Raw genomic sequence first — 57,671 nt, 5'->3', positions numbered from 1 at the left:
CGTCTTTGGTCATAAGTGCCCTGTCCAGGATACCCCTGGCATCATCATTAAAGAAGGATGGGATCACATGTTCCACGAAGGCGGCACCGAAGCCTTCACTGGAATCCCGGGGAAGTTCTGCCGGGAGGTTATCTACCGCCATCACAGCAATTGCTCCCGGTTTACGGAAGTCAATTTCGGTCTCCAGCTTTGGATCGTACCCGTAAATAGGTTCAGCAATGGTGGACGGCCTGATAGTAGAGGCTACGGGTCCGTCTATATCACAAGAGATATCGGCCACCACGCTGATCCTGAAGTCGCGTCTTTTTGCATCGGTGCGCGTAAACAGGTAGGGCGCTTCTTCTGCGTAGAAATGACCCGCTATAAACAGGTCGGAAACCCTTGCAAAGCGCATAAAATCTGATTCGTATTCATCGGGATGGTCGATAAAATCGGACATTCCCAAATGCTTCCCATCTTTTCGCTTATTGTAATCCAGGACCTCTAACTGGCAGAAGACAGGCTCATCAAAGGTTTCGTTCAGGTATTCCTCTACGTTCACCTGGCGCAGTTCCATTCCTGTCAGCATTTCCATGGCGCCTCCGCCGACCCTTCCTTTCCCGGTAAGGAGGATCTTAACATTGGGCAGGGAAATATCTCTCAGCACCTCTATCAGCGCTTTCTGGTCTTTCAGGGCTTCCGCCTTGGGAATATCATAGAGCTCGTGTTTCAGGCCAAAGGCCCTGAAACCGTTATAGGCCCCTACGATTCCGGCATAACGACCGAAAGCCACCAGGCGGGAGTTCCGTTCGTCCGTGATCACCTCGTGGTCATACATCTCGATATCCTTATTCAGGATAGCCTGCAGCAGGTCGCGGTTATAGGGTTGCTTTTTGATGGTATGCGAAAAGAAGAAATATTTTTTATGCGGGATCAATGCCGGGATGGGCACTTCTTTTACACCCAGCAGGATATCACATTCCTCCATTCTGTCTTCTACCGGGATCCCGGCAATCCGGTATTCCTCGTCTGTGAAGACCCGGATCGGAGAAGGTTCTACGATAATTTCGGCCTCGGGATAGGCTTTCAGGACTTTCTGGCAGGCTTGGGGAGACAATACCACACGGCGATCCGGCGGATTTTTGCGCTCCCGGATGATTCCGATTCGCATAAATAAAACTTGGTATAAATTTTGAACGAATGTAAGAGGAATTTAGTGAATTTCCGAATGAAAGAAGGTTTTCAGAAGCGCATTGAAAAATGTATCTTTGTGGGTTCCCACGGCGTGGCAACCAAGTTACAGCAGGGACAAAGTGATGAGCACATTTGCGAAGACCTTTGAAAATAGTTCTTTGATTTAATGGGGCCGACTGGTTTTGACAGCAAGACCAATGGTTATGTAAGCATGCCGAGCGCTGGGATACAGCTCGTAAATCTCATATTTCACACTTTTTAAATGGCGAAGATAATTACGCTCTTGCCGCTTAATCTGAATTATAGTAGGATTTAGCCTCGTCCCTGCAAGGCAGGGAAGCGAGATGTCCCTGGATAGCCCTTGTTGACGGCGATCCATTCAGGGGCACCATAAAAGTCAACATAGGGGGATTGTAGCTTCGGCAATTCCTCAAAACTAAAGAAGCTAAGTGCGTAGTAGGCTGGTTCTGGTCAGCTGCGCATCGAAAACCAATCAGGACCTAAGCATGTAGAAAGCATGGTTATTGCTTGTTTGGACGAGGGTTCGAATCCCTCCGGCTCCACCTACGCCCTCCGAAGCTCTGATTTTAATCAGAGCGAAGGGGGGCTTTTTTATTTTAAGTCCTATTCAAAATCTCTCCCGAGGGCTACGGTGGATGCCGATCCACCATACTCCGAGCCAAACCCGCATCCCCATTTATGCGCAGGAGGGTTTTTTATTTTATGCCTTATTTTAAATCTCTCCCGAGGGCTACGGTGGATAAGGATCCACCCTACTATTAACGACGCAGGGCGTAATTATTAACAGCCTTAATCAACTTCTTTCTCAAGGCTTTCGGTGGATGTATTTCCTTTGTACTTAAAACTTACTCGCTTAAATGTATTACTGCAAGGAAATTACATTGAAAAAATTTTCTTTTGATTTCCAAAAAAATGAATGACCTACCCTTTTGTGTTTATATCTTAAAATGTATTGACGGGAAACTTTATACAGGATTTACAAGATACCTGAAGAAGAGATTAAAAGCACACCAGTCTGGAGAAGTGCATTTTACGAAGAACAAATTACCGGTTCAGCTCATTCATGTTTCAAAATTTAACAACCCACTTACAGCATACAACTTTGAGCGGTATTTAAATCAGGGTCCGGGAAAGCATTCAGAAACAAACATCTGATCTGAAAGTTAGCTGGAATTTTATGACCTAGCATCGAGAATTTTGTATTTTGAGTATAGGAGTACGTACCACTTCAAAGGAATGCAATCCCCTAATTTAGACAATGGATGAATAAACTTCTATTTAATATCATTCTGTTGATAATGTGTTTGAATGGGATGATAGGTGTTGGGCAGATAAATGGGCCCCACACCAAGGATACCTTGTTTTTAAATTATGAACCTAACTACGTAGTGGATGGGGATCAGACTGCAATTAATTCCGATAAATATTTGACTGTATTCTATGATAGTATATCAAAGCACAATCCATTTAATGGATTTCTAGAAATAAAAAAAGCTACAGTATTCCTTTTAATAGATTCGAAAATTGAGGGTATAGATCCTAGTACATTGATTGAACAAGACAGTATGTATCTTGTAGGAGAATATAATTCCATAATCAGCATTGGAAAGTTGCGAAGAAAATTAACAGAGAAGTACCAGTTAGTATTTATAAGGGACAACCAATTAATTATACCCAAAGAAGTTAGATACAAACAATTTAAATCTTCAGGTAATGGTAATCTATTTTCAAAGAAGCCTATTCATAGAGACACCTTGGTCCTTTCCCTTCATGATGACAGTTTAGAAGATTCTGATCATGCTTCGCTTGGTGAATTATTTCTTCGGAACTATGGAAATAATGGTCAATTAAGTTTTATTCCCACAGAAGAGGCAATCAACTTAAATAAGGAGCCTGTAAATCTCATGTGTTGGTTGCAAGATAGACAAAAGGATCAAAGCTTACCACCTTATAAAGATGCCACCAGTGCGTTTGAAGTGCTAAATGATTACCTTGTGTTTATGTATGATGCGGAAAATGACAATTACAGACTGTTCAATGTTCGAATAACTTCCCTGTAAACCAAATATGTAGCAGCGCTTTTTTCGTCATTCTATCGTTTAGATCAAGAATTAACATGAAGGTGAATAAGTGGTTCTGCAGAAAACTTGCAGTATTAATCTGAATATCTGTTAGTAGTTCTCAAACGATTATTGGATCACGATAAAATTATTTTCTAAACTAGTAGAAAAAAATAAGTATTTCACTAACTTTCATACTCTCTTTTTATCTCCCCCAAGAGAACTGAGCGACTGAACCATGATCACTACTTTCTAAGTAAATCTGGTAATCCCCTCATCCTCATCAATTTCTTTTAAGTGATCAATTAAAACACTACTTCTATGAGAAGGATACGGCCTGTTTTCATACTTCTGACACTCCTAGTTACCATTAATGCATGTACATCTGACTCCCCAATTCAGTACGAATTCACATCTTCTGTTAATCCTGAAACTTCAGGAAAAATAGATCCGCAGAGTGGAACTTATGACTCAGGGGAAACTATAACAATCACCGCTATTCCCAATAAAGGATTTGAGTTTAAGAAGTGGCAGGGTGACCTAAGCGGAAATGTGAACCCGTATTCATTTAAAATATCCACTGACCTTAACGTAGAAGCTGTATTTGAAAGGAGTGATTCAGACCAGGACGGGGTTCCCGATGATAACGATCAATGTCCTGACACTCCAACCGGCCAGGGAGTGGATGGATATGGCTGTTCAGTTGAACAAAAAGATTCAGACAATGATGGTGTTACAGATAACCAAGATCTATGTCCGGAAACTCCATTCGATGAAATGGTTGATGATAATGGATGTTCAATTAGTCAGTTGGATAGCGATGAAGACGGAGTTAAAGATTTATTAGATCAGTGTCCAGGAACTCCGTCTGGAGAAAATGTTGATGACAATGGCTGTTCTTCTTCTCAAAAAGATTCAGATGGTGATGGTATTGATGACGCAAATGATCAATGTCAAAATACCCCAGAAGGAGAAGAAGTTGATGAAAGCGGATGTTCGGAAAGTCAAGTGGATTCAGATGGCGACACATTAACAGACGACCTTGATCAATGTCCTAATACCCCATCAGATGAATCAATAGATGAGAATGGTTGTTCTCCTAGTCAGAAAGACACTGACAGTGATGGTATCACCGATGATAAAGATCTATGCCCAAATACAGAAGAAGGAGCATTCGTAAATAGCAGTGGATGTTCAGAATCACAACTCGATACAGATGGGGATGGTGTTAATGATGGCATCGACGATTGTCCAAATACCCCAAGTGCTGAAGAGGTCAATGAAAATGGTTGTAGTTCAAGTCAGTTAGATTCAGACCAAGATGGAGTTATGGATAATACTGATGAATGTCCCGGTACACCTGGTGGAGAGACCGTAAACTCTGTTGGTTGTTCAGCATCTCAATCAGATTCAGATATGGATGGTGTAGTGGATAGTAATGACAATTGTAATAACACACCGCAAGGAGAAACAGTAGATCAAAACGGTTGCTCCGACAGTCAGAAAGACTCTGATGGGGACGGTGTCACAAATGACCAGGATCTCTGCCCAAACACAACTTCTGGGCAATCTATTGATAGTAATGGATGTTCACCGGCTCAACTTGATACTGATGGAGATGGAGTGTCTAACGACAGCGATTTATGTCCTGGAACCCCTTCTAATTCAAACGTGGATACTGATGGATGCGCAGATAGTCAGAAAGATTCTGATCAAGACGGAGTTAATGATGAGATGGATATCTGTCCAGATACAGTTCCTGGAGAAGCAGTGGATAATCAAGGATGCTCAGACAATCAAAGAGATACGGATTCAGATGGAATATTGGATATTAATGATAAATGTCCTGAGACACCTAGCGGAGAATCTGTGGACACAAATGGATGTTCAACATCTCAAAAAACCTTCGTACCTGATGACGTTTTCGAAGCTAAATTAATCGAATTAGGATACGATGATGTCCTCGATGACTATGTCATAAGATCAAATATAAGCTCGCTAAATACATTGGAAATTACAGATATTAATTTGGCAAGAAACCCAATCGATTTTACTGGCATTGAAGATTTTGAATCTTTACAGAATTTTGTAGTCAGTGATTATGATATTACAAACTTAGATTTAAGTAACAATATTGATTTAAGAACTGTAACATTCGAATTTGTAGATATATCTACGACTATACTATTATCAAGTATGCCAAATTTAGAGACTGTGAGATTTTGGAATATTGGAGGCAATGAAAGTGTCAGTATAACTAATAATCCGTCTTTAACCAATTTTTCTCAGGAGGATGCCAATTATGAAATATTAACAATTTCCGACAATCCAATTTTGGGCGATTTATATATTGAAGATAGTTCTCTATTACGATTTATCTCGAATAATAATGACGCGATGAGAGCTATTCAATTTAACACCTCCCGGAGTTCTACGATGGAGGTAAGGGATAATGACATTCTTGAAGTTCTAAGCACGGATTTGGGTATGCAGATCCAGGAAATAGAACTACAAGGAAATCCCTTACTCACATCAATATACTTGGGTAATAATTCATTGACATCACTCGATCTATCTGATATACCAAATCTGCAAGCACTATATATTAACAGTAATCAACTTAATTCATTAGATGTCTCAAATAATACTAAGCTCATCACATTGGATGCTCGATCAAATTTATTTTCGTGTGTTAAAGTTAATCAAGATCAACTCGACGGTATACCTTCGGGTTGGCAAGTAGACGGAGGGGTGACTTATGCTTTAGATTGTCCATAAACTTATTTCCATGTAAAAACAACATTGAAAACCCATAAATTCCATTGTGCTGGCATCATATGGTTTGGTTTTTAGATAATTTCCCTAAAGTATTGACATAGATGATACTCAAAAAAAACACTAATCATAGTATATTCTGGCCTACATTCCTAGACCAATTGCATGCATGATAGGTGAAAGTATATCCATTATAGGAAAATGCTGTGTATTTCATTGAAAGTTAATAGACTTGACCTTCTTGGCTTATAGAATCCGAGAAACCTTATTCACCAGACTGTAACTCAAGCTATTTATTAGCCAGCAAGAACTTCTCTATACTCTCTATTATTTCAGTAGGTAACTTTTGTATTTCCTGTTGGGAGACACGAATATTATTTATCCGAATATAGTTATTAACTATGTTCATTTTATCGCCGGATTTTATGGCGAGGTCAATGAATGCCTTAAGAGCGTTCGCATTTCGATTTATTCCACAAAGACTGTCTCATAACTCTTTCTTCTTATCAACTTCGAAATCTTTCAATACAAACCGAATAATTTTGCTTCTATCCGCGCTAATATTTTCTTGGAATGTGCCACTGAAAAACAGCTCTTTCCTATACATTACTCTCAAAGAGAAAAACATCCATTTAACCCCAAGAGAGAGAAAATGAAAAAAGAAGATTTATTAGGAAAAGAACTGAGCAACTTATACGCCATAGCCAAACAGGTAAATAACTATTTTAACGATAGTGATATCAGTTTCCTGTCGGAGAAATTCCAGCAGACCCTGATGGACTACGTCCGCTTCAGCTGTACCAACGAGGAGCAGGCTTCGGCCATGCTAAGGAAAATTGAAGTTAATCCCGGGAATACTGTCGACAGCATCGTGAATGAAATAACGGAGAATTTAACCGAGATCAGCAGGGAAGACTACGAGAGCGATGAAGTGAAAGAACTGAGTTACCTGATGTCGCTTAACCGGCTGATGGAATACCACTGCTCCAACCTGGACAATTTACAGTATCTCATCAGAGTGGTTTACAAGTCGCCCCAGGAAAAGGAGCTGGCTACTGTCTGATTTCACTTTAAAGGTAATTGGTTAAACCTGGGACACTTAAAATGTAACTGATACATTGCCGGGTATTTAACGCAATATTTTTTCGGTGAAGGGTCTATTTTTCTGATATAAAGAGACTCAGCCTCTATACATCGGGCTTTTTAAACCCAGAACGATAAGTTTACATTTTACAGAGTTTTCTTACCAATTTAAAGGAAAAGAAACCTGTATGAAGATGTTACTTACATTTATCCGGAAAGAATTTACTAAAGAGAACCTGGTCGCGGGCATTACATGTCTGATCCTTTCAATCACGATGTTCCTGCTGATGTCTATGAGTAACGGATAACCAGGAAAATTACAGTTATTGTATGATATCCATTCGTTTTTTTATGTATCCCATCCCTGTTTCTACAGCTGATGCTTTATATTTTCCCCAGTATTAAAACATAAAGAAACAATGGGAAAATCGTTACCACTATCTATAGCATCGACCCTTGTAAAAGGGAGAAAATATAAATTAGCACTTGTCGGACTTCAATTCGCGTACCTGGGTTACCAGGTCTTGAAGAAACGCAGGAAGAAAAGAACGGCTGCAGATCGCTCTGTCAGTAAATCCAAATGAAATATAAACCCCGCCTTAAAGCGGGGTTTTTTATTGATACTTAAGGAAGTTACTCTCCTATACTAGCTCTGTTTCGATAATTTGAGCATTACCACTTCTCCTGTGTTCAGGGTCAGTTGCAGAAATACCAGATTTGCGGAAGTCTGGACCGAAGAAAGGTCTATCCTCACCGTTCCTTTTCCTTGCCACTGTTTCCTGGACAACTGGGTCACCTGCCCATATACATCAGTCACTGTAACAGATTTCACCGTGGATTTACCGGATGCCAGTTCAACCTCCACCTGGTCCACAAAGGGATTAGGATAGACAGAAACAACGGTAGCTTCGTCCCCGCTGACCACCGAGGGGTCATCACCTGGTCCGCTGCCCGATGGGTTATCCTGGAATTCCCGGTTCACTTTTCCATTCCACCCGATATCATCAAATATGGACAATACAACAGACCCGGGATGATCGTAAGCTAATCCCCTGGACAGAAATGGAACCATTAAACCCTCGGTTCCCCGGGCGTAGGTTACAAAATCCAGGTGGGAATAACTGGATCCCGGAAGCCAGGTATCCGTAAACCCCGGGATATCTCCAAAAATATCAGAGTCTAATACAGTAAACATCTTAGCCCCCTTGCCATTGGTCGCTATCTTAATCCGGGGCCCTTTGGCGGTGAGGGGACCACCAAGGAGTACATCCCCCAAAGCTGTAGTGTTATTTCCGTAGCGATTCTCTTTCAGGATGGATTTTCCATCCGGGGAATTAGCCAGGCGGTCATAGATAGCGGGATACACCGGGTTCGGAATTCCGAATCCATAACTCCCGACACCAGTATTATTGTCTACCGTCATAGATCCAAAGAATCCTAATCCATGACCCAGTTCGTGTAGAACTACGGTCCTGAAATCAAAATCACCGGCAGGAGTCTGCCCGTCGGTTCCGTAGTACCAGTTTGGGAAGACGGTACTGAAATTGGCTACGATATCGTATGCTGATGGATCCAGATCTGCTCCTACAAGTTTATCCGCCAGGGCATTTCCATACCAACTGTCCCGTTCCAAACCCTCCGCATTCGCGTAGATACGGGTAGGACCTGCAGAGCCCAAAACTCCGGGACCCAGTTGCCGGAATACGGCAGCCACATAGATAGGGACATCCGAATCAATATTCTGTGCCCAGATATCGACGGCTGATTGAAAAGCCGTAGCCGCCTGGATAAACTGGTTAAAAGGAAAAGCCGGATCAAATAAATAAAAATCCACAAAGATCTCTGCCCCTCCGCGGGATTTATGGGATTTCCCCGGTTTAAGGGTCTTCCCGTTTACTTTCATGCCGCTCTTTTTCACACCTGCATTATAGTGTTGGAAGGAAGCCTGGTCATCTGCATGGATCTCGCAGAAAATATCACCTTTACTATCCAGGGTCAGCTGGCTAACTGGGCCATCCATTTCCTGGACCAGTTGCGCACTGAGGGTAGCAGTAAATAAAATAAGTGAGAGGGTAAAAAAATTTCTGGTAAGGGGGATTCCGAGCGTAATTTTCAAATTCATACGATGGTGGTTTATTAGGTTCAGAGAATAAGATAAGAAGGAAATGAAAATTTTCCGGGAAAGAGAGGTCCGTGGGGCTGTGGAATCGATTTATGGCAGAAATATTCGATGAATAACAGGGGGGGCAGTTCGAGGTTCGAGGTTTGAAGTTTGAGGCCTGCCTTCGGCTGTTCGCTGTTTGCTGTTCGCAGTTTGCAAGGTTTACCTAAACTCAGGATGCCTGTGTTGTCGTTCGCAGCTTGTCCCCTTTGTCACCCCCTTTGTCACTTTGTTCGCAGCTTGTCCCCATTGTCCCCATTGTCATCCGCTTTGTCACTTTGTAACAGCTTGTCCCCTTTGTCACCCCTTTTGTCACTTTGTAACCCGCCCGTACCGGACGGTACGTTCCTGCCCGACTACATCATTCCATCCTGGACTTTGTCCGGTCTGGCAGGCAGGCGGGTGGGCTATGTACCTATGTACCTTTAAACAAGCATAAAATCCTCCTTCAAAATCTTCCCGAGATAGAATAGCAGTTCATCTGCATTCTCCTTACTGAAAACCAATGGAGGTTTGATCTTTAGCACATTATGATCCGGGCCATCTATGCTCATCAGGATCCCGTGTTCTTTCATCCTGTTTACCAGGTAAGTGGCCTGTTCCGGTAATGGCTGAAGATCTGTGGTTACCAATTCTATTCCCAAGAAAAGTCCTTGTCCCCGTACATCCCCGATCACCGGGTGATTGGCGGCAAGCTTCTTTAATTCGGTTTTCAGGTACTCTCCTACCTGCAGGGCGTTCTGCTGTAATCCTTCATCCTTAACTATTCGCAGTACCTCAGCGCCTATTGCACAGGAAACCGGGTTCCCCCCGAAAGTATTGAAGAATTCCATCCCATTCGCAAAGGCCTCGGCCACTTCGCGGGTACAGGCTACCACCGCCAGCGGGTGACCATTCCCAAGGGGTTTTCCCATGGTGACGATATCCGGAACCACATCGTGCAGCTGGAAGCCCCAAAACGTTTTCCCCATCCGGCCAAGGCCTACCTGCACCTCGTCAGAAATGCAGAGTCCGCCTGCCTGTCTAACATGACCGTAAGCCTGCTTTAAAAATCCCTCCGGCAGCTCTACCTGTCCCCCGCAACTGATGATAGGTTCTATGATAAATGCTGCAGGCCTGCGACCCTCTTTTTCCAGCTTCCCAATAATTTGTTTCACCTCCTCCGCATAAGCAGTTCCACTGTCTGCACCCCGGTATTTTCCACGGAAGGCATCGGGAATAGGAAAGATATGGGTGTGTTCAGGGGCCCCGGATCCACCTTTCCCGTCAAACTTATACGAGCTGATCTCCGCGCAGGCATTGGTGTTCCCGTGGTATCCCACCTCGGAGGCAATGATGTCTTTATGCCCCGTGGCAGTCTTGACCATCCGTAATGCCAGTTCATTGGCCTCGCTGCCCGAGTTCACAAAATGGAGCACGCTGAGTTCGGGAGGTAAGGTAGCCAGCAAGGCTTCCGCGTATGCGGTTATATTCTTGTGCAGGTAGCGCGAATTAGTATTCAGCAAAGCCATCTGCGCCTGGCCGGCCCGGACAACATCAGGGTGCTCGTGCCCTACATGGGCTACGTTATTCACGGTATCCAGGTATTTTCTCCCGAACTGGTCCAGCATAAAAACACCGGCTCCACGAACCATCCGTATGGGTTCCTTGTATTGCAGGCTCATCCCTTTCCCCAGGTATTGCTGCCGTTGCAGGCGGAGTTCCTGGTCCGAGACAACCTCCAGAGGTTCCAGCTCCTTTGCCTTGAACAATAAATTAGGATCCGGGCAGATACTGCTCCAGACCGGGAGCTGCCGGTAATAGGTTACCCCCGGGAAGTCGGTTTCATAGTGAAGCATAGACAACATCAGCTGGAAATGCAGGTGGGGTGCCCAGTTGCCATTCTCCGGGTAATTGCCCAGCGGAGCGATCTCCTCCCCCGCCCGGATCTTATCGCCCGGTTTGTGACGGGTAGCCCCCGCAACCGTCAGGTGGCCATGAAGGGTATAAAAGATCATTCCTGCTTCATGGTGCTTAAGGATCACGAGTCCGCCGTATTCCTTTTCCCCCGCATCGTTCACGGCTGTAACCACTTCGCCATCCCAGAGGGTATGGACAGGAGTACCGGCCGGCAACCAGAAGTCGATCCCCAGGTGGATGGTCCTGTTCTCCCTCCCGTAGTTGCCCAGTTTATCATAAGCCCCGGATGTATACAGTGGCCTGGGTTCCAGGTAGCCCCCCGCAGGGATGGTGCCGGGGTATTCCTTTTGTAGTTGTTCTATTTTAAACTGGAACCAGTCCAGGTTATTAAAATCTTGCTGATGCCCGATCCAGGAACTGGACACGCTCAGATCCAGTCTATGCACCCGGCTGGCCTTCACAGTTGGAAAAAGTTGATTAAGGTCTATATCCTGCCGCTCTGCCCAGGATTTAAACTGTTCTTCCAAAGGATGAGGGGAATAGCCGCAGGCTTCCCTGAAAGAATACAGTGCAAAATCAGGATTAATGTCCCGCCACTTTTCCAAGAGGTCCCAGGCGGGGGCCTCGCTCACCTGCAGGTATTCATTAGCGGGTTCCTCTTTTTTATTGATAGCGCTCTTGGTCACCGAAATGACCAGTCGCATTGCAATGGCGGTATAAAGGTGTTCTAATTCTTTTTCCTGTAAGGGAGAAGATTCGTGATAACCCCGGACCAGGGGAAGCGCTGCATCCAGCGGATCAGGGTGGTGCATGATGGCATAGGCACAGGCCACTGCCAGGTTATTGATCAGCTGGGTATAAACGGCATCCCCGAAATCGATGATGGCAACCACCTCGGGCTGCAGCAGGTCCCCGGAAACCAGGATGTTATTGTCGTTGGCATCGTTGTGGATCACCCCTTTTTCTAGATGATCATAAGATTCTTTATGATGGAGGAACCTGTCCTGGAAATAAGTTATGATCTCCAATTGCTTCCCTGGAAACAATGCCCGGTATTCCAGGGTCCATTCCCCCTGGGCAATATCCCAGTGCAGGTCCCGGTGAGCCCTGGGGTGATCAAAGTGCTGTAGTGCATTGGTCAGAAGGCCGACTTGATTCCCGAGACTATGCAGAAGTGTTCCAGGGTGCGGATTCACTTTACTCCATAACCGTCCCGGGATCCAGCTTAGCAGTCGGACCTTTCTCTCCTTTCCCTGGGCGTCCCTGATATGGGAAAGTGTATTCCCCTCCCGGTCCCGCAGGATCCTGGGAGCATTAAGGTCAGGTTCATTCTCTTCGAGGTAGAGAAGTATTTGCTGTTGAAAATCCAGGTATTCCGGGTTCTCCCCGGGGCGGGAGATCTTTAAAAGGTATTTATCTCCTCCGGGGGTTGCGATCCTGAAATTGAAATCGATCTCTCCCGGCATTGGTTGAGCCGTACCGTTGATATTAAAGAGGTCGGAGGCAATTTTGGCAGCTTCCGCAGGAGAGATCCTGATCTGTTCGTATTGGGTTTTCATGTGGCTATACCAGGGTTGTTCAGCTACCAAAATAAGATTATTAATCTGAAGCATAAAAGGTAAAATCCCCCTGCTTTCATTTTGCTGGAACAGGTGATGGTCTGCCAAAAAACAATCAGTCCGAAATTATGGATATCCGGTACTAAGAAGACTGCCGGTCACACCTATGGCTATTTGACTTCGAGGAAAGAAGCATGCACTTCCTTTTATAATAAAAAGTTATTTTTACGGCTGACCGATTCCCCCATAATGTTTCACTTATGAGCAGGACCCCTGAAAGGCAAGTAGGTTTTGATATTATACAAGCTTTGCCTAAATCCGATTTTGAGAACATCGCATTCCTGGCCGCCAATAATTGCCAGGTATCTAGCGCGAGGATCTTTCTGGCAGACTCGGAGGTCAATAATTTCTGCGAATGCGGAAACTCCCAAGACCAAAGTGAGAGTTATGGACAACCGGTCTTCCAATTCTTGCTTTCCCGTATGGAAGGCGAATTCTATCAAACCAACGAAAGGGATATCCTGAAAGAAATTTTTGGAGATAAATATGAAATACCAGGAGAAATCGGTTACCTGGCAGCTTTACCCTTCGCTACCGAATTTCCAAATCTTAAAGGTATTCTTTGCCTGATCAATACCCAGCCCAGGAGTTTAAACAAATCTGAAGAGAGTGCTTTCAGAATGCTAGGAGATCAGTGTACCCGTATAATTGAACATACCCGCCTGAAACGCAATTTTCAAAAGATACAGGAGCGGTTAGATGTGGCTACCAGTTTGGGACATCTTGGGTATTGGGAATTAGACCTGGATACCTATCATCTGGAATGGTCTGCGGAGATCAGTCAAATGATGGAATTGACGGCTGCACCTGATCTTGCAGGTTATGAAGATTTTGCCCGTTTAGTTGTACCAGGTGATCGAGCCGTTTTTGAGAAAGAAATAGCCTTAATTTTAAATGGGGAAAAAGATACACTTGATCTGAAGCACCAGGTTAAACTCCCGAACGGAAACATTAAATGGCTGCACCAGCGGGGTCATCTTGTAAAGAGCAAAGATAATAAGGCCTTAGTTTTCCGCGGAACTACCCAGGATATAACCGATACGGAATTAAGAGAGCAGAGCATAAAGCATCATCTGGATTTCATCGAGACTACTCTTAACAATATTCCTCTCGGGATCATCGTAAACAGGATAAGTGATGGCAGGGTAACTTATTTGAATCCTAACTTCACAACCATCCTAGGATGGAAATTAGAGGAGGTGGGTGATATCGGCGATGTCATAAAGAAGTGCGTACCGGACCCGGAACTGAGGAAGAAATATTATCAAAAAATTGAAGAGTACCTCGGGAGCGGTCGCGACGGTATACTGGCATGGAAAGAGATAGAGGCATACACCAAGACAAATGAACGACTTGTAGTTAACATTAATACAATCCCATTATTTGATCAGGACCTCGTAATCTCTACGGTGGTTGACGAGTCTGAAGCCTATAATAACAAAGCAGCCCTTCGTGATATCAACGAACGATATGATTATGTTTCACAGGCAACATGGGATACCATATATGATTGGGACATTGAAAATAATGCCCTGTACTGGAGTGATAATTTCGCTGAAAACCTTGGGTATACCGATCATGTAGACCCAAATATTAATTTCTCTGAATGGTCCTCCCGATTACATCCCGAAGATAATGACAGGGTGCAGGAAAGCTTAGAGCAAGCCTTGCAGGGAAAAGCATTGAATTGGAATAGTTACTACCGGTTTAAACATGCAGATGGACATTACCTGAGATTGCAGGACCGTGGTTTTATTATCCGGGACCCGTCCGGGAAAGCGGTGAGGATGGTTGGAGCCATGCAGGATGTAACCGAGGAATACGAGAAGGAAAGGCGGCTTGAACTTTATGCTTCGGCCATCAAGAACACTAAAGACGCCATCCTGATCACTGAAGTTAAGCCAGAGATCTCACCTGCGGACTACCCTATTGTTTTTGCGAATACAGCATATGAAAAGCTCAGTGGGTACAAGTTGAAAGAACTCAAGGGACAAACCCCGCGCATTTTACATGGCCCCCGAACGGACACTTCAGTCATCCGGGAGGCCTTAAAAGTATTGGAGAATGATAAGCCAATGGACGTAGATATCGTCAACTACAGTAAAGATGGCGAGCCTTATTATGTGAATCTCTCAATTTCCCCTGTGGTTGACGATGATAATCATATTACTCATTATATTTCCATACAGCGCGAGATAAGCTTTCGGAAAGCGGAACAGGTAAACCGGGATCTGGTTCAGCAGGTCTCTCATATCTTTTCTCGTTCTCTGAGTGTTGGGGACACCTTGGATTTAGTGACCGAAGCCGTTGGCAGGACCGTAAATGCTGAAGTTACCGAAATGTGGCTCTTTGGAGACTACAACCAGCAATTGGAGCTTGTATCGGGTTATGCAATTAATGACAAATTCAGCTCCTTTTATAAAGACGTATCAACTGTAGACCTGGCTAAAGATGATGCACTATATGCCAGTATCTACCAACAGGTTTCAAATATTTATGTTAGGGGTATCGGAGCTGAAGATTCGGGCTTTACAAGGTACCGCCAGGCTAAAGAACTAGGACTTGATGTAGCATACGGAATTCCTTTGCTTGCTGAAAAGAAAATTATTGGTGTACTGGTAGTATTTAATATCAAAGCAAACAGTTCATCTGAAGATCTGATGGATCGCCGTCTACAGGATATGCCCTATTACCTGGGATCGGAAATCCGTCGCAAAAAGCTGCTGGACCAGTTGGAACTTATTTTTGCCTCGGTGCCCGATCTGATCTGCACCGCTGATTCTTCGGGTTATATTAAAAAAATCAACCAGTCTGTTACTGAGAATTTCGGATACGAGATCTCTGAGGTCATAGGCAGGCATTTTACGGAATTTGTATACCCGGAAGACCTTGAAAAATCAGTGGAAGAATTTAAACGGGTAGTTGTCGGGGATGCCACACCTTATTTTGAAATTCGGTATATGACCAAGGCCGGTGAGCCTCGTTGGCTTGCCTGGAGTATTAATGTTCCTGACAAAGGAGGTGATATTTTCTGTGTGGCTAAGGACATTACGGATAAAAAATCCATCGAGAAAGAATTATTGCTGCTGAACAAGGAATTGTATGAAAAAAACAGCCAATTAGCAGCATCTAACACGGAATTAGAACACTTTGCTTATGTGGCATCTCATGATCTCCAGGAACCGTTGAGAATGATCGGAAGTTTTCTAACCCAATTAGATAAAAAATATAAACCCCAGCTGGACGAACGAGCCCAGACCTATATCAATTTCGCGGTGGATGGAGCTAAGCGGATGCGAACCATTATACAAGACCTGCTTGATTATTCCAGAGTCGGGCAGTTCGAGGAGGCCAAGGAGGAATTCCCGGTTCAGGAAGTCATTGACGAGATCCAGATCCTGTACAAGAATTTACTGGAAGAAAAGGAGGCAACCCTGGTTATCCCGGAACCTCTGCCCACGGTTTATACAGTCCGAGTGTTATTGTCACAGGTAATCCAGAACCTTATTGATAACAGTTTAAAATACAGTAAGGAAGAAGTGCCGCCTGTGATAACACTTCGCTGGAAGGACTCAGATACACATTGGATCTTTGAAGTAACCGATAATGGGATCGGGATAGAACAGGAATTTCGTGAAAAGATCTTTATTATCTTCCAACGCCTTCAGACCAAAAAGATCCAGGGTTCAGGGATGGGATTGGCAATCACGAAAAAAATTGTGGAAAAATTAGGAGGCACTATAATGGTAGAGAGCGAAGTTGGGCAGGGAAGTACGTTCCTGTTTAGTATTCGTAAGAAATAAATACACTAGATTCCGGGCTCCCAGTATTCAGTAGCAGCTTCGAGAAGCTCTGCAGCTTTGGTTTCTGTCAGGGGTTTGGATACAAACTCCTGGACCAGGGGATAATTTTTCGCCTTATCCTTATCCAGTTTATCAATAGAGGACGTCACAAGAACAATGTAAGTTTTTGAGGTAAGGGAGAGCGCTTCCAGTTCCTGCAAAACATCCCAGCCCGATTTTCCAGGCATATTGATATCCAGAAAGACCAGGAAGAAAAAATCTTCTGAATTGCGCTGAGAAATGTAATCGAGAGCAACACAGGGCTCTGAAAATGTTGTAGGATTAGGCAGGCTGGCTTTGCCACAGATCCTTTTATGCAGGTAACATATAACCTTATCATCATCTATGATGAGTGTTTCCGCGGTCATCTGCTCGTAATTTCCTGCGACATTTCTGCCTTATTTACAATTGTGCGGATAATATCATCCAATTCCCTGGCGGAATTTTCTATTTGTTCGTGGCAAAATTTCAGTTCCTCAGGATCATCCGCATTTTGTACGTCCTTCAGCACATCCAACAACCCCATCATACGGGATAAGGGTGCACGCAATTTGTGTGACTGGATCCATGCTATCTCGCGCAATAATTCGTTCTGATTTTGGATGGCCTCGGTATGTTTGAGGGATTTGGTGATATCATTCACGGTAACAATCCGGGCATATAGTCCATCATATTCCATTTCATTACCGTGTACTTCTACGGTAATGAGGGAACCATCTTTCTTCATATGAGTATAAACCCCATATCCGTAGGTGCGTCGTGTATTCTTAATGATCTCGATATTCTCCTGTAAGGTCATTCGCTCTTCCGGGGGGCGCAACCCAAACAAGTCCAGGCCCAGGAATTCCTCTTCGGTATACCCATAATGACGTACCGCAGCTTCATTCACATCCAGTATACGCAGGCTGTCCAGCTCATATACCCACATAGGCTGGGGACTCAAATGAAAAAGATCATTGTAGCGTTTCTCAGAAGATTTAAGGTCCAGGTAATATTTTTTTCGCTCAATATTATGGATGATATTCTTGTAAAGAGACAAGGCGGAAAGTTCGTCTTTCAGGATATAATCAGACACTCCCAGCTGCAATGCCTTTACACTGAATGCAATGTTATTCACTCCTGTTAATGCTACAACAGGTATTTGGGGTGCAAGTTCGAGAATTCTGACTACAAGCTCTTCCCCCTGGAGGTCAGGTAAGGTAAGATCCAGTAAGATAAGGTCAAAGGTCTTGGAGGATTGGAGAACAGTACGTGCCTGCTGGTATGTCTCTACTTTGTGAAGAAGTACGTGGCTAAAACATTCTTCCAGGTAATCTTCTATAAGAACTGCATCCCCCAGGTTATCTTCAATGATCAGTAAACGGTAGCTGTTCTTATCCTTAAGCATATTTCTTTACGGGTAAGGTAGCTACAGAATTCCAGAAATACTGGATCTGGGTTACGACATGATTGAGATCCTCAAATATAAAATCCTTGACCACATAGGCATTAACGCCATTGGTATAGGCCTGTACAATATCGTTCTCAGCTGTAGAGGTGGTTAGTATGACCACGGGAATTGCCCTGTATTCCGATGTTTTAATAGCCTTAAGCACTTCGTGCCCGTTCATTCGCGGAATATTAATATCAAGAAGGATCAGGTCCGGACTCTCTGCTTCCGCATATCGATTTCTTTTAAAAACATAGTCCAGAGCTGACTGCCCATCCCTGACAATTTTTAGGTCTATTTCAGAATCATTCTCAAACAAAGCCTCCTGGGTGAGCAGGATATCACCTTCATTGTCTTCAACCAATAAGATCTTCATATTTTCCATTCGTTTGGGGGGATGTGGGGAACGTCAGAATGAAATAATCTTCTACTTTACCCTATTATAACAATTTATTTTTCAAAAAATTATCGTTAAAATGAACATAAAAGGGCGCAAAGAAAGTTAACCTGTTGTAATAAAGCAACTTAATGCCCCGGAAACTTGAAATATTAACATTTCCAGGTATCAATTGGAAAATATAATCTTCATACGGATATTATATTCTATAGCTATCTTTTAATTATCTCGTTTCTAAATCTATGGCGCGTTTGAATCGTGGCAGTGCAGGATTTTCATTCCCCTTTTTCCAGGCGGCGAAAAGTTCGGTCTTTTGGGGAATATCGGTAAGCTCAATAAACTTGACCTTGTATTGTTGTTTATCCCGTAACGAATTCGGAATAATAGAGATACCCATCCCGTTTTCCACCAGGCTGAAAATAGTAGGCCCGTGAATGGAACGGTGGGCGATCCTGGGGCTAAAGCCATGATCGGCGCAGAGGTTCTGGATCTGCTGGTAGTAACGGGGGCTGTTCTCGTTCGGGAAGAGCACGAAAGATTCCTCGGCAACCTGGCTCATATCCCTGAAACTGGAAGCATCTAAAGGGTGGTCCTGCGGGAGCACCAGGCAGAGGTTCTCGGTGAAAACCGACTGCAGTTGTACATCCTCCGGAACCCGGTTAGAGCGCATGAAAGCGATATCGATCAACCCGTGTTCCAGTCCCTCCAGTTGCTCGGCATTGGTCAGTTCCTCCAGCGTAAACCGGATCTCCGGGTGGCTGGCCGAAAAGGATTTTAATAGGGGAGGAAGATATGATTGCATGGCAGAGCCCACGAACCCGATATTCAGCTGCCCGGCCTGCCCGGCCATGGTACGCTCCCAGGAACTGACAGAACTTTCCACCTGCTGCAGGATTCGCCCTGCTTCCGGCAACAAGAGTTCCCCGGCCTTGCTAAGGGCTACCCGCCTGTTGGTGCGGTCAAATAATTTGTGACCAAGCATACGCTCCAGCTGCATGATCTGCTGACTGAGGGCACTCTGGCTCAGGTGCAGTTCTTCTGCTGCCCTGCCATAATGTAATGTCCCCGCCAGGACGACAAAAGAACGCAGTTCGCGCAGCTCTAATTGATTTGATTTACTTATCATTCAATCAATAATAAGAATTGGTTCCGATTAAAACTACGTTTAATTTTGGAGTAACACAAAAGATAATGACATGATCACCATAGATAATACCCCCTTAGATTCCGTTTTTGATGTGCTTTTTGCACCCTACAAAGAACGGGTACCCGATGTAAAGAAGATCAGCAATGCCATGATCGCTGAAGGCATCATTATGGATGAAACCGAGATCGTCAATGACCATATCGCCTTCCGCACCCTGGGAGTACCTAACCTAGGGATTTCATCGTTAGAAAAGATCTTCCTGCACTACGGCTACTCCCGGAAGGATTACCATAATTTCCCCGGCAAGAAGCTGGATGCCTACTGGTATGCCCCGCCCTCGGCGGAATACCCCCGCATCTTTATGAGCGAATTACGGGTAGAAGAACTATCCGAAGAATCCAGGAAGATCATTAATAAATATACCAGGGACATCACTGCTGACCCGGTAGACCAGTTAAACCTGGACAACCCCGAAGAGGTGGGCGCATTCTTTCACAAAACGTTATGGGAACTGCCTACCGTAGAAGAGTATAATACCCTCGCTGCCGAAAGTGAATACGCCGCCTGGGTGATCTATAACCGCTATTACCTGAACCACTATACCCTGAGCGTGCACGAGTTCGGCGATAAATACAATACGGTAGAGAAGTTCAACCGTTTCCTGGAAGGCATAGGAATAAAATTAAATACGGCCGGCGGGAAAGTAAAAGTAAGTAAAGACGGACTCCTGAAACAGAGCAGTACGGTGGCGAAGATGATAGAAGCCGAATTCGCCGGGGGTGAGACCATGGAGATCCCGGGAAGTTACGTGGAATTTGCAGAGCGACTCGTGCTACCCGAATACCGTCACCTGCCGGCAACTGAGATCAGGAGGGAACACCGCCGCGATGGTTTTGAATCGGCCAACGCCGATAAGATCTTTGAGAGTACGTATAGGGAGCAGACGGGACGGTAGTTTGAGGCCTGCCTTCGGCAGGTAAATTCGAGGTTTGAGGCCTGCCTACGGCAGGTAAATTTGAGGTTCGAAGCCTACCTACGGTAGGTAAATTCGAAGTTTGAGGTTTGAGGTTTGAGGAAGTGGTTTGCGGTTTGCGGTTCAAAGCCTGCCGTGCCCACATCACCGCATCAATTCTCCACGGCTTAACTATGTCCCAGGTGTACCCTTTCTGCGTCACCGTGTCACCGTATCACCGCGTCACTTATTCGTGCGTCCCAGTATGACCTGGAAGTTTGAAGTTTGAAGTTTGAGGTTCGAAGCCTACCTACGGTAGGTAAATTCGAAGCCTGCCGTGCCCACATCACCGCATCAATTCTCAACGGCATAACTGTGTCCCAGGTGTACCCTTTCTGCGTCACTGTGTCACCGCATCACCGTATCACCGCACCACCGCATCACCGCGTCACTACTTCGTGACGGTATCCCGGTGTGACCTGGAAGTTTGAAGTTTGAAGTTTGAGGTTCGAGGTTTGAAGTTCTAGGCGAGCCTTCGGCTGTTCGCAGCCTACCTTTCTGTCCAAAAAAGGCTAGCTGGGCAGGAAAAATGTGGAGATTGGGGTTTGGGAGATATTCCCCTTTTTGCCTACATAACATTCCCAGAATATTTGCCTCAACGCCTATAAGAACACTTAATATTAATAATGGATCAGATATCCTCCTGAAGTTTTGGGAATTCAGAGGCTATTTGTTCCGCTGCCTGTTGATGCCCATAACAAGACCAATGAGGATCTTCACTGCTTATTGACCAATTGTCCTCTTCCGATTTATATAGACTAATAGTATTAAATCCAGCGTTTTTCGCGAGTGATTGAATATTCGGATCTGTGTTAGGATGAAAAACTAAAATTATACGATTAGTATCAAATTCATCCTCACAAAACTCAAAAAGATCTATCAAAGCCTGGTGGAACTTTTTATTATCTGTTTTATTTATGACCACTTTATTCTTGTCCTGATCACTCACGAATAAGGGAAACCTTAAATAGAGATAATACAGGAACTTATTCGAATATAGAATTTGTTTCGCAACAGGTGATTTAAGTTCCGCTTGTAATATTCTTTTCTGTTCCAAATCTATTTGTACCCTGTCTTTATACCTACGTATTCCTGCTATACTTTCCTTGAAATCCCCTTCATTCACATATATCAGGTGGTATTTAGGGTTTATCTTAGGGTCTAGCAATTTTGAAATCTGTAATGCTTCTATAAAAGTGACCCCTGATCTACCTGCTTCAAAGACAGAATAATCTTTCAGTAAATTTTCCAGGAGATACCCCTGGTGACATCGTAGGGGATTCATAAGATTCTCAATATAAGAATCGCCAATTACAGAAATCTGAGCCTTTTTTCCTGAATTGGCGACCCCTACCCATCCATGCTGGTTAACCTTCCATTTTTCCTCAGCCATTGTATAGTAACCACTCTGTCCGGGTTCATAAATCTGCAGTCCCATTTCCGGTTCAATAATTCTTTTAGGAATATCTGGAACTAGGTGAAACACGCGGATAATTATCTCACCCAGAATCCACGCGCAGAAAAAAAATATTAAAATATTCAACAAATATTTTCTCATATTACTGTTAGAATTGAAAATAAATGAATTGTTGCTGATTACCGGTATAAATAAACATCAGTAGAATTACCGCCATGTAAAAGCCCCATCTCAGCGAACGATAAGGTGCAAAATGTATCTTCTCCAAAGCGAATTCATTTTCTCTCCCCAACCATTCGATAAAGACAAGAAAGATGATTAAATAAAAAATTATTACTGCATGATTAATCTCTGTAAAGTCGGGCACTGTCCAATTACTGAATTCGAAAATCCCTCCAATATAGCTCAATGCATGTGTGACGTTTTCTGCCCTGAAAAAAATCCATGCCAAAACTGTAAGAAGGAAAGTAGAACCCATAGCCAATATTTCACGGGGTGAGGGAAATATTTTTCCTTCAGCCACTACATCAGTGTGTACGCGATTTCTCTTTAGTAACAAAAGAGGAAGAAAATAAATTGCATTTAATCCCCCCCAAACGATAAAAGTCCAGTTGGCCCCATGCCAAAAACCGCTAACTAGAAAAATAATGAAGGTATTTCTTACCTTGAGCCATGTACCCCCTCGACTCCCACCGAGTGGAATATAAAGGTAATCCCTAAACCATGTCGACAACGAAATGTGCCATCTCCGCCAAAATTCTGCTATATCCCTAGAAAAATAGGGATATGCAAAATTCTTCATAAGGTCGAAGCCAAACAACCTTGAGGTTCCAATTGCAATATCCGAGTAACCTGAAAAATCACCGTAAATCTGAAAAGTAAAGAAAAATGCACCTATCAATAAAGTAGGTCCGGAATAGACGTCTGAATTATTGAATATTTGATTGGCAATTTCCGCTGAATTATCTGCAATAACAATTTTCTTAAACAAACCCCACAAAATTTGCCTGGAGCCCAAGACTGCCAGAGTGTAATCGAATTTTCGAATTTTATAGAATTGAGGTAATAGATGTGTTGCCCTTTCAATCGGCCCAGCCACTAATTGTGGAAAGAAGCTGACAAAGGCTGCAAATGATATGAAATTACGTGTAGGTTTTAGGTTGCCGCGATAAACATCAATGGTATAACTGAGAGTTTGAAAAGTATAAAAACTGATCCCTACCGGTAAAATAATATTCAGAGAATTGGCATTTAACTGATAGCCAAAAAAGGAGAATGCATTATGAAAATTATCGAGGAAAAAATTATAATATTTGAAGAATCCAAGAAATCCGAGATTAACACTTATACTTATCCATAATAGGATCTTTTTCTTAATCGCATTATTGGCATTATTTAAAGCTAAACCTACACCGTAATCCACTATGGTGCTGAATAATATGAGAGATAAGAACCTGTAATCCCACCAACCATAAAAGAGGTAACTTGCAGCTACTATTAATAAATTCTGAGCTTGTAATTTGGTCCTGAACAAGAACCAATATAATACGAATACTACCGGTAAAAAAATGGCAAAATCTAGAGAATTAAAAAGCACAGAATTCTAGCATTAAAGTTAAGAGATCCAACAAAATAATTGCAAATAATTTTTTGAGTTGGACGATATGGAGATTTTTTTTGACGGGCAAAAATATGGAAAATTCAAGAGTTTCTGCAGGCCAATTTTAACTCAAATAAATATTAAATTTATTTTACCCTATTACAGCATTGAACAGGGCTTTAAGTTTGAATGAGATATGGAAAACATGAAAGAGAGAAATAAACATTCTCTTAGCAGTTAATTTTATAAGTCTTTAAAGAGGGCAATCCTAACAGCATCCTTTTCTGAAGGCATATTCACAAAATTGAATACCGTGAGACTTTTAGAGCAGAGCAGACAATGGCGAATATGATAGTAGCGGAATTTACTAGGGTTCAGACCATTCAAATCCCGGGGTGTTCGCAGAGCGACTCGTGCTACCCGAATACCGTCACCTGCCGGAATCGGAGATCAGGAGGGAACACCGCCGGGACGGGTTTGAATCGGCCAACGCCGATAAGATCTTTGAGAGTACGTATAGGGAGCAGACAGGCCGGTAGTTTGAAGTTTGAAGTTCGAGGTTCGAGGAAGTAGTTTGCGGTTTGCGGTTCACGGTTCAAAGCCTGCCGTGCTCGTATCACCCTCCAAAACGACGTTCAGTTGGGCGGCCCGTGTCACCGCGTAACCGTCTCACTACTTCATGTGGTAGTTAGAGGCCTACCTGCTCGCCTGAAAGTTGGCCAAGTAGGTAAATTAGCAGTCGACATATAGAAATCATGTCACCCCAGAGCGTACTATTACGCTATCAATAATTCAATGTCTGCTTATTCTTCCTCCTGGAAACCCCGGTAAAAATATCAATTACTACACCAGTAGTAACACCACCTAGAACCGTGGCCCCTAAATCAGCATTATCCCATCCATTATAATTTTTCTGGTCAATAGCTTCTTTAGCCACACCAACAAGCAGACTCGCAGCGACTGAGCCGGTAAAAGTCCAAAATCTATTATGGCCTGATAGCTCAGAGGCTATAAAGGCCCCTCCTGCGCCCGCCACCGCACCGGCTGTAAAATGCAATACTTTGTCTTTTTCTAATTGAGCATATGAGTTGGTAAAATTTAAAAAGATAAAAAGACTTAATACTGTTATTATTCTGCTCATAGATTATTGCTTAAATAAAGAAGATTTCCTTTTATAAAAAGGATTAGACAATAAAATTAAATTAATTAGAGTGAAGAAGGGAATTTTTTAGAGGAATTCGCACATACTCGAGAAAGAGTGAATAGGTAATACAAAAGAGACCGACACCCTCAAAGGTGCGAACCCATTCCCCCAACAGATTCACGACCTTATATACGGATATCGGTCTTAAATTTTATTTAATAATATTGGCCGGAACATCACTAACTTAATTGCAAATATCCGTACCAGAATTTTTTGCGAACATAGAATATATTCATTTAATCGAGCACATATTTTCTTCTCAACGGTTCATTTTAACAGTTAAACGGTCCTTTTGTAGTACTTTTCCGATAGTAAAATTCCATAATCTCATTTACGCCATGTTTTGATTATGAATTTGATAGCCCTTTTTTAACATTTTTTACTACCTGAGCAGATCGGTTTGTCAGACTATTCTTCAGTTGTAAGATTATTCTTTCGAAAATTAGCTATGGAATATCGATGAAAGGGAAGGGGGTTCGAGGCCTGCCTTCGGCAGGTAAATTTGAGGTTTGAGGGTGTAGTTTGAGGTTCGAGGGGAGCCTTCGGCTGTTCGCAGTTCGCTGTTTGCAGTTTGCAGCTTGCCTCCAATGGCCTGTCGGCAGTATGCAGTTGGAAGTATTTCTTTGTCCCTTCTGTCCCCATTGTCACCCTATGTCACTGTGTACCTATGTACCTTTGTAACTAGATAACTTGAGGTTCGAGGGGCGACACCGGCTATTCGCAGTTCGCGGTTCGCAGTTCGGAATTTGAATGCTGGTAATAATCTGTTTGCCGGCATGACCGTGTCCCGGTATGACGTCATAGTTTGAGGTTCGAAGTTTGAGGTTTGAGGATGTAGTTTGCAGTTTGAGGTTCGCTGTTCGCAGACTGGAGTATGGAGGCCTGGGGTATAAAATTGTTTGACGGAATGACCGTGTCTCGGTATGACGTCATAGTTTGAGGTTCGAAGTTTGAAGTTTGAGGAAGTAGTTTGCGGTTTGCGGTCCGCAGTTCGCAATTCGGAATTTGAGCTGGTAATAATCTGTTTGACGGCGTGACCGTGTCCCGGTATGACGTCATAGTTTGAGGTTCGAAGTTTGAGGTTTGAGGAAGTAGTTTGCGGTTTGCGGTCCGCAGTTCGCAATTCGGAATTTGAGCTGGTAATAACCTGTTTGACGGCGTGACCGTGTCTCGGTATGACGTCATAGTTTGAGGTTCGAAGTTTGAGGTTCGAGGATGTAGTTTGCAGTTTGCGGTTCGCTGTTCGCAGTTCGGAATTTGAGCTGGTAATAATCTGTTTGACGGTGTGACTGTGTGACGGTATGACGGAATATTACCGCTCCCCCGACTCCCGGTTTCTCGCTATTTTCCGCAGGATCACTTTAGCCCCCCTCCACATATAGGGAGCGAGCATCATGATGATCAGGATAAGGCACAGCAATGCCAGGAAAACACCGATGTATTCTTGAAGGGTCAACATTGTACTTGGTTGGTTCGCCCCTGGGGGAATCATGCTGGTCAGGCACGAAAGGGTTTTCGTTAAACGCTGCCGAAAATAAAAAAATTATAGGTATAACCTCATAATCAGCACATAAAAATTAGTGATTTCCCTAAATCGTTAGTTTTTTCGCAAAAAAGCTGTAAGACAAAACTTCGTGTTGTAAGAAGACTTTTTCTTCCAACTGCAAAAAGACCTACCTTTGCAAGGCTCAGCAGCCTTCATCAGTGTACACCATCATAGACATAGAAACCACCGGGAACGGGATACGGGGAAACCGCATCACCGAGATCGCTGTTTTCCGCCATAACGGGCAGGAGATCACCGATCGTTTTACCTCCCTGGTGAACCCCCAATGCCCCATCCCCGCCTTTATCACCGGGCTTACCGGCATTGATGATGATATGGTGCGCAATGCCCCTACCCTGGAAGAGATCGTACCCCGGATCCAGGAGATTACCAAGGATTCCATCTTCGTGGCCCACAGCGTGAACTTTGACTATTACGTTATCAAAAACGAATTCAAGGACCTGGGTATAGATTTTAGTCGGAAAAGACTTTGTACTGTCCGCCTCTCCCGGAAATTGTTTCCCGGCTATCACTCCTACAGCCTGGGAAAATTATGTGCCGCCATGGGTATCCCCCTGAAAGACAGGCACAGGGCTGAAGGTGACGCCCATGCCACCGTTCTTTTGTTCGAAAAAATACTACGCGCCCCGGATTCCGAGTCGGTGCTGCATAATTTCCTGAATTCCAGGTCGCAGGAGGCCACAATGCCCCCCGGTTTATCCAAACAGACGTATGATGAACTGCCCTCCAAAACAGGCATCTATATTTTTAAGGATGCCAAGGGTTCTATCCTTTATGTTGGGAAAGCAATCAATATCAAAAAAAGAGTTCTCTCCCATTTCTACGACAAGTCCGATAACGAAGTCCGGCTCTGCCGCGAGACGGCCCATATCGATTTTGAATGCTCGGGGAACGAGCTGCTGGCCCTGCTGATGGAATCGGCTGCGATCAAAAAGCATTACCCACCCTTTAACCGGGCACAGAAACGGAACGTGGTGCCCTACAGTATCTTCAGCTATGAAGACCGGTTGGGAATTAAACACCTGGCCTTTAACAAGACCAAACTGGTACCCGTACCCCTGGCCACCTTTTACAGCACCACGGATTGCCGGCTCTTCCTGGAACAGGTCTGCAAGGAATACCGCCTCTGCGCCAAGTACTGCCACCTGCAGGATAAAGTTACCCACTGCTCCCACTTCCGCATCCCCCAGTGCGATGGTATCTGCCGGGAACAGGAATCCGTGGAAGACTACAACACTAAAGTCGCTGCCGCTATTCAAGACATGCAGGACAGCCACGAAGACCTGGTCATCCGCGAAAAAGGACGCACCCCGGAAGAAGATGCCTTTATCCTGGTCCAGGGCGGTCGTTACAGCGGTTATGGTTTTGTCCCCAAAGACAGCCCTATCCAGAACCTGGACGACCTGATGGCCTTCCATACCCCGCAAAAGAACACGATCGAAACCGAGCGGCTGGTGAAGAGTTACCTGGTGAAGAATCCGGGGAGGATAGTTCGAGGTTTGAAGTTTGAGGTTTGAGGCCTGCCAGAGGCAGGAAGTTCGAGGTTTGAGGTTCGAGGTTTGAGGTTTGAAGTTTGAGGCCTGCCAGAGGCAGGAAGTACGAGGTTTGAGGTTCGAGGTTTGAGGGGCGAAGGGCGCCTGCGGCTGTTCGCAGCCTGCCAGGGGCAGGCAAGTTTGCGGTTCGCCGTTCGCGGTTTGCTTAATTAAACTCAGGATGTATGGATTGATGTTAGTAGCATGTCACTATTGTCCCCATTGTCACCATATGTCACTCTGTACCTATGTACCTATGTCACAGGATGGTTCGAGGTTTGCGGTTTGCGGTTTGCGGTTTGCGGTTTGCGGTTTGCGGTTTGCGGTTTGCGGTTTAAAACTAAATCATTTAAACTTACTGCCCTTAAATCTTGATCTATTCAGGTAATTTATCAAGGTCTTTATCTTTTTAATAAGGGTCAGCGCACTCTCGTCCAACTCTTGGAATTCATTTTCATTCACGTGATCACGATCGTAAGCACGCATCAATTGTGATCTCCATTCCCCACATGACCCTTTCGCAACACTCAGGAAATAAATAAACTCCTTGTTTCCTTCTCTTTCAAATCCTTCAGCTATATTATCCATTACAGAACCGGCACTCTTATCAATTTGATTCCGGAGAACAAAATCACTACCGAGGGAGGTGGTCCTGATCAAGAGATAGGTACGGTGATTGAGTTTTCGTGCCAACGTCCATATTGCCAATTTTTCAAAGCGCTGTACTGTCCCCATATCATTCAAATTTCATGAAGAATATAGATTTACAGTGCAATGAAAAAGCAGGGAAAAATTAACCGTGAACCGCGAACTGCGAACCAGGAAATTAAAAAGCCGCTGAAAGCGGCTCATTTTAATTTCCTGTACATCTGTATAACAAACACCAGCCAGACCATGAAGACCACGGTCACTACAATGGAATATCCTAATATAAAGTCCATCACCGGTGTTTTTTAAGGTAGATCATAAATCCTAAAATGGTGGGAGCCCAGAGACCAATAAAAATGGCATCAAGCTTATTCCCTTGGAAAAACATGATTTCCGAGACGATGATGATGGAGATCACCAGCAACAACATCACGAAGTTTAATCCGCCAATACCCTTAATAAAATCGCGCATGCAATGGTTTTAGCGGGAAAATTAGAAAGCAATCCCATATTTACACAGAATCCTTTTATGAATTATGATTTATTTAACAATTGCAAATTAATCAAAAGGCGCAGATAATGAGGCAGGTAGCTGTTAAAAAATTTAACGTTATACGATAAAAAAACGCCCCTAAAGGGGCGCTGTTATATCTTCCTTTTCAAGGTTTAAACAGAAGAGCTGCACTGGGCATCCGTCACCTCTATTCCACCTTTCTTCATAGCCCCGAATCCACCTGCGATATCCACCAGGTTGTGTATGCCACGGCTCTTTAAGATCGAAGCTGCGATCACGGAGCGGTAACCCCCTGCACAATGCACGTAGAACGGCTCCTCCGAAGGAAATTCTTTCATATAACTGTTCAGCTCAGACAGCGGGGTATTATGAGCTCCCGGCAGGTGGCTGTTCTCGTATTCGCTCTCCTTACGGACATCATAGACCGGTTTAGCAGCTGCCTGCAGGTCTTTCCTGACCTCATCCACGGAAAGGGAGGTGATAGCATCCAATTCCTTCCCGGCGGCTTTCCAGGCTTCGATGCCCCCTTTGAGGTATCCCAGGGTATGGTCAAAACCAACCCGACTAAGCCGGGTCACCGTTTCTTCTTCTTTTCCTTCCGGGACAACCAGTAAAATGGGTTGCTTTACGTCGGCGATAAGGGCTCCTACCCAGGGCGCAAAATCCCCGTTAAGCCCGATGAAAAGCGAGCGCGGAATGTGTCCTTTCACAAATTCTTCCTGGTGGCGTACATCGAGGACGATCGCCCCGGTCTCGTTCACCGCTTCTTCAAATTCGTCGGGGCTGAAAGCGGTGTTCCCACGTTCCAGCACTTCCCCTATATCTTCATACCCCTCTTTATTCATCTTCACGTTGAGCGGGAAATATTTTGGCGGAGGCAGCAGTCCGTCTGTCACCTCGGCAATAAATTCCTCCTTGCTCATATCGGCACGCAGGGCGTAATTCATCTTTTTCTGGTTCCCCAGGGTATCCACGGTCTCCTTCATCATATTCTTACCACAGGCAGAACCGGCACCATGAGCAGGGTATACGATCACGTCATCGGCCAGGGGCATGATCTTGTTCCGCAGGCTGTCATATAAAAGTCCGGCAAGATCCTCTTTTGTCATCGTGGCGGATTTCTGTGCAAGATCCGGTCTTCCTACATCCCCCAGGAAAAGGGTGTCTCCTGAAAAGATAGCGTGGTCTTTCCCATTCTCATCCTTCAGCAGGTAGGTGGTACTTTCCATGGTGTGACCGGGAGTATGCAGGGCAGTAATAGTAACTGCTCCCAGTTTAAATACCTGTCCGTCTTCAGCAATAATGGCATCAAAACTCGGGTTGGCCTTTGGTCCGTAAACGATGGGTGCCCCACTCTCCTTCGCCAGGGTCACGTGCCCGCTGACAAAGTCGGCATGAAAATGCGTCTCGAAAATATATTTGATCTCGGCTCCATTCTTCCTGGCACGTTTCAGGTAGGGCTCTACCTCTCTCAGCGGGTCAATAATGGCCGCTTCCCCTTCGCTTTCTATATAATAAGCGCCCTGGGCAAGGCATCCGGTGTATATCTGTTCTATATGCATGATGATTGTTGTTTTCTTACCCACAAAAATACATTAATTAAAGCAGCCTTCCTGTAACCTTAGTTACCCTTTCCCTTTCTCTGGTAAGCAATGCGCTCCTGCAGTTCTGTCGCTGTATGTTTCTTATCGTAGTAGTCTACCGCCTCCTGTATACGGAGAAAGAGGTGTTCCTTTGGCAATTTATCAATGATACCGCTGTTAAAGATGATATCCCGGGTGGGGCCAATGGCACCGGACATGTAGAAGGAAATGTTCTGCCGGTGCAGTTCATCTATCAGCTGTATCAGCATTGAAGTGGCAGAAGAATCGATGTAATTGATCGCCTCGGAATTCAGTATCACGCATTTCAGTTCTTTCCCCTTATCCCTCACAAAACGGCTCAGTTCCTTTTTAAAATAGTTCTTGTTCCCAAAGAACAATTGCCCATCAAAGCGAACGATCAACAGGTCGGGCCGCAATTCAACGTCCGCGGAAAACCTATCGACATTCTTGTAATATTCCGAGTCACGGATCTTCCCAAGCACGGCGAAATGCGGCTTGGAAGTGCGGTAAAGCATCAGGATAAGTGAAAACAGTACACCAAGGACGATCCCCTGTAATATTCCCATGATCAGGGTGGCCAGGAAGGTGGCCAGCAGAAGGTAAAATTCGTCTCGCTGGTGCTTCCAGAGTTCCCTGGGGTAGTTGATCTCTATCAGTCCCACAACAGATACCATGATGATGGCCGCAAGGATGGCATTGGGCAAGAAGTAAAAGATGGGCGTCAGGAACAGCAGGGTCAGGATCACCAGTATGGATCCAACTAAGAGCGAAAGCAGGGTTTGTGCGCCGGATTTGTAATTGATAGCCGTGCGCGAGAAGCTTGCAGTGACCGTATAGGACTGGAAGAATGATCCTATGATATTTGCCGAGCCCAGGGCGATAAGTTCCTTGTTCGGGTCTACGGCATCCCTGTTATTCTTCTCCTCCAGGGACTGCGCGATGGAGATGGCCTGGGTAAATCCGATCACCGCCAGGGTGATCGCTGTCGGGAACAGTTGCTGCATGTACTTGAGGCTGAAGGATGGAACATTAAAAGTAGGCAGGCCTTCAGGGATGGCACCTACAACTTCGACTCCGTACCCGATCCAGTCAAAGGCCGAGGCGCCAATGATCGCCAGCACCACTACAATGAGAATTCCCGGGATCCTCGGAACGAACCTGCGTAACAGGATGATTGCAACAATAGCTGCCAAACCAATCACCAAAGTGAAAACATGCGTATCCGGGATACTTTGGATACTCTGGATGAAGGTGTTTACAAAATCCGCCCGTGCTGCAACTTCCGTTCCAAGCAGGTGCTTTAACTGGCTGAAGATGATGATGATCGCTGCAGCAGATGTGAACCCGCTGATCACCGGCCTGGAGAGGAAGTTGACCAGGAATCCCATCCGGGATATTCCCAGGATAAATTGCAGGGCGCCCACCATGAAGGTAAGCAGGATGGCCAGGGCGATATAGTTCTCGATGCCGTTAATGGATAATGCGCCGAGACCTGAGGCAAGTAAAATGGAATCCATGGCCACCGGCCCTACCCCGAGCTGCCGGGAGGTACCCAGCAGGGTGTAGACAATTATGGGGAATACTGCGGCATACAGACCATAGACCGGGGGCAGTCCCGCGATCATGGCATAGGCCATCCCCTGGGGGATCAGCACGATCCCGATGGTCAGGCCGGCAAGAAGGTCCTTGGGCAGGTCTTTCCGCTTATAGGAACCCAGCCAATCCAGGATAGGAAAAACTCTTTGCATATGCTAAAGTTAGTATTTAATCTACAACCCCTTGCGGTGATGATTGCAATCCTTAAAGACTAAGAACGGTCACCTGGTTACGTCCTAACTGAATCTTTCCCGCTCTTTCTAATTGTTTAAGCATCCTGGAAACCACTACCCGGGAGGTGTGCATGTCGTTGGCGATCTGCTGGTGGGTAGTTTTGACGGAGGCATCATGGGTCACCATGGCCTTATCCTGCAGGTATTTCAGCAGTCGTTCTTCCATGTTCATAAAAGCCACGGTATCCACGGCATCCAGCAATTCCATCATCCGGGAGTGGTAACTGTCCAGGATGAAGCGTCTCCAGCTTGGGTATTCGGCCATCCATACTTCCATCTGCGAGACCGGGAGCATGAGGAGCCGGGCATCGGTTTCGGCCACCGCCCTGATCTCGCTTTTCTTTTGTCCCATACAGCAGCTCAGGGTCATCGCACAAGTATCCCCGTGTTCTATGAAGTAGAGCAGCAGTTCCTCCCCTTCCTTATCCTCCCGCAGGATCTTTATGGCTCCGTTCAACACCAGGGGGATATGCAGCAGGGGCTGGCCTATATCCATAAGGATCTCTCCTTCTTTCACCTGTTTTTCTACAGCCACCGCGGCAATGGCGGCTATCAGTTCGGGCTCAAATATGCCCTCGTATTTATTTTTAAAATCATCTGGGAGCATCGGGCGAGCTTTGAAGGATTCGTGGTAATAATCTAACTGAAAACTCCCGGGCTTTATCTCCGAGTTTCATCATTCCATCTGTCAGGTTCTCCTGGGAAACAGCGTAGGGATAGAACGTGATAGGTTCCAGGCACACCATATTATCTACTTCGGTCCAGCACATAAAATGTCCAAAGTCCTGGGTACGGATAGTGATGTGTTCTATATCCTGCAAGGTCACCGCCTGGCAATCGGGTACTTCCAGGGCCCTACTGCCGGCATCCAGGATCGCTTTCAACGGGATCTCCTTGTCCCCTGCCAGCACAGTAGGGTTATCCGTATATAATTTAAAGGCAGGATGATAACCCAACATAAAGGGCATTCCCTCTTCGCCTTCTACAATAAATTTGATCTCGAGTCCTTCCCGTAACAACCGGAATCGTTTAGTGAAACGGAACTCGTACGGCCACCGCAGCCATTCGGCGGTCGACTTCAGCGGGAATTTAGAATTCCGCACCCAGTCCCCGGCATCGTAGGTTTTGGTGAAAACGAGCAGCTGTTCCTCCTGTTCTTCTAAGGTATACGGAAGCTCTCTCAGCAACCCATGCTGATCCTGTACCGCTTCCCCCCTTGGGGTTGCCACTTTAAAACCGGCCTCATCCGTAGGGCCGATTATGGGGAACATTTCTGTATCGGACTGCCGCCAGCCGGGACTCCCCTTCTGGTGTATATATTCGTGTCCTTCTACCTCGTATCCTACTAATTCTCCCTGGTCGACTCGGACTCGTTGCGCACCTGCTTTTAACTCGATCATTGTTTCTGGTTTATCAGCCTGTAAATTAACAGGGCGGTTCGTTGGGTAAGCGCTTCCATGGTCTTCAGGTTTACGGTCTCTTCCGGGGTGTGGGCGCCGGAGCCCATAGTTCCCAGCCCATCCAGGCATGCCACATATTCTGCAACGAAGGATACATCGGCGGCACCTCTTCTGCCCGGGTCATAGGCCAGCACTTCTCCTTGCCCCAGGTCACGGCTCACCTCGTTAAGTACCTCCAGTAATTCGTAGTTCTCATCGGTCGGACCCATTGCAGGGTAACTGTCCGTAAAACTGATGGTCGCACTCGTCTGGGGCAGGTTCTGTGATACTATTTCCCTCATTTTTTCCCTGGCCGATTCTTTCTGTTCTTCAGAAATAAACCTCAGCCCTCCATTTACCATGGCAGTCTGGGCCACGACATTGGTCTTCCCGAATGCCTCACCTTTTCCTGTGGTAGGGTCGTAGTCGGTAAAGGTACCCCCGACGATGATGCCCGGGTTAAAGGTCAGGAATTCTTCTCCCCTCACCTCTTCGTAAAAATCATTAAGGATCCTGCCCATTTCAAAAATAGCCCCGGCCCCGGTCCTCTCACTAAACACCCCTGATGAATGGGCGCGTTTCCCCGTGGTTGTCACTTCCCAGCCCGAGGAGCCCCTCCGGGCTACCGTGGCATAGTTAAAGCCCGTGGAGGTCTCGAAACCCAGGGCCACATCACTGCGTTTGGCAGCATCTATAAGATCTTTGCGACTCAGTTCAAGGGGATCGCCGGTATCTTCCTCATCGCCGGTAAAGGCCGCGATGATCTGGGCATCGTCTAAAAGGCCGTTTTCCTGCAAGGCTTTCAGGGCGTACAGGATGATCACGTTCCCTCCTTTCATATCGTTGCCCCCGGGAGCGTGGGCCAGGCTGTCATTGATGCGCTTGAACTCCTGGAAGGGGCTGTCCTCTTCGAATACCGTATCCAGGTGCCCGATCAGTAAAAGCTTTTTCCCTTTGGAACCGGATGTTTCGGCAAAGAGGTGCCCGGCTCTTTTCATTTCGGCCGGCATGGGAATCCAGCTGGTCTGGAAACCGATCTCGTCGAAGGCCGATTTAAACTCCATCCCCACCTCTTTTACACCGGCTGTATTAAAAGTACCGCTGTTGATATTCACAACCTTTTCCAGGAAGGCAATCGCCTCGTCGTTATTTTCACTGACCGTTTTCACGATCTTCTTTTCTGCCCGGGAAAGTTTCTGGGCATTTAAAAGTGCACCGGCTAACAGAAAGCACAGCAAAGGAAGGGTAAAGCGTAATTTATTCATATGATGTTACTATTTGAAGTGTTCGATATGGTGTATGATCGCTGATTGCAATTTACATATTCGAATATAAGAAAAAGGATGGGTTGCGAGGTTCGAAGTTTGAGGTTCGAGGTTTGAAGTTTGCGGTTCGCTGTTTGCGGTACGCTGTTTGCTTTTTGACCGCTCACTGCATGACTGCTTCACCGCATAACCGTATCACTGCATCACCCGCCCGAACGTGCCGTTCGGTAACTGCCCGTACTGCGTACATGCAGGCGGGCGGGCGGGCCGCATCACCGCATCACTGCATCACCGTTAAAATGAATTGTTATTGCGATTAAGTGCACCCTGAATTCCAACAGGATAGGTTCATCTGCACATTTCACCCCTCATTCATATCGGTTAAATGCACTCTTTTCCGGGGAGTGGTTTTTGCAGGTGGTTTCATTCACCGATGATTTTTTGCCGTTGAACCGATAATCGGCCAGATACCGAAAAATAAGGGTTTTTCAGCGATTCGAAACCCGGCTCAAATGCCCTGGGGCCGTTTTATTTATATAAAACGACCCCAAGTCATGAAAGCAATTGTAACCATCATCTTCGTTCTTTTTATCGGATTCACTGCCCAGGCTAAAGACGCTAAAGTAGCTGTTGAAATTCCTGCCGCTCAGATAGAAATGGCCGTTAAAAACGAGAACAGCGTTGCACGTCTTCACAAGTTCAAGAATTCCAGGATCAAAAAAGAATTGGCTTTCTCTACTAAGAGGAACAAAGCTAAATTGGCTTAATAGGGGTGACAAAGGGGACATGGGGGACAAGATGGACATGCTGCTAACAGCAACACAGGCATCCTTAGTATAATTAAGAAATGCGAACCGCGAACCGCGAACCTTGAACAACTGTAGGTTTCCCTCGAACTTCAAACCTCGAACTTCGAACTATCCAGTTACATAGGTACATAGGTACATAGTGACATAGGGTGACAGGGGTGACAATGGGGACATGCTACTAACATTAACTTATGTATCCTTCTAATTGAGCTCTGCAAACCGCGAACTGCGAACCGTGAACAACCGAAGGTTTCCCTCGAACCTCGAACTTCAAACCTCAAATTTACCTGCCGAAGGCAGGCCTCAAACCATCAATAATCCTGCACGCAGGATTTATTGATTACAGCCACCCCTGCTGTTTCATCCACTCGTCGTTAAAGATCTTGCCAACGTATCGGCTTCCATGGTCATGGAATAATACCACCACCACATCGTCGGGACCAAAATGCTCTTTCAACTGCAATACCCCTTTGATGGCAGCACCGGCAGAATTACCTAAGAACATTCCTTCTTCCTTCGCCAGCCTGCGGGTATAGACTGCGGCATCCTTATCCGTTACCTTGGTAAACCCATCGATCACATCAAAATCTACGTTCTTGGGAAGGATGTCCTCCCCTATGCCTTCTACCTGGTAAGGATAGATCTCGTTCTTGTCAAAGATGCCTGTCTCCTTGTACTTCTTAAATACCGAACCATACGCATCCACTCCCCAGACCTTTACATCCGGGTTCTGTTCCTTCAGGTACCTTCCAACCCCGGAGATGGTACCTCCCGTACCTACCCCGACGACGAAGTGGGTAACTTTTCCCTCTGTCTGTTCCCAGATCTCGGGGCCGGTGCTTTTATAGTGTGCCTTGGTATTGGAAAGGTTATCGTACTGGTTCACATACCATGCATTGGGAATTTCCTCTCCCAATCTCCGTGCAGTGGAATAATAACTGCGGGGGTCGTCCGGCTCTACATCTGTAGGGCATACATGAACCTCGCTGCCCATGGCTTTGAGGATATCTATCTTTTCTTTGGACTGTTTATCGCTGATCACGCAGATCATCTTGTACCCTTTCATTATGGCCGCCAGCGCAAGCCCCATCCCGGTGTTTCCCGAAGTACCCTCAATAATGGTTCCCCCCGGTTTCAACAATCCGGATTTTTCCGCATCTTCGATCATCTGCAGCGCCATCCGGTCCTTAACCGAGTTGCCGGGGTTAAAGGTTTCATATTTAGCGAGGACCAGGCACGGAAGTTCTGCCGTCAGTTTGTTTATTTTCACCATTGGCGTATTCCCGATAGTCCCAAGTATGTTTTCAGCGTATTGCATAAAAGAATTCAGTAATGATATTTATTTAAAATTGAGTTTTCGCGATTCGTTTATTCGAATTTTATTGCCTTTACCGGCTGTATCCTTGTAATGATATAAGAGGGTACCAGCAACATGACCAGGCAGAGGAGGAGCACCCCGATATTTAATACTACGACCGTGAGCACATCCAGGTGTACAGGAATATATTCAATATAGTATTCCTGCGGGTTTGGAAATTTCAGGAACCGGAACCGGTCCTGCAGCCAAAGGAAGCCAAGACCTACCAGGTTACCCCAGAATAACCCTACCAGGATCAGGTATGCAGCATTGTAGAGAAATACCTTCCTGATACTCCAGTTACTGCTCCCCAAAGCTTTGAGGATCCCTATCATCTGCGTGCGCTCCAGGATGAGGACCAATAACGCGGTGATCATATTAAAACCGGCTACAATGATCATGATCCCGATAATCACCCCGATGTTGAAATCGAACAACCCGATCCATTCGAATATCTTATAATATTTCGTCTTTATCGTCTGTGTATCCAGGTCAGAATGTGTCTTTCCGTAGATCTCGGCACTCTTCTCGTCTATAGTGTCAAAATCATCCAGGAACACCTCGAAATTCCCTACCTGGTCTGCCTCCCAGCCATTCATCCGCTGTATATGCCGGAGATCTGTCATCAGGTAAGTAGCATCAAATTCCTCGAACCCACTGTCATACAACCCCACTATCTCGAATTTCCGCTGGTTGGGGGTTTTGGAAGGGTCGTCCTCTTTAAGAAAGAAGGCGAAAAATGTATCCCCCGTTTCCAACTGTAACTTATTAGCCATCAACCGGGACATCAGCACCTCGTTATTCAGTTTGCCATCGTATTGCGGCAGCCTGCCGGAAACCAGGTATTCCCTGAAAGCGGTCCAGTCATAATCATCCCCCACCCCCTTTGCGATGATCCCTTCAAACGTTTCCTCGGTCCGGATGATCCCGCCTTTGGTCGCAACGGCCTGTACATGAGAAACCCCGTCGACGATCCTGAATTCGGGGTAAAAGTCCTGCCGGGTACTCACCGGGGTAACCGATACATCGCTAAGGTTGTTATCGTAATTATAGATCTGGATATGCCCATTAAAGGCGGCTACTTTTTCCCTGATCTTATACTTAAGCCCGACCCCAGTGGCTATTGCAACCAACATCATGATCAACCCCAGGGCAATAGCTGTAATTGCTATTTTTATTATCGGGGCCGATATACTAATTTTATGCGCCGTGCCCTTGATGAGGCGCTTGGCAATAAAATATTCTAAATTCAACAGATGGGTCTTTTTTCAGGTTTCAAAAATACGGTTTTCTTATGGCTTTTTATCATCTTATCCTGCGGAAACCGCGGGAAGGCTGTTGCCGACAGCGAGGTTTCTGACCCCGGTAATCCTCTCCCTCCTGCTGTAGTGGTTGCCGCAAACAAAACCGGGAGCTATATCCCCCTGCTGAAAGACAAAAATACTGCCGTAGTCGCTAACCAGACCTCGGTCATTTTTAAGGACTCCGCCGGGAAAGACAGTTTGCTCTCCCACACCCACCTGGTTGATTCTTTACTATCCCTTGGGGTTCCCGTGAAAAAGGTGTTTGCACCCGAACACGGTTTCCGGGGAGATGCCGATGCCGGGGAAAAAGTGAAAGATGGCGTAGATAAGACTACGGGCTTACCCATTATCTCCCTGTATGGTAAGAACAGGAAGCCGACCCCGGAACAGCTGCAGGGGATAGATATCGTACTTTTTGATATACAGGATGTTGGGGTGCGCTTCTACACGTATATAGCGACGCTGCAACTGGTTATGGAAGCCGCAGCTGAGGCCGGGATCCCGGTTCTTGTTCTGGACAGGCCTAACCCAAATGCACATTATATTGACGGACCAACAATGGAAAAGGAACATACCGGTTTCCTGGGCATGACCACCATCCCCCTGGTATACGGAATGACCATAGGTGAATACGCGACGATGATCAATGAAGAAGGCTGGCTGGAAGACGGACAGAAGGCGGATCTTACAGTGATCCCGCTGGATAATTACACCCATCAAACTACCTATCACATTCCCATCCGACCTTCCCCGAATTTGCCCAACGATCAGTCCATAGCCCTTTACCCGAGTCTTGGCTTGTTCGAGGGTACAGATATCAATGCAGGAAGAGGAACGGAATTCCAGTTCCAGCGCTATGGCGCCCCTTTCCTGGATAGTACGAAGTATGACTTTAAGTATACCCCCAAGCCAAATTTCGGGTCCAAATATCCGAAGCACAGCGGGAAGACCTGTTATGGAAAAGACCTTTCTTCCGAACCCAGGCCGGACCGGGTCAACCTGCAATGGCTGATCGACGCCTATGCGAATGCTACGGATAAATCAAAGGTGTTCCTGACTGATGGGTTTACCCGGCACGCCGGGACAGCGCTTCTGCAGGAACAGATCACCTCTGGAGCTACAGAGGCAGAAATAAGGGAAAGCTGGAAGCAAGACCTGGAAAAGTTTAAACAGACCCGGGAGAAATATCTTCTCTACGATTAACCGGACCATTGGCCTCTGTTGTAGGCCTGCGGTACTTGTGAAATGGCTGTTTTAACAGCCCCCAGATACTCTCGTTCTGTTTTCGGTCCGGGAAAGTATCCACCCCGTAAGTGATGTCCTCAGGATGCAGCACCATGAAGGTGCCAAAAATCCTGTCCCAGACAGAAAAGATATTCCCGTAATTAGAATCTGTGTACGGCAACTGGAAATGATGGTGCACCTTGTGCATATCCGGAGATACAATGATCCAACTCAAGGCTTCATCCACCTTTCTCGGCAACCGTATGTTGGCATGACCAAACTGGGTCGCAACCAGCGAAAGGGATTGATATAACATGATGATACCGATAGGGGTTCCTATTAAGAACACTCCTGCCAAGGTAAAGACAAACCTGATCATGCTCTCCAGGGGATGGTGCCGGTTGGCAGTGGTGGTATCCACTTCGTGATCGGTATGGTGCACGAGGTGGATCATCCATAATGGCCGGACCTTGTGTTCCAGGTAATGAGGCAGGTAAGCGCCTACCAGGTCCAGTAACATTACCCCGATGATGACGTAAAGCCAGAGGGGCATGCCAGGTAACCAGTTAATAACGCCAAACTGGTTATTCGCCACCCAGTCGCTCGTTTTTAATAACAAGAACGCCAGGGCAAAATTGATAATGACCGTAGTGAGCGTAAAGAAGAAATTGGGCAGGGCATGACGCCATTTTTTGTAACCAAACCTGACCAGAGGGACTGCACCTTCCAGCACCCAGAAAAAAGTGATCCCAAGAACCAGGATCAGGCTGCGGTGAGAAGAAGGTATTGTTTCAAAATACCGGAGAATTACTTCCATTCCCTAAAGATAGTGTCTGCGGTCATAATTTTCCAAATGGGGACTCAGACTTTAACGCTGGCCTTCATTTTTTCCACGATATTATAGGCGGCCGGGCAGATTGCTACATTTTGCAGGGTCAGTTTCCCGATCTGGTGAAACTTCTTGCGATCCGTATGGGGATATTCCCGGCAGGCTTTTGGCCGTACATCGTAAATAAAACATTTGTTATCCGGCCCCAGGAAGGTACAGGGCACTTGCTGCAGTACATGGTCCCCATCTTCATCTATCCGGAGATATGTTTCCACGAAAGCTCCCGGTTTCATTCGCAGGTGCTTGGCAATGCGCTCAATATCCGTATTGGTGAACAGCGGCCCGGTGGTCTTACAACAATTAGCACAATCCAGGCAATCTGTGCGACTGAATTCTTCCGAATGCAGCTCCACCATCACCTTATCCAAATCTTTTGGCGGTTTTTTCTTGAGTTTTGCGAGGTATTTCGCATTCTCTTTCCTCTTTTCCTTAGCTTTTGCAGGTAATTGCCGTAGCTCCTCTTCCATAGCGCTGTTCGTTGAATTCCAGGTATATCCCTCCAGGGAACACGACCGTTTTGCGACTGCAAAGTAACCACTTTACTACTGAACAACGGCTAAGCGAAAGAAATAAATAGGTAGTTTTGAACCATAAAACCTATTCATGAACAAGGATGTCCTGGGCACAGCCCTTAGAGACCATTTTAAAGGAAATAGCGGTGACCCATTGATCACTTACATGAAACTCAACGGTTACGAGGAGTGGATAGAAGACGAGATGCCATTGGAATACCTCTTTCGTGACTTTAATGGTATGCCTGTCATAGAACAACGGGCACTGGAATTATGCCGCGGAAAGGTCCTGGATATAGGTTCGGGTGCAGGCAGCCATGCGCTGTACCTGCAGGAGAAAGGAATGGATGTAACAGGTCTCGACCAATCCAGGGGTGCCATTGCTGTAAGCCGGCTTCGGGGTTTGAAAAAAAGAGCCTTAGCAGAACTCAAAGATTATAATGGTACAAATTTTGATACCTTGTTACTATTGATGAATGGCATTGGCCTGGCGGGTCGCATGGAGGAGGTTGACGCATTCCTGCAGAAATTGAAATCTTTGTTAGCCCCTGGCGGTCAGATCCTGATCGATTCCAGCGACATCATTTATATGTACGAGGAGGATGTCGATGGAGGATTCCTGGTGCCGGATAACGATATTTATTACGGAGAGGTTATCTTTAAGATGGAATACAAAGGGCAGGAGTCGGCTCCTTTCCATTGGCTTTATCTCGATTTCAGATCGCTTGAAAAAGCGGCAAAGGCAAACAGATTTATCTGTGAACTTGTAAGTTATGGCGAACACTACGACTATTTAGCCAGGTTAATTCCGGCTGAAGACTAAATTGCTATTATCCCCGTTATCCTATTTTAAGGGGGTCTTTGAAAAAGAAAATTATGTTTAGATCATTGAAGAACTTTAATAAGCTGGCATGGGTGATCCTTATCCTGGTGATGGCGTGCTCAAAGTCGAGCAACCAGGACGGTGTACCCATGCAGACCGTGGACCCTGAACCGGTAATAGACAAGACCGCAAACCTGAAAGCCACCGGGGCGTCTGCCAATGATATACTTTCCAACGCGGAATTTGACAACCTGTTAATAGAAGTCGCTTACGTGGAAGGATTTAAGCCAACAGACGAAGCTATGGCTAATTTTGTAAGCTTTTTGCAGGAAAGAACCTTTAAGCAGAACATCACTGTAGAATACCTTTCACTTCCTTCGCCCGGGGAAGAAAACCTCACCACCCAGGAGATCGCTGACCTGGAGTCTGAGAACCGTACGGCATACAACTCGGGCAACACCCTTGCCATTTACATCTACTTTGCAGACGTTCCTTCTGAAGGTGATGAAGAGGAAGAAGGGCGTGTCACCCTGGGAGCGGTATATCGCAATACCTCTATGGTCATTTTTGAGCAGACCATCAGGAACCTGGCCGCCAGGAGTGCATTTATCTCGAATGCCGACCTGGAAACAGCCACCCTGCACCACGAATTTGGCCATCTCTTTGGCCTCGTAAACCTGGGGACAGAAATGGTCAATGATCACGAGGACCCGGATGCGGGGAGTCACTGTGTTACCGATGGATGCCTTATGCGGGCCGAATTACAATTTGGGAACGCGATGGCTAAAATGCTGCAATCCCGCGCCAGTAAAGGCCTCGCCGCAGTTCCTGAACTGGACAATGAGTGCCTGCTGGACCTGCAGGCCAACGGGGGCAGATAGGTTATAGCCCGAGACGGCAAATATATATTTCCTGCCACAACCCCCTATTTTAAGAAAGAATTTATCTACAAATAATACGGATTTTATATCTTAGCTTTCTTTTTCTTCTTACAATTTGTAAAGTCGAACTAAGAAAACCGACTCAGATAATAATAACATCCTTCATAAAGATCTGAGGTCGCGAGGCATTTTTTCATAAAGTTTAAAGGTTAAGAAATTATTGCTGTTTCCCTGGCTTATGCCGGGAACGCGACCTCTCTTTTTTCAACGGGGGACAAAGTTACATAGGTACACAGTGACATAGGGTGACAATGGGGACAGAGTAGACATGCTACTAACATCAACTTATGTATCCTGAGTTAAGTTAAGTCTTGCAAACCACAAACCGCGAACCGCGAACAGCCGAAGGCTCGCCTCGAACCTCAAACCTCGAACTTCAAACCTCGAACCCCTACGGTATATTCAGATACTTATGCGTCTGTAAAGACACTTTCCATTTGGGGTTAGCCATTACATAATCGACGATCATAGGGGTTACTTTGTCCCTGACACTCCATTCGGGTTGCAGATATAGGATACAGTCCTTATTGACCTTGGCTGCCTGTTCTTCGGCGAAGATCAGGTCGTGTTTGTTATAGACGATAACTTTGAGTTCGTTCGCCTTATCGTAAACCGGCCCTTCCGGGAGTTTATTCTTCTTTGGAGAAAGACAGATCCAGTCCCACTGGCCGGTAAGCTCGTATGCCCCGGAAGTTTCAATGTGAATTTGCAGGCCTTTATCCTTGAGCGCACGGGTAAGCGGCCCCATGTCCCAGGTTAATGGCTCACCGCCGGTAACCACGATGGTCTTGGAATATTTGGCGGCATTCTCAACGATCTGTTCAATAGCCGTGGGCGGATGGGTCTCGGCATTCCAGCTTTCCTTTACATCGCACCAGTGACATCCCACATCGCATCCTCCTACCCGTATAAAATAAGCAGCCGTACCCTTGTGGAACCCCTCGCCCTGTATGGTATAGAATTCCTCCATCAGCGGGAGCATAAGCCCCTTGTCTACCTGCTCTAAAATCGTTGTTGTAACCATGGCGCAAAGATAAGGTTTCAGCTATAGTTTACAGGTCAATTAAGCCTAATTTTCGGCCCGGTTCATGGACGCTACAAACAAAAATTACCCTATTTTTATCAAAAATAACCAAATGACCACCAAAGAAGAATTCAAAACCCATATTGAAAAGGGTTATTCCACTAAGGGTGATGCCATTATTATGGGGGCGGCCATGTTGGATGGTGAAGCTGTTACCGGTGCGCATGTCCGAATTCCTCTAAAAACCCTGAACAGGCATGGTTTGATCGCCGGGGCCACCGGGACCGGTAAAACAAAGACCTTACAGGTACTTGCAGAAAACCTCTCCAATAAAGGGATTCCCGTACTGCTGATGGATCTCAAGGGAGACCTCAGCGGACTTGCCCAGCCCAGCCCGGGACATCCTAAGATCGACGAGCGCCATGAAAAGATAGGCCTGCCTTTTACCGCCAGCTCCTTTCCTGTTGAGATCCTTTCACTTTCTGACCAGGACGGGGTGAAATTAAGGGCCACCGTGTCCGAATTCGGGCCGGTATTATTGTCCAGGATCCTGGACCTGTCCGTTACCCAGGAAGGTATCGTTGCAGTGATCTTTAAATATTGTGATGATAATAAGCTGCCTTTATTAGACCTGAAGGATTTTAAAAAGGTACTGCAATACGCTACCGGGGAAGGGAAGAAAGAATTTGCCAAAGATTACGGGAGAATTTCCACAAGCTCTACGGGGACTATCCTGAGGAAAGTGATCGAATTAGAGCAGCAGGGCGCAGATCTTTTCTTCGGGGAAAAATCCTTCGAAGTTGACGATCTTACCCGGATCGATGAAAACGGGAGGGGATATATTAATATCATCCGGCTGACCGACATACAGGACAAACCAAAGCTGTTTTCCACTTTTATGCTCAGCCTGCTGGCAGAGGTCTACGACCGTTTCCCGGAACAGGGCGATAGCGACAGGCCGGAACTGATCCTCTTTATCGACGAGGCGCACCTCATTTTCAAGGAAGCCTCCAAAGCCTTACTGGAGCAGATAGAAAGCATCGTTAAGTTAATACGATCCAAAGGTATAGGCTTGTATTTTGTCACCCAGAACCCAACTGATGTTCCCAACGAAGTGCTGGCGCAACTGGGTCTTAAAGTACAACACGCACTCCGTGCTTTTACCGCACGGGATAGGAAAGCCATTAAACTTACTGCCGAGAATTACCCTGATTCTGAATATTACGATACCAAGGAGGTTCTCACCTCGCTTGGAATAGGAGAGGCACTGATCTCTGCCCTGGATGAAAAAGGCCGGCCCACACCCCTGGCAGCAACCCTGCTCAGGGCACCAATGAGCCGGATGGACATCCTGACCTCATCGGAGCTGGCCGAAGTTATCGACAACTCCAAACTGGTTAAAAAATATAATGAGACCATAGACAGGGAAAGTGCCTATGAACTTCTCAATGAAAAGATTGAGCTAGCTGAAAAAGAGGCAGAGAAAGAAGCCGAACAAGAAGCCAGTGAAAAGAAACGACAATCACGTTCCGGCACCTCCCGGCGAAGGAGTACCCGCCAGGATCCGATTGTTAAAGTTTTGACCAGTGCCACATTTATCCGTGGAGTACTGGGTGTATTAAAAAAAGTTATCCGTTAATTACCAATGAACAAAAAAACCATGACGGCAGCTGTAGCTGCCCTGTTTGCGCTTTCAGCGTGCCAAAACGAAAAAGAAAATAAATTTGAGATCGGCGTTGATCATGTTGGGTTATTACAACATACTACTCCCTTGGGAGAATTGGATGCCGTCTATTCGGGAGACTCACTAGTGAGGGATTCGGCAACTCCAGGTTTTGGATCCACAGATCCGCGGGTTAAGGTCTATGAAAAAGGCGGGAAACACCTGCTGACCCTGACCCCGGGATCTGACAGCCTTAAAACCATTGAAAATATCAATATCCATGACCCCCGGTTCAGGACAAAAAAGGGCATCAGCCTGAATAGTACATTTAAGGATATCAGGGACAATTACACCATTAAAAAACTGGTGACTTTCAGAAATAACGTGGTAGTCTTCATTAAAGAAAGCGACGTTTATTTTACGATAGACAGGAAAGAGCTCCCGGAAAACCTGCGCTATAATCCCAATATCCAGATAGAAGCGGTACAGATCCCCGATGCTGCCAGAATCAAATATATGATGGTAGGCTGGGAATAATCCCCCTATAAAAGACACACTGTATGAACCCATTCTTACATTATTTCCTGCTTGAAAGAGCCAAACGCAAACTCGGTAAAAAACATCAGGGTGTCTATACACAGAAAGACCTGGTCAGTGAAATTCGGTTGGAACAGGTAGAATTGGTCCATTTTTTAAAGGAATTACTTTACCTGATGATCGGGGTCGCGGCTGCAGGTTTTGGGTTAAAGGGTTTTTTATTACCGAACGATTTCATCGATGGAGGCGCTACCGGTCTCTCGCTCCTGATCCGGGTGCTTTCGGGCTGGCCGCTGGGTCTCCTCCTGCTACTTATCAACCTGCCGTTTCTCTTTTTAGGCGCCAGGACCATAGGTCGGAAATTTGCAATCAAAAGTATCGTAGCTATCCTTGCCCTGGCAATTGTAGTTCATTTTATACCCTACCCTGTAGTTACCGATGACAAATTACTGATCTCCGTCTTTGGTGGATTCTTCCTGGGTCTCGGGATCGGGATGGCTATGCGGGGTGGCGGTGTCATTGACGGTACGGAAGTACTGGCGATCTACCTGAGCAGGAAATGGCATATTACCGTCGGGGATGCGCTGCTGCTGATCAACCTGCTGATTTTCTCCGCGGGAGCCTATTTACTGGGTGTGGAAACTGCTTTATACGCTATTCTCACCTACCTTGTGGCGGCCAAAACGGTTAATTACGTAGTAGACGGGGTAGAAGAATATATTGGAGTTACCATTATCTCTGACCAACACGAGGCCATCCGGTTGATGCTGACCGAAAAAATGGGCAGGGCGTGTACCATCTACATGGGGAAACAAGGCTACAGTAAATACGGGGGAAGCCGGAAAGAAACTGAAATTATCTATACCGTAGTAACCAGGCTGGAATTAGCAAGACTAAGTACTGAGATCGATAAGATCGACAAGAAAGCTTTTATTGTCATGGACCTCGTAAAAGACCTGAAAGGCGGGATGATCAAGAAAAGACCTTTGAATATCTGATCCCTTCCGGGAATGCACGTTGGAAGGTGTGGTGCAGTGGTTACTTATACGTGCCACTTGTTGAACGGGCCTGGGGACAAGCCCCCTCCCCTGCCGGAAATTTACGGTTTTTGGCTGCAGCAAACATGCAGCCGGATCCGACTGAGAATGGGCGGCATTTCGTATTTTTGACCGTTCAGAAGGTCTCATGAAAAAACACATCCGGAAATATGTCCCCCGCGCCTATGGTATTTTTTTCAATACCGTATCGCACCTGCATCCCGGCCTCGCCGCCCGGCAGGCATTTAAAACCTTTTCCAAGGTCAGGAAAGGCAGGCCTACCCGGGAACAACAGGAATTCCTAGAACAATCCAAAACAACTACCGAAATTGTCTCCGGCCACAAGATCCAGGTGTATCATTGGCCTGGGCCCGGTAACACTGTCCTCCTGGTACACGGATGGGAAAGCAACAGCTCTCGATGGAAAAACCTTATCCACTACCTGGGGGACGCCGGTTTCAACATCCTGGCATTTGATGCCCCCGGGCATGGAAATTCGAGCGGGCAGTACCTGCATGTTCCGCTTTATTCCGAATGCCTGGGGTATATGGCCGGGAAATACCAGCCGGAATACATCATAGGGCATTCTGTGGGCGGAATGACCACCCTGTATACCCATTACCGCGCTCCACAGCTCCCGATACAAAAGATAGTGACTATCGGATCCCCTTCTGAATTCCACGAGATCATGGAACACTTTAAGTCACTCCTGACCTTGAATGAAAAGGTTATGGAATCGCTGGAATCTTATGTGAGACGCAGGTTTGGGGTGAGGATAGAAGAATTCTCCTCCTCAAAGTTTATCAGGGAAAGCCAGGTTCCAGGATTGTTGTTCCACGATCGGTTTGATACCATTACCCCTTACCACGCTTCGGAAAGAGTTCACAGGCACTGGAAAAACAGTATTCTGGTTACCACAGAAGGCCTGGGTCATTCCATGCACCAGGAAGAAGTGAACCAGAAGATCATATCATTCCTGCAAGAGTGAAGTGCCTGTCCCTTTAACAGTAGTTTTAGAATATGACCTCTTGGCAATTATTATATTTAAAATAAAAACGAGATGCCAAAAGATAATATTCCATCAGTAAAGAACGAGGAGCAATACGAAGCCCTCAGGGACAAAGGGTACAGCAAGGAAAAAGCAGCCCGGATCGCCAACACAGAAAACTCTGGAGAAAAAGGAGGCCATGCCTCTAAATACGAAGAGCGAACCAAGGAGGAACTTTACCAGAAAGCTAAAGAAATTGGTATTGAAGGCCGTTCCAGGATGACCAAAAAAGAATTGATAAAAGCATTAAGAAATAACTGATTACTATGAGCACCATTACACCTTTCCATGTCGCGATTCCTGTCCACAACCTTGATGAATGCCGGGCCTTTTACCGGGATGTCCTGGAATGCGAGGAAGGCAGAAGCAGCGATCACTGGGTAGATTTCAATCTTTTTGGACACCAGCTTGTCATCCACTACAAACCTAAATCTGAAGAAAAACAACATGCCAATCCCGTTGACGGGAAGCAGGTTCCTGTTCCCCATTACGGTGTAGTGCTTCCCTGGGACAGCTTCCAGGCCTTTGCCGACAAATTGCAGGCTCGGAATATAGAGTTCGTAATAGAACCCTATATCCGTTTTAAGGGAGAGGTCGGAGAGCAAGCCACCATGTTCTTTTTGGACCCTGCCGGAAATGCCCTGGAATTCAAGGCTTTTAAAGACATGGATCAACTGTTCGCCAAGTAGAACGCACCTGTCAGATTTCCAAGCACTTAAAGGTTAAAATCATTGATTTTCGCATGATTATTGTTTACCTTAAATAGGTATTCTAAACAACTAAATCATGGAGAAAAAAATTATTGCCGTAGTGGGGGCTACAGGCGCACAGGGAGGGGGACTCGTAGAAGCGATCCTCAATGATCCCGATCACGAATTCGCGGTCCGTGCACTGACGCGTGATCCAAAATCTGACAAAGCAAAGGCTCTTAAAGCCCGGGGAGTAGAAATAGCTCATGCAGATGTCAATGACAAAGAAAGCCTGGTAAAGGCGTTTAAAGGAGCTTATGGAGTCTTCTGCGTCACCTTTTTCTGGGATCATTTTTCCGCGGAAATAGAATTGGAACAAGCCAGGTTAATGGCGGAAGCGGCGGAAGCGGCCGATGTACAGCACCTCATCTGGTCTACATTAGAAGATACACGGAACTGGGTACCCCTGGAAGACAACCGTATGCCGACGCTGCAGGAAAAATACAAGGTGCCCCATTTTGACGCGAAAGGAGAAGCAGACAAGTACTTTAAAGATTCAAAAGTTCCTGCAACGCTTCTGAGAACTTCTTTCTACTGGGAAAACTTCATTCACTTTGGAATGGCCCCGAAAAGAGGCGATGATGGAAAACTGGCGCTGGTTATGCCAATAGATGAAATTAAAATGCCCAGTATGGCCGTCCGGGATATCGGCCGGTGTGCCCTTGGCATCTTCAAGGCTGGTAAACAATACCAGGGAAAGACCATAGGCATCTCCGGGGAATTCCTTACCGGGAAAGAATTTGCAGATATTTTCAGCAAGGTCTTTGAGGAAGATGTGAAATATGTTTCCGTACCGCACGATGTGTACCGGGGATTTGATTTTCCCGGCGCGGACGACCTGGGAAATATGTACCAGTTCAAGGTAGATTTTGAAGAAGTCTTCTGTGGCAACCGGGACCTGGAATTATCCAGGAAACTGAACCCGAAACTGGAAACATTTCACGGGTGGCTCGTACGACATAAAGACCAGATACCCATGGAAACCCAAACCGCTTAAATATGGGCCCGGAGCTAGTTTAGTTTCCGGGTCTTTTTTAATCATACAACTAAAGTCCCCCTTCTTTCCAAAATCTCCACACGCATTGAATACATTTTCCAGGTTATCTGATCCTAGATAAGGAGTTATATTCCCAGGAAATCATACCAAAACTCTTATGATCCACGTTATAGTATAGTAACTCGGTAATAATACCTGCTAAATTAGTGAGTGATGAGAATCCTGATTATCTACGTGATCCTATTGCTGTGTTCTGTCCTGGCATTCGCCAGCTGTACGAACAATGAAGGAAGTAAGGATTTAGATGTTATTACGCCCACCGATTCTACCATGGGCATAGCGATGAACCTTGATTTAAGGTCATAAAAAAACCCTCTCAGGGAGAGGGCTTTTAGCATATTGTTATTCTTGTTACCAGATCTTGACGCGTTCTTCGGGAGCCAGGTAAAGTGAATCACCTTTTTCCACGTTGAATGCGGTATAGAATTCGGGTATATTCCTTACAACCCCATTTACACGGAAATCCCGCGGAGAATGAGGGTCTGTACTCACCTGTACGCGCAGGGCTTCATCCCTTGATTTCCCCATCCATCCCTGGGCCCAGCCCATGAATACACGTTGTTCCCCGGTGAACCCGTCCAGTACCGGACCTTCCTTACCATCCAGGGACATTTTGTAGGCTTTTAAAGCTATGCTTAATCCCCCGAGATCCCCGATATTCTCACCCAGGGTAAATTCACCGTTCACATTTAACTCCGGCAATACTTCAAAACCATTATACTGGGCAACAAGGGCATCGGTACGTTTCTTGAATTCTTCCCGGTCTGTCTCTGTCCACCAGTTACGCATGGTACCGTCCCCGTCAAAGGTGCTGCCTGAGTCGTCAAAACCATGCCCTATCTCGTGCCCGATCACAGCACCTATGGCCCCGTAATTCACAGCATCGTCTGCGTTGAGATTAAAGAATGGTGGTTGTAAAATGGCAGCCGGAAAAACGATCTCGTTCTTGGAAGGATTGTAATATGCATTTACCGTCTGGGGTGTCATTCCCCATTCTTTCCTGTCTACCGGTTTTCCAAGTTTATCCACGTTGCGCTGGTACTCCATCGCGTTGGTCCTCATAATGTTCCCCATCAGGTCATCTGCGGCAACTTCGATATCATAGGTCTTCCATTCCTCCGGATAACCTATCTTTGGATCGAATTTGCTGAGCTTATCCAGGGCTTCTTTCTTAGTATCTTCGCTCATCCAGTCTAATTCCTTAATACTGGCTTCGTAAGCTTTCAGCAGGTTCTCCACTAATTCCTCCATCCTTTCCTTGGCTTCCGGCGGAAAATGTTTCTGAACATATACCTTTCCTACAAGTTCGCCCAGGTTCCTGTTTACAACAGATACACCCCTTCTCCAGAGTGGTCTTTGCTCTGGGGTGCCGCGAAGTTCTTTATTGTAAAATTCAAAATGCTCCTGGTCTATTTCTTCACTCAGGTAAGGGGCCGCAGAGTTCAGGGCGCTCCATTTAAGGTAAGTCTTCCAGGTGGCCAGGTTGGTCCTGCGAACCAGCTGATCTAGCGATTTCGTATAATCCAGCATCATTACTACCAGCTTATCCTGGTCTTCGAGACCTGCTGCTTCAAGGTAGGTGTTCCAGTTAAAACGCGGCATCAGGGTATTCAGCGTATCTACCGTCATCATGTTATAATTGGCCACCCTGTTCCTGCGCTGTTCTTTTGGCATCTGCTTTTCTGCAAGTGCAGTTTCTAATTTCAGGATAGTTGACGCGGCTTTTTCCCCGTTCTCAAGTCCGGCCAACTGGAACATACGACTGATATGCTCCTGGTATTTCTGGCGGATCTCTTTGGAACGGTCATCCTCCTTCAGGTAATATTCCCTGTCCGGAAGTCCAAGCCCCCATTGCGCGGCATATACCACGTAATTCTGCGGATCTTTGTAGTCGGGGGAAATATAAAAGCCAAGGGGAACATCTATTCCCATTTTATTGGCGTAGGCAAAATAACGGGTCAGATCTTCGTAGTTACTGATCTCTTCAATTTTGGAGAACTCCTCTTGCATTGGGGTAATCCCTGCAGAATTCCTGGTCTCAAGATCCATATAGGATTTGTAAAAATCCCCTAATTTCTGCTCATCAGATCCTTTTTCAAATTCACCAGATGCTGCTTCTTCTATGATCTTCTTTACATTTTCTTCTGCTTCTTCCCTTACGATAGTCATAGTACCGTAGGAAGATTTATCAGCCGGAATTTCGGTTTTTTTCACCCAGCCCCCGTTAACATAGGCTGTAAAATTATCACCTGGATCTACGGTAGTATCCATGTTTTCGGTGTAAATACCTGAAACCAGCTCTTTGTCCTCACTGGTCTGGGCATCATTCTTACATCCCACTACTGCCAGTCCGGCACAGACCAGGGAGATGTTCTTAAGTTGATACATTTTCATTTAGTTGTATTTGGTTTTTGAATTAGCTATACGGGGATTAGTCGGCATTAGAAGAATGCCGTTACAGTATAAGGTGTTAAAATTGTGATGTTAACGTTCACCGCGGTGTTGTTCCCTTGCTAAAAGGGTATTTTTAAGCAGCATGGCGATGGTCATCGGCCCTACTCCTCCCGGGACAGGCGTAATGAATGATGCTTTTTTACTTACGTTTTCAAAATCCACATCTCCTGCCAGGTAGTATCCTTTTTCCCGGCTCTCATCCGGTACTCTTGTAATTCCCACATCGATCACTACAGCATCATCCTTTACCATTTCCGCCTTTAAAAAGTGCGGCACCCCGAGTGCCGAAATAACGATATCTGCCTGGGAAATGATCTGGGTAATATTCTTGGTGTGACTATGGGTAAGGGTCACGGTCGAATTCCCCGGCCATCCCTTTCTTCCCATGAGGATACTCATCGGGCGGCCTACGATGTGGCTCCGGCCTATAACCACTGTATGTTTCCCCTTGGTTTCCACGTTGTAGCGCTCCAGGAGTTCCAGGATACCAAAAGGGGTAGCCGGGATAAAGGTGCTCATATCCAGCGCCATTTTACCGAAATTGGTCGGGTGGAATCCATCCACATCCTTATCGGGATCTATTGCCATGATGACCTTCTGGGTATCGATCTGTTCCGGCAGGGGCAGTTGTACGATAAAACCGTCGATATCATCATCCTGGTTCAGCTGGTCGATCTTTTTCAGGAGTTCCAGTTCCGAGGTGGTACTGGGGAGGCGGATCAGGGTAGATTCAAATCCGACCTTTTCACAGGAGCGTACCTTGCTATTGACGTATGTCATGCTTGCCCCGTCGTTACCCACGATGACTGCCGCAAGATGGGGCACTTTCTCACCCCTTTCTTTCATCTGTGCCACCTCAGCGGCAATTTCTTCCTTGATCTGGTTAGAAATTTTTTTTCCGTCTAGTATTTCCATGAAAAGGGGTATGTATTATTTGTGATCTGGATCTTTATTCGCCGGGGTCCGGCTTGATATTACTCCTGTTTAAAAATTTCAAACCCCGGGGTTCATAACCCAGCCCCGGAGTTTAAGTTATTTCATCCTCCAGCAAGAAACATGCAGTGGGATGATAAATATTCATTCTAGATGTAAAGCGCCTTCCATGCTTTAACACCTATACTACTTCAAAGTTATAAATTCACCTGTTGACTGTAAACTTCTGACTACCTCGGCATATTCTGCATCATCTGCATCATTTTTTTGCCGCCGCCGCCCTGCATCATCTTCATCATCTTGCTCATCTGGTCAAATTGCTTAAGCAACTGGTTCACTTCCTTTATCTCCCTACCGCTGCCTTTGGCGATCCGCTTCTTACGACTTGCGTTCAGTAAGGATGGATTAGAGCGCTCTTCCGGGGTCATTGAGTGGATAATGGCTTCTATATGCTTAAAAGCATCATCATCAATATCCAGTCCCTTCAGAGCCTTTCCGGCGCCGGGGATCATCCCGAGCAGGTCCTTCATGCTACCCATCTTCTTGATCTGCTGTATCTGGTTCAGGAAATCGTCAAAACCGAACTTGTTCTTGGCGATCTTCTTCTGAAGTTTCCTGGCCTCTTCTTCATCAAACTGTTCCTGTGCACGCTCCACAAGAGATACCACGTCTCCCATGCCCAGTATCCTGTCTGCCATACGGGAAGGATAGAAAACATCGATAGCATCCATTTTCTCACCCGTACCGATAAACTTAATGGGTTTATCTACGACCGATTTGATGGATAATGCCGCACCCCCACGGGTATCACCATCCAGCTTGGTAAGTACTACCCCGTCAAAATCGAGTACCTCGTTAAATGCCTTGGCCGTATTTACGGCATCCTGTCCTGTCATGGAATCTACCACGAAAAGGGTTTCCTGTGGTTTGATGGCGTCGCGGATATTCGCGATCTCGGTCATCATCTGCTGATCTACTGCCAATCGTCCCGCGGTATCAATAATAACCACGTTATGGCCGTTTTTCCTGGCGTAATCTATACCCGCCTTGGCAAGTGAAACAGGATCCTTGTTGTCCTTATCCGAGTAGACCGGCACCCCGATCTGCTCCCCGACCACATGTAACTGGTCTATCGCCGCAGGTCGGTAAACGTCACAGGCAACCAGCAGTGGATTTTTGGTCTTCTTGCTCTTTAAAAAATTAGCAAGCTTACCGGAAAAAGTGGTTTTACCGGAACCTTGCAGACCCGACATCAGGATCACAGCCGGATCCCCGGCAAGGGATATCCCCTCAGATTCCCCGCCCATCAGCTGGGTCAGTTCATCTTTTACGATCTTCACCATCAACTGCCCGGGCTGTAACGAAGTCAGCACATTCTGTCCCAGTGCTTTTTCCTTTACCGTATTCGTAAATTCCTTGGCTATCTTAAAATTGACATCCGCATCCAGTAAGGCACGGCGTACCTCTTTCGTGGTCTCTGCCACGTTGATCTCCGTAATTTGCCCATGTCCTTTCAGTACATGCAGGGCTTTATCTAACTTTTCACTTAAATTATCAAACATCGTCGTATCCTGTTTTCAAGAGTAGCAAAAATAAGAATATCAGACGGATGAGGGAAGGATGGGAAGCAGTTTTAAAAAAGAAAAGGGCGGCTCCGTTTCCGGGACCACCCTTTTCAGCAAAATTGGGGCTAATCTTAGTTCCTTTCAAATACCAGGATCTTGACCTGTCCGTCGGCATCAGATTCACTTCTCAGTTCTATTCGGCCTGCATCGGCAGAGTAAAAGTCCCAGTCATCGGTAAGTTCATTCAAGGGTTCATTCTCACCGCCATTCAGGTATACTTTCAGTTTTCCTTCACTGTTCCTCAGTACTCTCCATAAGCCGGCTTCTGTAGTCCCGGTCTCACCAAGAGTCATGCTCATGATATGCTCAGCTTCGAAAGCAAAACTGTACAGCGTATACAAATCGGCCTCGTCAATCTCGCTATCTATAAAGCTGGCAACTCTCCAGGGTCCGTCCTTCATCAGTTCCCTGATCTCTACAACATCTCCGTCAGCACCGTTGTCCTCACAAACTCTTTGAAGAATTAGTTCGTACCCTATATCTTCTACCTCGAATTTGAGACGTTGGTTCATCAGGTCGCGTACCGGCCATTCAAAGTTCACCGCAGGCTCTGCTCCCATGGCAATGGCCAGGACCAGTATCCCCTGGTCATTAGTAGAGACTTCCCACTCCCCTTCGGAGATATTGATACTATTGCTCAGGGTAACTACGCCTTCAGCATGGAAATTGAATTCATATCCTAACAGGCGTTCTATCTCCTCGCCCTGGTTCTTTACCTTCTTGATCACCCAGGCACATTCCTTAAGAATATTCCTCAGGGTTGCTCCCGGGTCCGGAGCGTCACAGAAGCGTTTCATGATGATCTTGTTTCCTCCTTCAGAGAAGAGTTTAATGGTACCTTCCCCGATCTCGTACACAAACCACTCCAGGTTAAAGTCGACCAGCACATCAAATTCGAGCTTCAATAACACCCTGTTGTTATCTGACACCCTGGTAGTCCAGGTACCGATGAGGGTATTACCAATACGGTCTTTTACATAAACTTTCCCGTCTTCCCCGAAATTCATCAGGTATTCAAAATACTGGTCTGTCTGGTTTACCTGGTCACGTACCATCTCGTGAACTAACCAGGGACATTCTACCAGGTATTCGTTCAGTCGTTCCTGGGTAAAATCGTCATCATTATAGTCGTTGTCATCATCCTCGTCACAGGCATCCTTAGTCTCCTCGATCAGGCGTGCCAATTGCTCGTTACTATTTACTTCGACCACGGTACCATCATATAATTTCAGGCTGATAGGAAAACTGAAACTGGCCAGTTGATCTTCACCAAGTTCTTTGAAGAAGAAACGCAACTGCCTGTCATTTTCAACGGTAACCCTGCTGGTTTGCTGTAGGGTACGATCAAAAGTGAAAAGTGTGAGGGGGTATACAAAATCTATACACTCAATATCATCATCTTCGCCGTTCTCAATACAGTCGGCCGCGAGCTCTCTTAGTCCTTCCCTGCTGTTTATGGTAATATCAGCATAGGCTCCCGTGGTAACGGTTATCGGGAAAACCAGTTCCAGGAAGTCATTATCAATATCAGAGGCATCAAAGATATCTTCGATCAGCTGCAGGTCTTCCCTCGATTCTATAATTAAGATCTCCCCGTTGACATTAACTTCATAAGGAAACTGTATAGCCAGGCAACTTGCCTGGTCCACTATATTGTCAAATGAGCCGTCATTAGATGCTGTGCGCTCTATTAATACGGCTGTTGAAGAATTAGCCTCCAGGGTTTGTTGCTGGTTATCTTCCGGCAGTTCTTCAAACTCGGACTGGCAGGCTGTGAAAAGCAGTGTCATTCCCAACAGGAATGTATACAATGCAAAATGGATTCTATTTTTCATAACGATTTGGATTTTTAACGCTAATTCACATTAAAAACACCTGGGATAACATTTACCCTACCCTGATTTTTAATTTTTTTTCAGATATATTTGGGCTAACCAAATCCGGGCGTTCGGTATTATAAGGGATTCAGGAGCCTGAACCTTTATTATTATAGAACGCAGAAAGACAGAATTATTACCACCTTGAACATAGAAAATCACGACAATGTATGTAAGGAAGAAGTATTCAGCTTCCTTTTCAATGCTCATTCCAAAGCCATTTTCAGATCTATATTCTATAAATATGGAAATGAGGAGAAAGCTTACGATGTAGTACAGGAAGCCTTTGTCAAATTGTGGGAGCATTGTGCCAAGGTCACCCCGGGAAAAGCCAAGTCTTACGTTTATACCATTGCCAACAACAATTACCTGAACGTACTGAAGGCAGAAAAGGTACGGCTTAAGTATAATAACAGCGGCCTGGAGAATGACCGGACACAGGAATCACCGGAATACCTGATGGAGGAAAAGGAATTCCAGCAGAAACTGGACAACGCTTTAAACAGTCTGCCGGAAAACCAGCGGCAGACTTTCCTGATGAACCGGGTAGAAGGCAAAAAATACGCCGAGA

Annotated in this window: 49 protein-coding genes and 1 other RNA gene (2 of these 50 running past the window's edge); 23 read left to right on the top strand and 27 right to left on the bottom strand. The window is 45.8% G+C overall.

What is annotated here, in order from left to right; translation table 11 throughout:
- On the bottom strand, positions 1 to 1,150 hold the 5' portion of the coding sequence (locus tag CLV82_RS12440) for an NAD(P)-dependent oxidoreductase (RefSeq protein WP_133644677.1). It extends 56 nt beyond the left edge of the window; 1,150 of the gene's 1,206 nt are visible here — the first part of the coding sequence; its start codon is at positions 1,148 to 1,150; its stop codon lies off the left edge, out of view.
- A gap of 191 nt (positions 1,151 to 1,341) precedes the next feature.
- Here CLV82_RS12440 and ssrA point away from each other — a divergent pair.
- The 6 genes from ssrA to CLV82_RS14775 all read left to right on the top strand — a co-directional run bounded on the left by ssrA (position 1,342) and on the right by CLV82_RS14775 (position 7,696).
- Positions 1,342 to 1,739, top strand: a transfer-messenger RNA (tmRNA) gene (ssrA, locus tag CLV82_RS12435).
- A gap of 367 nt (positions 1,740 to 2,106) precedes the next feature.
- Complete coding sequence (locus CLV82_RS12430; RefSeq protein ID WP_243744229.1) at positions 2,107 to 2,349, top strand: GIY-YIG nuclease family protein; 243 nt, start codon at positions 2,107 to 2,109, stop codon at positions 2,347 to 2,349.
- Between the two features lie 107 nt (positions 2,350 to 2,456).
- Positions 2,457 to 3,254, top strand: a complete 798-nt coding sequence (locus CLV82_RS12425) for a hypothetical protein (RefSeq protein ID WP_133644676.1) — start codon at positions 2,457 to 2,459, stop codon at positions 3,252 to 3,254.
- Between the two features lie 321 nt (positions 3,255 to 3,575).
- On the top strand, positions 3,576 to 6,032 hold the full coding sequence (locus CLV82_RS12420) for a thrombospondin type 3 repeat-containing protein (protein ID WP_133644675.1): 2,457 nt from the start codon (positions 3,576 to 3,578) through the stop codon (positions 6,030 to 6,032).
- 649 nt (positions 6,033 to 6,681) lie between these two features.
- Positions 6,682 to 7,092: a hypothetical protein gene (locus CLV82_RS12415; protein WP_133644674.1), complete on the top strand. Its 411-nt coding sequence runs from the start codon at positions 6,682 to 6,684 to the stop codon at positions 7,090 to 7,092.
- Between the two features lie 439 nt (positions 7,093 to 7,531).
- Entirely contained in the window at positions 7,532 to 7,696 is a 165-nt protein-coding gene (locus CLV82_RS14775; protein ID WP_166636714.1) for a hypothetical protein, read from the top strand.
- 62 nt (positions 7,697 to 7,758) lie between these two features.
- Here CLV82_RS14775 and CLV82_RS12410 read toward each other — a convergent pair whose 3' ends face one another.
- Both CLV82_RS12410 and CLV82_RS12405 read right to left on the bottom strand, forming a co-directional pair.
- Positions 7,759 to 9,234 carry a zinc-dependent metalloprotease gene (locus CLV82_RS12410; protein WP_133644673.1) on the bottom strand — a complete coding sequence of 492 codons (1,476 nt, stop codon included), beginning with the start codon at positions 9,232 to 9,234 and terminating at the stop codon, positions 7,759 to 7,761.
- A 464-nt stretch (positions 9,235 to 9,698) separates the two neighbouring features.
- Positions 9,699 to 12,731 (bottom strand): aminotransferase class III-fold pyridoxal phosphate-dependent enzyme, encoded by a 3,033-nt coding sequence (locus tag CLV82_RS12405; protein WP_133644672.1) that lies wholly within the window; start codon positions 12,729 to 12,731, stop codon positions 9,699 to 9,701.
- 260 nt (positions 12,732 to 12,991) lie between these two features.
- Here CLV82_RS12405 and CLV82_RS12400 point away from each other — a divergent pair, with 260 nt between their 5' ends.
- On the top strand, positions 12,992 to 16,594 hold the full coding sequence (locus CLV82_RS12400) for a PAS domain-containing sensor histidine kinase (RefSeq protein ID WP_133644671.1): 3,603 nt from the start codon (positions 12,992 to 12,994) through the stop codon (positions 16,592 to 16,594).
- Between the two features lie 5 nt (positions 16,595 to 16,599).
- Here the strand turns inward: CLV82_RS12400 and CLV82_RS12395 are convergent, their stop codons facing one another.
- The 4 genes from CLV82_RS12395 to CLV82_RS12380 form a co-directional block, all read right to left on the bottom strand.
- Positions 16,600 to 17,001 carry a response regulator gene (locus tag CLV82_RS12395; RefSeq protein WP_133644670.1) on the bottom strand — a complete coding sequence of 134 codons (402 nt, stop codon included), beginning with the start codon at positions 16,999 to 17,001 and terminating at the stop codon, positions 16,600 to 16,602.
- Positions 16,998 to 18,020 carry a PAS domain S-box protein gene (locus CLV82_RS12390; RefSeq protein WP_133644669.1) on the bottom strand — a complete coding sequence of 341 codons (1,023 nt, stop codon included), beginning with the start codon at positions 18,018 to 18,020 and terminating at the stop codon, positions 16,998 to 17,000. The genes CLV82_RS12395 and CLV82_RS12390 overlap by 4 nt, the downstream gene beginning before the upstream one ends.
- Positions 18,013 to 18,438, bottom strand: coding sequence for a response regulator (locus CLV82_RS12385; protein WP_243744214.1), 426 nt, complete (start codon positions 18,436 to 18,438; stop codon positions 18,013 to 18,015). Before CLV82_RS12385 ends, CLV82_RS12390 begins: the two co-directional genes overlap by 8 nt.
- A 244-nt stretch (positions 18,439 to 18,682) precedes the next feature.
- The gene (locus CLV82_RS12380; RefSeq protein ID WP_133644667.1) at positions 18,683 to 19,585 is read right to left on the bottom strand and encodes a LysR substrate-binding domain-containing protein; all 903 of its coding nucleotides are present in this window, start codon (positions 19,583 to 19,585) and stop codon (positions 18,683 to 18,685) included.
- A 70-nt stretch (positions 19,586 to 19,655) separates the two neighbouring features.
- On the opposite strand from CLV82_RS12380, the gene CLV82_RS12375 reads away from it, so the two are divergent.
- A complete protein-coding gene (locus tag CLV82_RS12375) occupies positions 19,656 to 20,561 on the top strand; it encodes a DUF1338 domain-containing protein (RefSeq protein ID WP_133644666.1) in 906 nt (301 codons plus the stop codon).
- 688 nt (positions 20,562 to 21,249) lie between these two features.
- Here the strand turns inward: CLV82_RS12375 and CLV82_RS12370 are convergent.
- Both CLV82_RS12370 and CLV82_RS12365 read right to left on the bottom strand, forming a co-directional pair.
- Complete coding sequence (locus CLV82_RS12370) at positions 21,250 to 22,176, bottom strand: hypothetical protein (RefSeq protein WP_133644665.1); 927 nt, start codon at positions 22,174 to 22,176, stop codon at positions 21,250 to 21,252.
- 7 nt (positions 22,177 to 22,183) lie between these two features.
- Positions 22,184 to 23,632: an MBOAT family O-acyltransferase gene (locus CLV82_RS12365; RefSeq protein ID WP_133644664.1), complete on the bottom strand. Its 1,449-nt coding sequence runs from the start codon at positions 23,630 to 23,632 to the stop codon at positions 22,184 to 22,186.
- Between the two features lie 398 nt (positions 23,633 to 24,030).
- Between CLV82_RS12365 and CLV82_RS12360 the strand changes: the two genes are divergently transcribed.
- Positions 24,031 to 24,174 carry a DUF1338 family protein gene (locus CLV82_RS12360; protein ID WP_166636713.1) on the top strand — a complete coding sequence of 48 codons (144 nt, stop codon included), beginning with the start codon at positions 24,031 to 24,033 and terminating at the stop codon, positions 24,172 to 24,174.
- A 245-nt stretch (positions 24,175 to 24,419) separates the two neighbouring features.
- Here the strand turns inward: CLV82_RS12360 and CLV82_RS12355 are convergent, their stop codons facing one another.
- Both CLV82_RS12355 and CLV82_RS14770 read right to left on the bottom strand, forming a co-directional pair.
- Positions 24,420 to 24,776 carry a hypothetical protein gene (locus CLV82_RS12355; protein ID WP_133644663.1) on the bottom strand — a complete coding sequence of 119 codons (357 nt, stop codon included), beginning with the start codon at positions 24,774 to 24,776 and terminating at the stop codon, positions 24,420 to 24,422.
- A 1,375-nt stretch (positions 24,777 to 26,151) separates the two neighbouring features.
- Positions 26,152 to 26,298, bottom strand: coding sequence for a hypothetical protein (locus CLV82_RS14770; RefSeq protein ID WP_166636712.1), 147 nt, complete (start codon positions 26,296 to 26,298; stop codon positions 26,152 to 26,154).
- A 245-nt stretch (positions 26,299 to 26,543) separates the two neighbouring features.
- Here CLV82_RS14770 and CLV82_RS12350 point away from each other — a divergent pair, with 245 nt between their 5' ends.
- Positions 26,544 to 27,923 carry an exonuclease domain-containing protein gene (locus CLV82_RS12350; RefSeq protein WP_133644662.1) on the top strand — a complete coding sequence of 460 codons (1,380 nt, stop codon included), beginning with the start codon at positions 26,544 to 26,546 and terminating at the stop codon, positions 27,921 to 27,923.
- A 360-nt stretch (positions 27,924 to 28,283) separates the two neighbouring features.
- Here CLV82_RS12350 and CLV82_RS12345 read toward each other — a convergent pair whose 3' ends face one another.
- From CLV82_RS12345 to CLV82_RS12315, 7 genes are all read right to left on the bottom strand, one after another.
- Positions 28,284 to 28,673 (bottom strand): four helix bundle protein, encoded by a 390-nt coding sequence (locus CLV82_RS12345; RefSeq protein ID WP_133644661.1) that lies wholly within the window; start codon positions 28,671 to 28,673, stop codon positions 28,284 to 28,286.
- Between the two features lie 205 nt (positions 28,674 to 28,878).
- Complete coding sequence (locus tag CLV82_RS12340; RefSeq protein ID WP_133644660.1) at positions 28,879 to 29,058, bottom strand: hypothetical protein; 180 nt, start codon at positions 29,056 to 29,058, stop codon at positions 28,879 to 28,881.
- Positions 29,059 to 29,252: 194 nt separating this feature from the next.
- Positions 29,253 to 30,662: an MBL fold metallo-hydrolase gene (locus tag CLV82_RS12335; protein WP_133644659.1), complete on the bottom strand. Its 1,410-nt coding sequence runs from the start codon at positions 30,660 to 30,662 to the stop codon at positions 29,253 to 29,255.
- Positions 30,663 to 30,721: 59 nt separating this feature from the next.
- Entirely contained in the window at positions 30,722 to 32,452 is a 1,731-nt protein-coding gene (locus CLV82_RS12330) for a SulP family inorganic anion transporter (protein WP_133644658.1), read from the bottom strand.
- A 52-nt stretch (positions 32,453 to 32,504) separates the two neighbouring features.
- On the bottom strand, positions 32,505 to 33,140 hold the full coding sequence (locus CLV82_RS12325; protein ID WP_133644657.1) for a Crp/Fnr family transcriptional regulator: 636 nt from the start codon (positions 33,138 to 33,140) through the stop codon (positions 32,505 to 32,507).
- On the bottom strand, positions 33,127 to 33,933 hold the full coding sequence (locus CLV82_RS12320) for an aldose epimerase family protein (RefSeq protein ID WP_133644656.1): 807 nt from the start codon (positions 33,931 to 33,933) through the stop codon (positions 33,127 to 33,129). Before CLV82_RS12320 ends, CLV82_RS12325 begins: the two co-directional genes overlap by 14 nt.
- A complete protein-coding gene (locus tag CLV82_RS12315) occupies positions 33,930 to 35,237 on the bottom strand; it encodes a M20/M25/M40 family metallo-hydrolase (RefSeq protein WP_133644655.1) in 1,308 nt (435 codons plus the stop codon). The genes CLV82_RS12320 and CLV82_RS12315 overlap by 4 nt, the downstream gene beginning before the upstream one ends.
- Positions 35,238 to 35,791: 554 nt before the next feature.
- Between CLV82_RS12315 and CLV82_RS12310 the strand changes: the two genes are divergently transcribed.
- A complete protein-coding gene (locus CLV82_RS12310) occupies positions 35,792 to 36,004 on the top strand; it encodes a hypothetical protein (protein WP_133644654.1) in 213 nt (70 codons plus the stop codon).
- Positions 36,005 to 36,386: 382 nt separating this feature from the next.
- On the opposite strand, the gene CLV82_RS12305 is transcribed toward CLV82_RS12310, so the two are convergent.
- Both CLV82_RS12305 and CLV82_RS12300 read right to left on the bottom strand, forming a co-directional pair.
- A complete protein-coding gene (locus tag CLV82_RS12305) occupies positions 36,387 to 37,364 on the bottom strand; it encodes a PLP-dependent cysteine synthase family protein (RefSeq protein ID WP_133644653.1) in 978 nt (325 codons plus the stop codon).
- Between the two features lie 50 nt (positions 37,365 to 37,414).
- Complete coding sequence (locus tag CLV82_RS12300) at positions 37,415 to 38,656, bottom strand: ABC transporter permease (RefSeq protein WP_133644652.1); 1,242 nt, start codon at positions 38,654 to 38,656, stop codon at positions 37,415 to 37,417.
- 3 nt (positions 38,657 to 38,659) lie between these two features.
- On the opposite strand from CLV82_RS12300, the gene CLV82_RS12295 reads away from it, so the two are divergent.
- Entirely contained in the window at positions 38,660 to 39,910 is a 1,251-nt protein-coding gene (locus CLV82_RS12295; RefSeq protein WP_133644651.1) for an exo-beta-N-acetylmuramidase NamZ family protein, read from the top strand.
- Here CLV82_RS12295 and CLV82_RS12290 read toward each other — a convergent pair.
- A complete protein-coding gene (locus CLV82_RS12290) occupies positions 39,873 to 40,748 on the bottom strand; it encodes a sterol desaturase family protein (RefSeq protein ID WP_133644650.1) in 876 nt (291 codons plus the stop codon). The genes CLV82_RS12295 and CLV82_RS12290 overlap by 38 nt on opposite strands.
- A 44-nt stretch (positions 40,749 to 40,792) precedes the next feature.
- Entirely contained in the window at positions 40,793 to 41,287 is a 495-nt protein-coding gene (locus tag CLV82_RS12285; RefSeq protein ID WP_133644649.1) for a YkgJ family cysteine cluster protein, read from the bottom strand.
- A 136-nt stretch (positions 41,288 to 41,423) separates the two neighbouring features.
- Here CLV82_RS12285 and CLV82_RS12280 point away from each other — a divergent pair, with 136 nt between their 5' ends.
- A complete protein-coding gene (locus tag CLV82_RS12280) occupies positions 41,424 to 42,155 on the top strand; it encodes a class I SAM-dependent methyltransferase (RefSeq protein ID WP_133644648.1) in 732 nt (243 codons plus the stop codon).
- A 53-nt stretch (positions 42,156 to 42,208) separates the two neighbouring features.
- Positions 42,209 to 43,036 carry a hypothetical protein gene (locus tag CLV82_RS12275; RefSeq protein WP_133644647.1) on the top strand — a complete coding sequence of 276 codons (828 nt, stop codon included), beginning with the start codon at positions 42,209 to 42,211 and terminating at the stop codon, positions 43,034 to 43,036.
- 451 nt (positions 43,037 to 43,487) lie between these two features.
- Here CLV82_RS12275 and CLV82_RS12270 read toward each other — a convergent pair whose 3' ends face one another.
- Positions 43,488 to 44,120 (bottom strand): 7-carboxy-7-deazaguanine synthase QueE, encoded by a 633-nt coding sequence (locus CLV82_RS12270; protein ID WP_133644646.1) that lies wholly within the window; start codon positions 44,118 to 44,120, stop codon positions 43,488 to 43,490.
- Positions 44,121 to 44,232: 112 nt separating this feature from the next.
- Between CLV82_RS12270 and CLV82_RS12265 the strand changes: the two genes are divergently transcribed.
- The 8 genes from CLV82_RS12265 to CLV82_RS14765 all read left to right on the top strand — a co-directional run bounded on the left by CLV82_RS12265 (position 44,233) and on the right by CLV82_RS14765 (position 50,517).
- Positions 44,233 to 45,759: a helicase HerA-like domain-containing protein gene (locus CLV82_RS12265; protein WP_133644645.1), complete on the top strand. Its 1,527-nt coding sequence runs from the start codon at positions 44,233 to 44,235 to the stop codon at positions 45,757 to 45,759.
- A 6-nt stretch (positions 45,760 to 45,765) separates the two neighbouring features.
- Positions 45,766 to 46,320, top strand: a complete 555-nt coding sequence (locus tag CLV82_RS12260; RefSeq protein ID WP_133644644.1) for a hypothetical protein — start codon at positions 45,766 to 45,768, stop codon at positions 46,318 to 46,320.
- 23 nt (positions 46,321 to 46,343) lie between these two features.
- Positions 46,344 to 47,318, top strand: coding sequence for a YitT family protein (locus CLV82_RS12255; protein ID WP_133644643.1), 975 nt, complete (start codon positions 46,344 to 46,346; stop codon positions 47,316 to 47,318).
- 187 nt (positions 47,319 to 47,505) lie between these two features.
- Positions 47,506 to 48,345 (top strand): alpha/beta fold hydrolase, encoded by an 840-nt coding sequence (locus CLV82_RS12250; RefSeq protein WP_133644642.1) that lies wholly within the window; start codon positions 47,506 to 47,508, stop codon positions 48,343 to 48,345.
- A gap of 72 nt (positions 48,346 to 48,417) precedes the next feature.
- Positions 48,418 to 48,666: a DUF7218 family protein gene (locus CLV82_RS12245; protein ID WP_133644641.1), complete on the top strand. Its 249-nt coding sequence runs from the start codon at positions 48,418 to 48,420 to the stop codon at positions 48,664 to 48,666.
- 5 nt (positions 48,667 to 48,671) lie between these two features.
- A complete protein-coding gene (locus CLV82_RS12240) occupies positions 48,672 to 49,094 on the top strand; it encodes a VOC family protein (RefSeq protein WP_133644640.1) in 423 nt (140 codons plus the stop codon).
- A 97-nt stretch (positions 49,095 to 49,191) separates the two neighbouring features.
- Positions 49,192 to 50,151 (top strand): NmrA/HSCARG family protein, encoded by a 960-nt coding sequence (locus CLV82_RS12235; RefSeq protein ID WP_208107993.1) that lies wholly within the window; start codon positions 49,192 to 49,194, stop codon positions 50,149 to 50,151.
- A 213-nt stretch (positions 50,152 to 50,364) separates the two neighbouring features.
- Positions 50,365 to 50,517, top strand: coding sequence for a hypothetical protein (locus CLV82_RS14765; protein WP_166636711.1), 153 nt, complete (start codon positions 50,365 to 50,367; stop codon positions 50,515 to 50,517).
- Between the two features lie 45 nt (positions 50,518 to 50,562).
- Here the strand turns inward: CLV82_RS14765 and CLV82_RS12230 are convergent, their stop codons facing one another.
- The 4 genes from CLV82_RS12230 to CLV82_RS12215 all read right to left on the bottom strand — a co-directional run bounded on the left by CLV82_RS12230 (position 50,563) and on the right by CLV82_RS12215 (position 57,058).
- A complete protein-coding gene (locus CLV82_RS12230) occupies positions 50,563 to 52,605 on the bottom strand; it encodes a M13 family metallopeptidase (RefSeq protein ID WP_133644638.1) in 2,043 nt (680 codons plus the stop codon).
- Between the two features lie 90 nt (positions 52,606 to 52,695).
- Positions 52,696 to 53,580 carry a bifunctional 5,10-methylenetetrahydrofolate dehydrogenase/5,10-methenyltetrahydrofolate cyclohydrolase gene (locus CLV82_RS12225; RefSeq protein ID WP_133644637.1) on the bottom strand — a complete coding sequence of 295 codons (885 nt, stop codon included), beginning with the start codon at positions 53,578 to 53,580 and terminating at the stop codon, positions 52,696 to 52,698.
- A 248-nt stretch (positions 53,581 to 53,828) separates the two neighbouring features.
- Positions 53,829 to 55,160: a signal recognition particle protein gene (gene ffh / locus CLV82_RS12220; RefSeq protein ID WP_133644636.1), complete on the bottom strand. Its 1,332-nt coding sequence runs from the start codon at positions 55,158 to 55,160 to the stop codon at positions 53,829 to 53,831.
- A 134-nt stretch (positions 55,161 to 55,294) separates the two neighbouring features.
- Positions 55,295 to 57,058: a hypothetical protein gene (locus CLV82_RS12215; protein ID WP_133644635.1), complete on the bottom strand. Its 1,764-nt coding sequence runs from the start codon at positions 57,056 to 57,058 to the stop codon at positions 55,295 to 55,297.
- A gap of 186 nt (positions 57,059 to 57,244) precedes the next feature.
- On the opposite strand from CLV82_RS12215, the gene CLV82_RS12210 reads away from it, so the two are divergent.
- Positions 57,245 to 57,671, top strand: the 5' portion of a protein-coding gene (locus CLV82_RS12210) for an RNA polymerase sigma factor (RefSeq protein WP_133644634.1). 92 nt of this gene lie beyond the right edge of the window; the window shows 427 of its 519 coding nt (coding positions 1–427); the start codon lies at positions 57,245 to 57,247; its stop codon lies off the right edge, out of view.

Origin of the sequence: Zeaxanthinibacter enoshimensis, from assembly GCF_004362865.1 — a bacterium.
GTDB lineage: Bacteria > Bacteroidota > Bacteroidia > Flavobacteriales > Flavobacteriaceae > Zeaxanthinibacter > Zeaxanthinibacter enoshimensis.
Note: the sequence above shows the minus strand (reverse complement) of the source record. Positions and strands in the feature narration are given on the sequence as shown.

Coding starts and splice junctions, on each gene's coding strand:
- CLV82_RS12375 (WP_133644666.1), top strand. CDS start 19,656: ATGATCACCATAGATAATACCCCCTTAGATTCCGTTTTTGATGTGCTT.
- CLV82_RS12245 (WP_133644641.1), top strand. CDS start 48,418: ATGCCAAAAGATAATATTCCATCAGTAAAGAACGAGGAGCAATACGAA.
- CLV82_RS12215 (WP_133644635.1), bottom strand. CDS start 57,058: ATGAAAAATAGAATCCATTTTGCATTGTATACATTCCTGTTGGGAATG.
- CLV82_RS12410 (WP_133644673.1), bottom strand. CDS start 9,234: ATGAATTTGAAAATTACGCTCGGAATCCCCCTTACCAGAAATTTTTTT.
- CLV82_RS14770 (WP_166636712.1), bottom strand. CDS start 26,298: ATGTTGACCCTTCAAGAATACATCGGTGTTTTCCTGGCATTGCTGTGC.
- CLV82_RS12330 (WP_133644658.1), bottom strand. CDS start 32,452: ATGCAAAGAGTTTTTCCTATCCTGGATTGGCTGGGTTCCTATAAGCGG.
- CLV82_RS14775 (WP_166636714.1), top strand. CDS start 7,532: ATGGGAAAATCGTTACCACTATCTATAGCATCGACCCTTGTAAAAGGG.
- CLV82_RS12385 (WP_243744214.1), bottom strand. CDS start 18,438: ATGAAGATCTTATTGGTTGAAGACAATGAAGGTGATATCCTGCTCACC.
- CLV82_RS12430 (WP_243744229.1), top strand. CDS start 2,107: ATGAATGACCTACCCTTTTGTGTTTATATCTTAAAATGTATTGACGGG.
- CLV82_RS12355 (WP_133644663.1), bottom strand. CDS start 24,776: ATGAGCAGAATAATAACAGTATTAAGTCTTTTTATCTTTTTAAATTTT.
- CLV82_RS14765 (WP_166636711.1), top strand. CDS start 50,365: ATGAGAATCCTGATTATCTACGTGATCCTATTGCTGTGTTCTGTCCTG.
- ffh (WP_133644636.1), bottom strand. CDS start 55,160: ATGTTTGATAATTTAAGTGAAAAGTTAGATAAAGCCCTGCATGTACTG.
- CLV82_RS12265 (WP_133644645.1), top strand. CDS start 44,233: ATGACCACCAAAGAAGAATTCAAAACCCATATTGAAAAGGGTTATTCC.
- CLV82_RS12400 (WP_133644671.1), top strand. CDS start 12,992: ATGAGCAGGACCCCTGAAAGGCAAGTAGGTTTTGATATTATACAAGCT.
- CLV82_RS12295 (WP_133644651.1), top strand. CDS start 38,660: ATGGGTCTTTTTTCAGGTTTCAAAAATACGGTTTTCTTATGGCTTTTT.
- CLV82_RS12315 (WP_133644655.1), bottom strand. CDS start 35,237: ATGAATAAATTACGCTTTACCCTTCCTTTGCTGTGCTTTCTGTTAGCC.
- CLV82_RS12250 (WP_133644642.1), top strand. CDS start 47,506: ATGAAAAAACACATCCGGAAATATGTCCCCCGCGCCTATGGTATTTTT.
- CLV82_RS12270 (WP_133644646.1), bottom strand. CDS start 44,120: ATGGTTACAACAACGATTTTAGAGCAGGTAGACAAGGGGCTTATGCTC.
- CLV82_RS12370 (WP_133644665.1), bottom strand. CDS start 22,176: ATGAGAAAATATTTGTTGAATATTTTAATATTTTTTTTCTGCGCGTGG.
- CLV82_RS12225 (WP_133644637.1), bottom strand. CDS start 53,580: ATGGAAATACTAGACGGAAAAAAAATTTCTAACCAGATCAAGGAAGAA.
- CLV82_RS12230 (WP_133644638.1), bottom strand. CDS start 52,605: ATGAAAATGTATCAACTTAAGAACATCTCCCTGGTCTGTGCCGGACTG.
- CLV82_RS12420 (WP_133644675.1), top strand. CDS start 3,576: ATGAGAAGGATACGGCCTGTTTTCATACTTCTGACACTCCTAGTTACC.
- CLV82_RS12325 (WP_133644657.1), bottom strand. CDS start 33,140: ATGCTCCCAGATGATTTTAAAAATAAATACGAGGGCATATTTGAGCCC.
- CLV82_RS12305 (WP_133644653.1), bottom strand. CDS start 37,364: ATGCAATACGCTGAAAACATACTTGGGACTATCGGGAATACGCCAATG.
- CLV82_RS12340 (WP_133644660.1), bottom strand. CDS start 29,058: ATGCGCGATTTTATTAAGGGTATTGGCGGATTAAACTTCGTGATGTTG.
- CLV82_RS12425 (WP_133644676.1), top strand. CDS start 2,457: ATGAATAAACTTCTATTTAATATCATTCTGTTGATAATGTGTTTGAAT.
- CLV82_RS12415 (WP_133644674.1), top strand. CDS start 6,682: ATGAAAAAAGAAGATTTATTAGGAAAAGAACTGAGCAACTTATACGCC.
- CLV82_RS12260 (WP_133644644.1), top strand. CDS start 45,766: ATGAACAAAAAAACCATGACGGCAGCTGTAGCTGCCCTGTTTGCGCTT.
- CLV82_RS12390 (WP_133644669.1), bottom strand. CDS start 18,020: ATGCTTAAGGATAAGAACAGCTACCGTTTACTGATCATTGAAGATAAC.
- CLV82_RS12345 (WP_133644661.1), bottom strand. CDS start 28,673: ATGGGGACAGTACAGCGCTTTGAAAAATTGGCAATATGGACGTTGGCA.
- CLV82_RS12380 (WP_133644667.1), bottom strand. CDS start 19,585: ATGATAAGTAAATCAAATCAATTAGAGCTGCGCGAACTGCGTTCTTTT.
- CLV82_RS12335 (WP_133644659.1), bottom strand. CDS start 30,662: ATGCATATAGAACAGATATACACCGGATGCCTTGCCCAGGGCGCTTAT.
- CLV82_RS12310 (WP_133644654.1), top strand. CDS start 35,792: ATGAAAGCAATTGTAACCATCATCTTCGTTCTTTTTATCGGATTCACT.
- CLV82_RS12240 (WP_133644640.1), top strand. CDS start 48,672: ATGAGCACCATTACACCTTTCCATGTCGCGATTCCTGTCCACAACCTT.
- CLV82_RS12280 (WP_133644648.1), top strand. CDS start 41,424: ATGAACAAGGATGTCCTGGGCACAGCCCTTAGAGACCATTTTAAAGGA.
- CLV82_RS12395 (WP_133644670.1), bottom strand. CDS start 17,001: ATGACCGCGGAAACACTCATCATAGATGATGATAAGGTTATATGTTAC.
- CLV82_RS12275 (WP_133644647.1), top strand. CDS start 42,209: ATGTTTAGATCATTGAAGAACTTTAATAAGCTGGCATGGGTGATCCTT.
- CLV82_RS12290 (WP_133644650.1), bottom strand. CDS start 40,748: ATGGAAGTAATTCTCCGGTATTTTGAAACAATACCTTCTTCTCACCGC.
- CLV82_RS12320 (WP_133644656.1), bottom strand. CDS start 33,933: ATGATCGAGTTAAAAGCAGGTGCGCAACGAGTCCGAGTCGACCAGGGA.
- CLV82_RS12235 (WP_208107993.1), top strand. CDS start 49,192: ATGGAGAAAAAAATTATTGCCGTAGTGGGGGCTACAGGCGCACAGGGA.
- CLV82_RS12405 (WP_133644672.1), bottom strand. CDS start 12,731: ATGAAAACCCAATACGAACAGATCAGGATCTCTCCTGCGGAAGCTGCC.
- CLV82_RS12285 (WP_133644649.1), bottom strand. CDS start 41,287: ATGGAAGAGGAGCTACGGCAATTACCTGCAAAAGCTAAGGAAAAGAGG.
- CLV82_RS12255 (WP_133644643.1), top strand. CDS start 46,344: ATGAACCCATTCTTACATTATTTCCTGCTTGAAAGAGCCAAACGCAAA.